The sequence below is a fragment of the Methylosinus sp. shoA genome, assembly GCF_059718125.1.
Genome location: NZ_AP046091.1, coordinates 2,438,446 through 2,496,116 on the forward strand (window position 1 = coordinate 2,438,446; position 57,671 = coordinate 2,496,116).

Below are 57,671 nucleotides of genomic sequence, written 5' to 3' on the forward strand. Positions count from 1 at the left end.
TCAGCATGAGAGAGGGTCATAGCGCCGTTCCAGAAGATATCATCGCGCGGGCTCGCCAGGGACGGCTATTTCCTCCCAAGACGACGAAACACCGCTTATTCCGTCCGGCGCCGGCCGTCTCATTGCCGTTGTCGTCGTTGAGGTCACGGGATCTCGCGTTTCTGGGAGCTTTGCCGATGCTCGCGCGGATCTGACCCCAATCGGCTATCGACGTCGCGCATTCGATGAGCAGGGCGAGTATCTTACATGAGTTCCGACGAGCTGCGATCTCGGGTCATCCGCAAAATAGCGATCATAATCACACAAACGATGATCGTCGGAAACGCGATGGCGGAGCAGGATTCTGGCGATCGCGGGACGGCAGATCGGAGGGAGCAGCTGCGCGATTCGCCTGGAAACGATAAATCTGTCAAAGCGCGAGATCTCGGCAAGGACACGGTGGGAGTGTTTATCAACGGGCCGTCATCGGACTCCGGTTACTCCCCAAATTTCGTCATGAGAGGCTTTCCGAACGGACTGGCGTTGTTCGACGGCGTGGCGCATGGGTTCACCTCTCAGGAGGTGGATCTTTCGACGGTTGACCATGTGGAGTTCTACAAAGGACCGAGCTCGATGTTGTATGGAAAGGCCGTCGGCGGGTATGGAGGTACGGCCAATTATATCATCAAGGCTCCCGCGGAAGAGGACTTCACGGCGGCAAATATATCGGTCGGATCATTTGGGCTGCGGCGTCTGACCTTGGACAGCAATACGCCGCTCGACAATGAGAAAAAGCTGTTGCTTCGGGTGACAGGCTCGATGCAGTCGACGGATAGTTTCGTTGATTTCGTTCGGTCGCGCGGATTCGACATTGCGCCGAAGTTGGCGTTTACCGATGAGAGGGGCGATCGATGGAGCTTGCGTGCAGAGCACAACGCTTCGAGGCTCGTCTATCGTGACGGCGTCCCCGCGGATCCGCTTTTTTTCCACGTTCCGCGCGAGTTTTATGGCGGCGTGCCGGCCAATGAAAATGAGACTCCATTCTACGATGATATTGCAGCGTCTTTCGAACACTCGTTCAACGAACATTGGCGCGGTCGTATGAATTTAGACTACTATCTTCGATCGACGCGCTACGGTTGGTTCCTCGGGTGGGGCTATGATGGCTCGCGGTCCCTCACGTTGGGACAACCGGCGCGGACTCATTATTCCATACGTAGCTTCGCCGCGCAGGTTGGCCTGGATGGCGACTTTTGGACAGGCTCCTGGCGACATTCAGTGTTTGTCGGCGCAGAGCACTGGGACTATTTTTATGCCTACGATCACAAGATCGGCCGGGAGGCGCTAGCTGCGATCGATATTTTTCGCCCGATCTATCCTGTCGCCGTGAACTATGACGGAGCGTACTGGGCCAATGGCGTCGCGCGTGCGTGGAGTCAATCTGTGTTCGGGCAGGACATGATCGATTTCGATGATCATTGGCGATTGATGGTCGGCGGCCGTTATGATCTTCTGAGCCAGCGAGAACGAATGTTCGATCCTTTCGGCGTTCTGGCGGGCGAGCCGGCGATTGGATTGAGCAAGGGAAGAAAAGGGTATTTTTCGCCCAGAGGCGGGATTCTCTATCGTCCCTGGAACAGCACGCATTTATTCGCTGCGTTCGGACAGTCTCTCATTCCGAATACGGGCGTTCGCCTGCGGGGGGTGACGCGCCCGCTCCGCAACGAGATACACAATACGAGTTCGGACTGAAACAGGAGTTTCCAGATCATAAGCTCATATTCGGAATTGGCCTATTCGATGTCACCCGCGACCATGTCGCGATCGTCGATCCGTCTAACCCGTCGGGATTTTACTCGATCGTCACGGGGCAGCAGCACAGTCACGGGGTGGAATTGAATGCCAGCGCCGAATTGATTCCGAATTTACGCATCGAAGGGGTGGCGACCTTCGTCCACGCGATGGTATCGAAGGACTCGAATTCGCGGTCCCAGCTGGGGAGTGATCTTTTGGGCGCGCCGCGACGCGTGTATAGCGTTTCTGCGAACTACGACTTCGATTTTGGTCCGTTTGCCGGCCTCGCGATCGGAGCCAGCTATTATTACGCAAGCCGTGCTCAGGCGACTCTTCCGAACACATATGGATTTACCGTGGCGTCGCAGCAGATGCTCGGAGTGTCGCTGAGCTATCGCGTCAATGATAAGATGAAGCTCGAAGTCAATGCGTCCAATCTGACGGATCGGGCGAACTTTACGTCGAATGGCGCGCTGTTCAGGGGCGAGCCGCGATCGATCTCATTGGGTCTACAATTTAGGTACTGAAGGTTTCCAGATTCGAGGTTCGGCTTCGCTTCTCGAGGGGCGCCCCGATCGGATTGATCGCGTGTGGTGCATTACTTAGGAAGGAGAATGAGTTGGATCTCAGCGTTGTTGATATCTCGATCGAGGGAGCCGTCCGTGAACAAGATTCGCATCGGCATGGATACGTCGAAACATTTCTTTCATCTGCACGGCGTCGACGCCGCCGAGGGGTGGTTCTGCGCAAGAAGCTGGGGCGCAAGCAGATGCCGGCCGCGGCGCTGCGCGCCTTGACCGACCCAGCTCTTGACGCCGGAATGAGCCGTGAGTAAAGTGTTATGTTATAACATATCACTGTGTAGGCCGCCATGATCAAACGAGAACGCTCCGACCGCCGCCTTCCCGTTACCGTCCTGTCGGGCTTCCTCGGCGCCGGCAAGACGACGCTCCTGAACCACGTCCTCAACAACCGCGAGGGATGGCGGGTGGCGGTCATCGTCAATGATATGAGCGAGGTCAATATCGACGCAGACCTCGTGCGCGATGGCGGCGCCGGCCTCTCGCGGACGGACGAGAAGCTCGTCGAAATGACCAATGGCTGCATCTGCTGCACCCTGCGCGACGACTTGCTCGAAGAGGTCCGGCGCCTCTGCGAGGAAAATCGGTTCGACTATCTGCTGATCGAGAGCACCGGGATCGCCGAACCGCTTCCGGTGGCGAGCACCTTCTCCTTTCGCGATGAAAATGGCGCGAGCCTCTCCGATGTCGCCCGGCTCGACACGATGGTCACCGTCGTCGACGCCATCAGTCTTCTCAAAGACTATGGGTCCAACGATTTCCTGCGCGACCGTGGGGAGACGGCCGGAGAAGGAGACGAACGCACGCTCGTCGATCTATTGGTGGAGCAGATCGAGTTCGCCGATGTCGTCGTCGTCAACAAGGCCTCGGAGGTTTCGCCCGACCATCTCGCGCTCGTGCGCAAAGTCGTGAAATCGCTCAACGCCGACGCGCGCATCGTCCAGGCGGATTTCGGACAAGCCCCGCTCGACGCCATTCTCGACACGCGTCTATTCGACGAGGAGAAGGCGCAATGCCATCCTCTCTGGCACAAGGAACTATACAGTTCCGACGAGCATGTTCCAGAAACGGAGGAATACGGCATCCAGAGCTTCGTCTACCGCGCGCGGCGACCGTTCCACCCGGACAAATTCAACGCATTCGTCAATGAGACATGGCCGGGTCTCATCCGAGCGAAAGGACACTTCTGGCTCGCCACACGGCCCAATTGGGTCGGCGAGTTTTCGCTCGCCGGCGCGATCGCGCGCGTCACGGCGATGGGCTATTGGTGGGCCGCCGTCCCTAAGAAGCATTGGCCAGACCATCCGGAATGGAAGAGGCTCTTCGATCGTAATTGGCACAAGATCTGGGGAGATCGGCGGCAGGAGCTCGTCTTTATCGGCGTCGGCATGAACGAGGCCGCGATACGGGCGGCGCTCGACGCCTGCCTCGTCGGATCGGACAGAATGAAGCGCTTCGATCCCGACGATTATCGCTCGCTTCGTGATCCCTTCCCGGTCTGGGAGCGAGCAGATGCGGCCTGACCGACAAATCGTGTACCTTTCGCTCGGGGGGCGTTCCGCATGCCCGACGGCGCTCCGCCTGTCGCGCAGCCGACGCCGCTTGTGGTCGATCAGCCTCATTCCACGAACATTGGAGCCGCTCGTCGCGACTGCTCTCGATGCGGCCCCGATCGCAAGCTTGCCGAACCTGCGCGTCACGAGCGACGCCGAAACATTGGAGCACGCTGTCTGGCAAGGATTGGCGAACGCCGATTTCGAGAAATGGCTCGCCGATTGGCTCGTGAAGGACATCCTCTATCTGGCCCGAATGTTTCGAGAGCTGGCGCGGGCGCAACGGCTTCTCGTGAGACTCGAAACGATCACCGACGACGCTTGTCGCAAATTCCACGTCGATAATGTCCGCTTTCGGCTTGTTACCACTTATCGCGGACCGGGGACGCAATGGATAGAGCCTTCCGCTCTCGCGACTCCGCCGATGTGCGAAGCGCCTCCTTCGGACGCTATCCGGCAGCTCGAGCGAGGTTGGATCGCCGTCCTGCGCGGCGGCAAGACCGCCACGCTCGAATGTCCCGGATTGCCGCATCGGTCGCCACCGATCGCCGGAACGGGAATTGGCCGTCTGCTCCTCGCGATCGACGACACGACCGATCACACTGATCCGCGAATGTCGTCAGAATTTCGTGACGGATTGGAACCGGAAAGTCCGATCCGCCACATCCTTGTGAGGTAGAACTGATATGCGCACTTATTCCTCGCGCCTTCGACGTAGGATCATCGCGAAACGAATTTGTACCGCAGACGAACCATGCCGCGGCTTGCCTTTCGCTCGCCGCCCTCTCGTCGCTCGGCGCTTTCGCGCAGGAATCGCTGCCTGAAATCGAAATAGCCGCCGAAGGAGGATGAAGCTCGAGGTCAATGCCTCCAATCTGATGGATCGGGCGAACTTTACGTCGAATGGAGCGCTGTTCCGGGGCGAGCCGCGATCGGTCTCATTGGGTCTGCAATTCAGGTACTGAAGATCGACACTCCGAATTCGACGCAGCCGTCGAGGGCGTCATGGGGGCCGGAGAGCGCCCCTGGCACCTATCACATATCGAAGGGAAGCAGCGATGGCGAAGAAGGGTCTGCGTCACGAGGGTGCGGAGATGAGTTCGACAGTTGCGGCGATGGCGATCGGCGCCTTTGCGTTTGGAGTGGCGCCGGCGCAGGCGTCGCTCTCGCCGCAAGAGCACAGCGGCGCCGCGATGGTCCACGACAGTCCGGCCGGGCCTGTGGCGCCCGCGCTCAACGCCTTCGCGGTGAGGAACGAGCTGCATCTGTCCTTTGACGCGCGGGTGACGCGCGCGCTGCGCAGGTCGGGGCTGGTCAGGGCCTTCTCGATCCGCGAGGGGCTCGATCATCTGCTCGAGGGCACGGCACTCACCTATCGCTTCGGCGGCCCGGACGAGAAAGCGGTGTCGATCATTCTCGCGCAGAACGACGGCGTGCGCAGCGACGCCGGGCCAGAGGCGCTGCCGACGATCGAGATCGGAGCGCAGGAGGGAGAAAGCGGTCGCGCTTCGGCCGGTCACGGCCGCGGCGATCGCAACGACCCCTCGGCGCGGACGACGCTGAACACGCCTGCGCCGACGGCGAGCCGACTCGGGCTGACGCAGCGTCAGACGCCCGCGACAGTCTATTCGATGAACCAGAACGAGATGCGGGAGCGCGGCCTGCAGCAGGTGCACGAGGTCATCAGGACCTTCCCGGGCGTGACCTTCGGCAGCAATCCGGGTACGCCGATGTCGTATTCCATCAGAGGCTTCACCGACTCGCAAATCACCGTGCTGCGCAACGGCCTCTATCTCGGCCCGTCGGATTTCACCGATCGTCTATACAACACCTTCAACCTTGAAAGCGTCGAGGTGCTCAAGGGCCCTGCATCGGTTCTTTATGGTCAAGGCGCGATCGGCGGCGTCGTCGATGTTCGCACGAAAGAGCCCGAGTTCGGTCCGACCCGAGGAGAAGCCTTCATCGGCTCGTCCCACTCCTTCCTCGACGTCGGCCGGTTCAATACGGTCAATCTCGGAGTCGGCGCGACGACGCAGATCAATGATCAGCTCGCGGCGCGCCTCGACCTCAGCCGCAATTTCGCGCAGGGTTTCGTAGAGAACTCGACGCCGAGCTCGTTCAATGTGACCGCCAGCCTGCTCTGGAAGCCACAGGAGGATTTCGACGTCAAGCTCGGCATCGACTATATGCAGGACGAATTGAGCCGCTACTATGGAACGCCGCTCATTCCCGCGGCCTATGCTCGCTCCCCGATGTCGGGGTTGATCACGTCCCGGGAAGGCCTCGTGATCGATCGGACGATGCGCTACAAGAATTACAACGCCGCCGACGCCCTCGAAAAATCGAGCCAGTTCATGCCGACGATCGTCACGACCTGGCGCCCGACGAGCAATCTCACGATCAAGGATACGGCCTATTATTTCTTCGCGGATCGCGACTGGCTCGACGTGTATTCATCCACCTTTATAGGCCTCGACAATGGCGCGACCGACGCGTTCGGGAATCCGATTCCCGCCGGGTCGATCGCGCGGGACCGGTTTCATGTTTTTCATTATCAGCACAATTACGGCAATGTTCTCACCGCGACCCTCGATCACGATCTCTTCGGCCTGCCCAACCGCGCATTGGTCGGCACCGAAGTCAGCTCGATTCACTTCGCTCGCGACGCCGCATATCCCGACGCCTACTACGCCGATTATGTGGACGCCTGGAATCCCAATGTCGGAACGCTGGGGAATTTTCCGGGCCTGTGGCCGGCTCGGCGAACCTATGCGAGACTGGATCGCTATGCCGGACTCTTCGAGGACAGCCTCCAGCTTCTTCCGAATTTGCGATTGGTCACGGGCGCGCGCTATGAGTTCGAGCGCCTCGACCGGCCGAACTACAATCAGGACGGGACATTCAACGCCGCGACGAGCTTTCGCCGAAACTATCACCCGTTCAACTTGCGAGCCGGCGCCATATACGACCTGACCAAGGAGTTCGGCTTGTTCGGTCAATTTACGACCGCGCAGGATCCGGTCGGATCGGCCTATTTCTACGCCAACGCCAATGAGAATTTCAATCTCAGCAGCTCGCGGCAAGGCGAGGTCGGCGCCAAGGCGTCGCTCGACGACGGACAGATCGAGGCGACCCTGGCGCTCTATGACATCCGTCGGTCGAATATTCTCAGCCAGACGTCCCAAAACAGCGTTTCGAACATCGGCAGTCAAATGTCGCGCGGCGTCGAATTCGCGACGAATTTCTTTTTGATGCCGCAATGGCGGGTGAACCTCAATGCCGCATATACGTTTGCACGCTACGGTTCATTCATCGACCAGTGGACGGGCGTCGACGCCTCCGGGAACAGGCCGCTGAATATTCCGACATGGACCGCGAATTTGTGGACCCTCTATTCGGGCGTGGCGGATTTGCCGCTCGATCTCGGGCTCAATCTCCACTATGTCGGCGAGCGCGCGGGCAACTACGGCAACACACTGTTTCTCAATGGATATGTTCTGACGGATGTCAGCGCGATCTACCACATCGACAGCAATCTCGACGCCGCCTTCCGCATCAACAACCTGTTCGACACGGAGTATGTGCAGAGCATTTCCACTTTGAAGCAGCCGCTTCTGGGCGCGCCGAGGACTTTTGCATTCTCCGTATCGGCGCGGTTCTGAAGAGTCCGGTCGAACGGCCGATGCTCGCGAATGGCGTCGAGAATTTGTCGCGCGCCCGCAGAAGTCGGAGTGTCCGCCGTCGTCGGATCGATGATGAGCCGCCGCCCGTCCGCACCCACGGCGATTGTGACGCTCGCGTCGCCGCGGGTTCGGCCGCCGGGGTTTTGACCCGATCCGTTGCCTGAGCAGGATTTCGGAAAAATGGATGCCGGTCTTCCGATTAAATGCCTGCGGAAACAACGAATTCTAAACAGAGATGCGTTGGCCCTCCAACGAGCCCACGAAAGGATCGAGACCCCATGCTGCAAACCGCTGAGCTGTACGTCACATACGGCGATACTGTTGCCCTTCTATCTTTGACGCTCAATGTCCGCCCCGGGGATATCTATTGCCTGCTGGGGGCGAATGGCGCTGGCAAGACCACGTTGATCAATGCGTTTCTGGGATTTATCACGCCTGCTGGCGGCAGCGTTCTGGTAAATGGGCTGAGAGTTGATCAGCACCCTTTGAAGAGCAAGAAAGACATTGCCTACATTCCCGAGCAGGTGATGCTCTACGGGGTTCTCACCGGGATCGAAAACCTCGAATATTTCGCCGCCTTGGCCACAGGACGCCGCCTTCCCTGCGAACTGTTGCTCTCGCTGCTAGTGCAGGCCGGCCTGGATCCCTCGGCGGCAACGCGACGCGTATCCAGCTATTCGAAAGGAATGCGCCAGAAGGTGGGCATTGCCATTGCCTTGGCCAAGGGCGCCAAAGCACTGCTGCTGGACGAGCCGACCTCCGGGCTCGATCCCAGCGCCGCCAACGAATTTTCCCTCCTGCTTCGCAAGGCGGCCGACCAAGGCGTCGCCGTGTTGACCACCACCCATGATCTCTTTCATGCCAAGCAGACAGCTACCCGTATCGGCATCATGCGGCAAGGACAGCTGCTTGCCGAGTTTGAGAGCCAATCGGTCAGCCACGATCAACTGGAGGCCACCTATCTTGAACATATGAGGACGGTGCAATGATCGGGCTTATCGCTGGGCGTGAACTCAAGGAGTATCTACGCGATCGGCGTCTGCTTTGGGCTGGCGGAATCGTCCTGATCCTTTTGCTGACGGCGCTGCTTGTCGGTGGGCAGCAGCAGCGCACAGCCAATGCGGAGCGTGCAGCCGCACAACAACTGGATTACGACGACTGGATCGGTCAGAAGGAGCGGCACCCGCACGATGCCGCTCACCAAGGGATGCACGTTTTCAAGCCGGAGGCCCCCCTCACGGTCGTCGATACCGGGATAACGCCGTACGTCGGATCAACACAGTGGCTGCAGGCACATCGCCAGAGCGATGTGAAGTTCGTGCCCGCCCAGGATGCGACTGGTTTGCAGCGTTTCGGCAATCTCACGGTCGCTTGGGTTCTGCAGGTGCTGGGCCCCTTGCTGGTCATCGTGCTGGGCTTCAATGCCTTTGCCGGCGAGCGCGAGCAAGGGACGCTGCGCCAGTTGATGAGTCTTGGCGTCTCGCCACATCGACTGCTCTTCGGCAAGGCGCTGGCTTTGTCGTCCGCACTGGCGCTGCTGCTTGTGCCGACGGGCCTCTTCACAGCGGTCATTGCGATTGTCGGTCTCGATCCTGCGTTGCAGGGAGACACCTTGTTGCGGCTAGCGATCTTGTTCTTCGGCTACGCGATATATCTTGGCATCTTCGTCTTCGCCACCCTCGCCGTGTCCGGGCGGGCGCCGACATCGCGCATTGCGCTGATGATGCTTCTCGCGTTCTGGATCGCGGGAATCGTCCTGGCGCCCCGGGCGGTCTCGGATCTGGCGGATCGCTGGTATCCGACGCCCAGTCGGGTGGAATTCAATAATAGCCTCGACGCTGATCTGAGCCAGGGATATGCCGTCGCTTGGCAGGCTGCTTTCGGCGTCAAGAAGCGCTGGGGCGCCGAGTTGCCCCTCAACCGCTGGGGCGAAGCGCTGCAGGTCGACGACCATGCCGGCTACGGCGTTTTCGAGCGGCATTTCAGCGAATTATGGGGCAGTTTTGACGATCAGCGGCGATTGCAGGAGTGGAGTGGCCTGGTTTTTCCGGTTCTGGCGCTGCGTTCGTTCTCGATGGGTATCGCCGGCGCCGATTTTTCCGCGCATCGTGAATTCTCGATCGCGGCGGAGCGGCAGCGTCGCATCATGCAGGACCTGATCAGCGATGATCTCGTGCATCACGCCGATCCGCTGGGCAACCAGCATTTTGCTTACAAGTCCGAAACCAGCCTGTGGGCAAAGGTTCCGCCGTTCAATTACCGCATGCCGACATTGGAAGTGGTGCTGCCGGCCAATATCCGGAGCCTGGTCATCCTGTGCGCGGGATTGCTGATATCTGCGGCGCTGGCCTGGCTCTCCGTGCCGCGTCGGGTTTGAGGGGGATTGCCATGAAATCGAACTACCAGCTTTTTGCCCTCGTGTTTCGCCATGAATGGCGTCTCCTGCTTGCCGACCGAAGTCTCTGGCTGACGTTGGGCATTCTCTTCGCCGTGCTCGGCTACGGACTCTACAACGGGATTGCAGCAACGAATGACCGAATGCATACCCACGCCACGCTGCAGATCCAGGAGAAACGCGTGGAGACGGACAACATTTCCTTGTTGCGCCGGATTCTGGCCGGCGAGGAAACGCCTGATCCTTTTTCCAATCCGGCCGATCCGGCCAGTGTCGGCTATGGCTTGGCCGCCCGCTATGCAATCATGCCGGCCCTTCCGCTGGCGCCGCTTGCGCTGGGGCAATCGGACATGCTTCCAGATCATTACAAGATCAGCTACGACAACAAGGCCACCTTCATGTACGACGGGGAAATCGAGAATCCCTGGAACCTGTTGAGTGGCCGGTTGGATGCCGTATTCGTCATTATCTATCTGCTGCCGCTGCTCGTTATCGCCCTCAGTTACAACTTGCTGTCCGCTGAACGAGAGCAGGGAACGTTGAAACTGGTGCTGTCCAATCCGCTCTCCCCGGCCTCGCTGCTGGCCGGGAAGCTGTTGGCGAGAGCCTTGCCGCTTCTCGCTGGTGCCTCCCTGATCCCGCTCTTTGCGCTCCTGGTGTTCTTTCCACCTGCCAGGCAACTGGATTCGCTTCCCCTATTGGCGGGATGGGTCCTGATTGTGATTGCCTATGGCATGTTCTGGTTTGCCTTGGCCGCCCTGGTCAATGGCCTGGGCTCTTCGTCCGCCAACAATGCCTTGTTGCTGGTGGTATCCTGGGTTGTCTTGACCTTGATTGTTCCTGTTGTCGTCAATCTTCTCGTCGCAATTGCGAGTCCTGCTCCGTCAAGGGTCGAGCTGGCCACGCGTACTCGTTTGGTCACCATCGCAGGAATGAACCGCTACAACGATCTGCTGGTTACGGACTACCGCTATACCACGGAACCTGAGTTGCTTGTCCCCAAGGATGGCAAGCTGGCCGTGCCGGAACGACTGCGTGCCTTCTATCTGATGAGCAAAGATGTGGATACCAAGATCAAGGATCTGCTCGATCGCTTTGAAAGCCAGGTTGCCGGGCAACAGAAACTGGTCAACCGCTGGGGTTTCCTCTCGCCGGCTATCGTGGCCTATGAAGGGATCACCGGACTCAGCGGTACCGGCTCGCGGCGGCATCTCCATTTCAAGACGCAGATCGATACCTTCCATGAGGCTTGGCGGGCGTATTTTGAGCCACGGGTGCTATCCGGGCTGGCCGTTACCGAAACCGATTTCGCTGAAATGCCGCATTTTGCTTGGCAGGAGGAGGCATCAGGGCAAATTCTGTCAGACATGTTGATGCGTCTCCTGCAGCTGCTCCTGCCAGCCATGCTCATTGCTTGGGGGACTGTCCGTTTGTTGCGCCGCTATCGGCTTGTGTAGCGTCCGCTCATTACTAGAGCGTCGTCCGAGCATGGCGATTCGATAAAGCGTGGCGGATTCCCATATCTGAAGCAGAGCGCTGACCGGCATCGAGCGGGCGGCTACGAGGGGAGAGCCGGCCCCGGAAATTCGGACAGTAGCTTGAGTGGATTTTCTGCATGACAGCGGCGATGATTCTCGTTGCGAATCAGTAACATTCGATGATCAAGCGGACACGCAGGACGCATTCTTCGGCGTTCAAGGCGAAGGTGCCTCTGGCCGCCGTAAAGGGGGAGAAAACGCTCGCCGAATTGGCGCAGCAGTTCGACGTCCATCCCAACCAGATTGCGCCGTCGCGGAGCCAGCTGCTCGAAGGAGCCGCGGGAGTGTTCGGCCAGGAGAAGGGCGAGGCGAAGGAGGTCGCCGTCGATTTGAAGGCGCTGCACGCTAAGATCGGCGAGCTGACTTTGGAGAACGATTTTTTAGAGGGCGCGCTCAGCAAGGCCGGGCTGCTGAGCGCAAAGCGATGATCGACCGCGCCCACGATCTTTCGGTCGTCCGACAGGCGAAGGCGTTGGGGCTCGCCCGCAGCACGGTCTACTACGAGCCCCGACCGGTCTCGGCCGAGGACTTGGCGCCCATGCGCATGATCGTCGGGCCGTTCGGAACGGCGCATCGATTGCGGAGGAATCGGGTCCGTTCGCCGAAAAACCCATAGCTTGCAAAGCGATAGCCGCCTGATCGGCGGCCTTGAAAAGGCCATTTATTTTCAATGAAGTAGGAAGCATTAGAACGGTCGATGGCCTCCTGTCGTCGGCATATCCGATTCTGGAAATCAGCTTGTGAAACCGGGCTTTTCAGGTGAATTCGGAGCTTCGCGATCTGAAATGGGCCATTGTCGCCTCCCGGCATCGAAGCCTCCGGCAAGCGGCGGAGACGCTGAGCACTCGTCAATCCACCCTCAGCCGGCGATTGCGCGATCTCGAATGTGAGCTCGGCCTGGACTTGTTCGAGCGCACCACCGGCGGAACGAAGCCGACGCCGGTCGGCCGCGAATTTCTGGAAGCGGCGCAGCGCATCGTCGACGAAGCGGACCGCCTCTTCCTCCGATTCAAAACGCGACGCGACGTCGGGAACAGGCCACTGCGAATAGGGATTTGCTCGTCACTCTCGGCTGGCAATCTGCGGGGGACCCTCGCGAACTTCCGGCGCCAGATCGAGGATACGGACATTCTTTTGGTTGATGGCGCCAAGGAGCGATTGCTCGACGAGCTCGTCGCCAGCGCGATCGACGTCGCCATCCTGACGGCCGGCGGCGGGAGGTGGAATGATCGCATTCTGCCGCTCTGGAGCGAAAGGGTGATCGTCGCTCTTCCGGAGCAGCACACTCTGATCGATCGGCAAGCCGTTAAATGGCAGGAGCTTTGCGACGATCGGATATTGCTGACGCAGCGCGGCGTCGATTCCGAGCTCGAGCAGTTGCTGAGCGTGAAGACCGGCGGCTCGGGTTCTCTGCGTATCAGCTACCAGGACGTCAGCCTCGACAGACTGCTGAGCCTCGTCGGCGCCGGCTATGGCGTCTCGCCACTGCTCGAAGGCGCCGCCGGATTTGGCTGCCCCGGAGTGACCCATCGCGAGCTGCATGACGACTGTGGTCAGATGCGGCTTCAGTTCGCGGCCTATTGGAAAGAGACGAACAGCAGTCCGATGCTCCGAACATTTCTCGATCTGCTGCGCGCTCGCTATCCCGACCTTTCGGTTTCCGCGACATCGGGTTGAGGCTTCGGCCCTGCCCGAGTCTTCGCGAAGGCTCTGTCGGTCGCTATGAAGCGCTGGAGCATCGGAACGATCAGCTTCGCCGGATCGCCGATCTTTTGCCCATTGGCTCTGCCGAGTGCGTCCGCATAGGCGACGAGATCGCGATGCAGAGAGGCGGGAATCTCGACGGTGATTTTGACGGGCTTGTCGTCGGCGAGCGGACCGAGCTTCAGTTTCGTCACGGCGCCATTCCTTCCTTGTATGGAGCCAATAGGAGATCCCGCGTTACGAGCACGCGAACAGGAAAGCCCGGGCGAATGGTGAGAGTGGGCTGGACATTGAGCTGGCGTTGAACGAGCAATTGCCCGGTCTGGCTCGCGCTGTTGGATCCGCCGCGACGGATCGCTTGGATGAGGCTATTCTCGCTGCCCGTCGTTCCCGCTTCGGAGCCGACGCTGAGGAGCGTCGAGGGCGCCGCGCCTTTGATCAGCATGTCCCAATGATTGTCGACCTCGTCCTCGAGACCGGCATAGCCGGCGGCGTCGGCGCCGGGCTGCCGTTCCAGCACGATCGAGGCTCCATTGGGCATGATGAGCCGGGTCCAGGCGAGGAGCACGCGCTTTTGCCCATAGGCGACGGAGCTGTCGTATTGGCCGATCAGCTTCGCGCCCTGAGGAATGAGCAGAAATTTCCCCGTGGGACTGTCGTAGACCGCTTCGGTCACCTGGGCCGTGATCTGTCCCGGCAGATCGGAGCGGAGGCCGGTGATGAGTGCGGCTGGGATGACCGTTCCGGCCTGAACGATGTACGGCGATGCAGGCTTGACGAGCCGATCGGGACTGACGGTTCGCCGATCGGTGGAAGCCGTCAGAAAAGCCGTCTTGCGATCCTGCATGTTCTGAGCGGAGCCGGCGTCGACAGATGGCGTCGCTACGGCGCCTGCGTCGGCCGCGAAGATCGCGGTCGGAGAGATCGGCGTGATCGGCCTCTCGCGCTCATTCGTCTGAGCAAAGAGCCGGCTCACGCGCGCGGCCTCGCCTTCCTGCGCACGGCGCTGCGCCTCGGGATCGGAGGCCGATGCGCCGACAATCGTCGTATTGCTGGCCGCGCCAGCATTCAGAATGGGTCGCCCGAGATCACCCGGGAGAGGCGGCCCGAGCGGCGGCGCCGGACGCGGTATTCCGGTATAGTCCTTGGGCAGGTTCGCGAGGCCGTCGGCGGCAGGACGGTTCTGCGTGTTGTAGAGTTCCTGGGCCGCGCCGCTTCTGTCGCGCGGCTGCAGCGCGTAGCCGAGCGCGCCGGCGATCGCGAGGGCCGCGACGCTCGCCATGCCGATCAGCACCTTGCGCGACAGCCGCGTCACGCGCGGGCGTTCGCCTCGGAGCCGAAGGTCCGGCGTGATCGGCGGCGGCGAGCCGAATTTCTCATCATTCGCGTCCGGCGTCATGACCGCGGCCTTCCGTCGGTGCGGACGATGCGCACGCGCCGCTCGCTGTCCGCGTCACCGAGACGGAGCTCTGCGGCGGCGAAGAGGCGATCGACGATGTAATAGTTACGACTGACGCGATAATTGACGAGCTCCGAGCCGCCGGCCGGACCGATGACGAAGAGCGGCGGCGTCTCGCCTTGCCGAATGCCGCTCGGGAATTCGATATAGACCTTCGACCCATCGTCGAAGGCGCGCAGCGGCCGCCAGGCGGGACTGTCGCCCTGGATCGCGTAGCGAAAATTCAGCGATGAGATATCGACGCCGGCAGCGATCGGCGCAGCGGATTCGGCGGTGGCGTTCTGACGACGCAAGGCGATGAGCTGGTCCTCGGGATATTGCCAGGAGACCGAGGCCATATAGGTCTTGTCGGTCGATCGCAGCTCGAGCAGATAGGTGCGCCGATCGGTGTTGACGACGAGATTGGTGACGAGGTCGGGCCGCGTCGGCTTGACGAGGATGTGGATCTTCTTGGTCGCGCCGGCGCCGCTCTCCGTGTCGCCGATGATCCAGCGCACGGTGTCGCCGGCCGCAACCGGCCCCGAGCCGACGAGCTGCTCGCCCTCCTGCAGGGCGACATCGGTGATCTGTCCGGGCGCGGCATAGACCTGATAGAGCGCCCCACCCGAGAAGGGATAGACTTGCACGGCGTTGATGAAGCCGTCGCGGACCGGCTGCACGCGGGCGGCGGCGTTGGCCTGATTGACGCGCACGGCCGGATCGGCGGGCTCGGGCGGCGCCTTGCCCGCGTGCAGCGGCTTCAATTGGCCGGGTAAAGGAAGCGGCTTGGCGAGCGTGACGATTTTCACCGGCGCCGGCGGATCGGCGGAGAGCCGCGCCGGCGCGGCGTCGTCATAATCGATGTCCGGCGGAATGAATTTCGCGCATCCAGCGAGCGACGGCATGGAGATGAGCAGAATCGCAAAGCCGGCTCTACGGAAAGACACGTTTCCATCTTTCCGGAACCGCATGTTCACGGCAATGTGCGAAGCCGGATCGCCGGCATTCAAGAAATTCGGCCGGGTCATTGTCCGAGCTCCTTGGACCAGTTGATGGCGTTGACGTAGACGCCGAGCGGATTCTTGCGGAGACGATCGGCGTCGGTCGGCGGCTGGATGACGATGGTGAGGATCGCTGTCCATCGCGTGGTGTCGGCGAGCGCGCCTTCCTGATAGCGGCGCTCGATCCAGGCGACGCGGAACGAGTCGGTCGAGGCGCGGATGACGCTGGAGACGTCGACGGCGATCTGCTGCTTGCCGAGCCTGGCGAAGGGATCGTTGGCGCGGGCGTAATCGTTGAGCGCCGCGGCGCCCGCCGTCGTCGTGAAGTCGTAGGCCTGCAGCCAGTTCTGCCGGACGACGACAGGGTCGGCCGGAGCGGCGCGCACATCGTTGATGAAGCGGGCGAGATACCAGGCGATCTGCGGATCGGACGGCGTGTAATCCGCCGTCGCCGGAGCGACGGCGCGCGCCTCGCCGAACTTGTCGACTTCCACGACCCAGGGGACGACGGTTCCATGCGTCGACTGCCAGACGAGACCGGCCGCGAGCCCGCAGGACAAGAGCAGAGAGCCGAAAGCCATCAGGCGCCAGTTCTTCGCCTGGACGCGCGCAGAGCCGATGCGCTCGTCCCAGACCTGCGCGGCTCTCTGATAGGGCGTCTCCGGTTCGGGAGTGCGCCCATAGCGCACCGACACGCGTCGGAACATGGTCTATTCCTCTTGTGAGAGATCGACGGAATGGCCGCCGCCGTGGCTGTCGCCGGACTGGATGACATGCGCGGCGGTCGTCGCGCCGTGGCTCGCGAGCTGATTGCGCTTCATGCGCCGCGCCCAGGCGGGCGGCGCATTCCCTGGTGGATCGCCGGTTGCGCCGTCGCCGACTGCGCCTGTGGTCGACGAGCCGCCCGTTGCCGCGAAGGCGGCGCGAGCGCCGGCGGAATAGTTCTCGGCCAGGGAACTCGTCGCCCGGGCGGCCGCGCGGCGGAAGGGAGCCGCTGCGACGGCCCCCGCGGCACGGCTGACGCCGGCGAGTCCGGCGGCGACAGCCGAAGGCCCAGCCTCGCCGGCCGAGCCGAGCGCATAGGCCGACGCCGCTCCGCCGGCGAGCCTCGCGCCGCCACGCGCGGTGGCGGCGGCTCCCGAGGCGGCGGCCGTCGCTCCCCTTCCGGCGAGGCCGAGCGCCGCGCCTCCGACCATTCCGGCGCCCGCGACGGCGACGCCGGTTCCGACCGCCGCGCCGGCGCCGAGCTGCGGAGCGCCGGAGACGAGACCGGTCGCGATGCCGGGACCGAATATGCCGAGTCCGAGCATGGCGAGCGCGGCGAGCACGACGGAGAGCGTCTGCTCGATCGTCGGCTGCTCGCCGCCGTAGCTCGTCGTGAATTGCGAGAAGAGTCCCGAGCCGATTCCGACAATGACGGCGAGCGTCATCACCTTCACTCCCGACGCGACGATGTTGCCGAGCACCTTCTCGGCGAGAAAGGCGGTCTTGTTGAAGAGCGCGAAAGGAATGAGCACGAAGCCGGCGAGCGTCGTCAGCTTGAACTCGATCAGTGTCACGAAAAGCTGCACGGAGAGAATGAAGAAGGCGATGACGATCAGCAGCCAGGAGATCATCAGCACAGCGATCTGAATGAAATTGGCGAAGAAGGACGCAAAGCCCATCATCTGGCTCGCCGCGTCGAGCAGCGGCTGACCGGCGTCGAGACCGACCTGGGCGAGACGGCCGGGCCTCAGGAATTCGGCGGTCGACACCGAAGAGCCGCCGGCCTCGAGGCCAACGGCGGCGAAGCTATTGAAGATTACGCCCGAGAGCCTGTTGAAATTGGTGATGAGGAAGGCGAAGAAGCCGATGTAGAGCGTCTTCCTGACGAGCCTCTGGACCACGTTCTCGTCGGCGCCCCAGGCCCAGAACAGGCCGGCGAGCGTGATGTCGATCGCGATCAGCGTGGAGGAGAGATAGGCGACGTCGCCCTTCAGCAGGCCGAAGCCGGAATCGATATAGGTCGTGAAAGTGTTCAGGAAGGAATCGATGACGCCGACATTGTTCATGGCGCGACGCCTTTCGATATAGCTGCGGCCGGCGCGGCCGTGGGAGGCGTCGGCCGCGCCGGCCTGCCGAAGAAGCGGCGGCGGTTCTCCGTCCAGACCGCCTCGCAGCGCTGGTCTTCGGCATCCTGGAGTTCGAGCGCGCCGCAGCGGCGCAACTCGGCGGAAAGATCGTCTGGTTCATTGGCAAAGGCGACGCCGGTGTCAGGGACGACTGGCGCAGGCGCATCGAGGTCGATTGCCGAGAGCGTCGCGACCAATGTGGCGATCAGAATGAGGATCGCGCCGGCGCGCCATATGTCCCATCGTCCCATCGGCGCGCCTCAATTGCCGTGGAACATGGTGACATTGCCCGGCTCATAGCCGGAATGCGTCGAAAAGCGGCGATATTGCTCCTGTCCCTGCGACTCGGTCGCCGTGATGCGCGATTGTTCGAGCGCATCGGCGCGGCTCTTCGCCGCGACCACGGCGACGAGATCGGAGAGCTGCTGCGATTGCAGCGCGAGCAGCTGATTGCCGGCCTGCGCCGCCTGCAGCACGCCCGTCGCCGTCTGGCTGGCGGAGGTCAGCGAAGACATGGCGGAGCCGTTGCTCGAGATGTTGCCGACGACGCCGGCCTGGACCTTCAAGGAATCCTCGAAGGCCGCGACCGAATTGCGCCAACGCGTCTGCGCGGTGCCGATCAGGCCCGAGCTGGAGGCGCTGGTCGACGCCGAACCATAGGTCGTCGCGAAGACGGATTCGATCTGCTGGACATCGAAGGCGATGTGCTGCGCCTGGGACAGCAGCGATTGCGTCTTCTGAATCGTCGTCTGGAGCTGGCTCAGCGTCGAGAGCGGCAGGCTCGCGAGATTGCGCGCCTGATTGGTCAGCATCTGCGCCTCATTGGCGAGGCTCTGGATCTGATTGTTGATCTGCTGCAGCTCGCGCGCGGCGGTGAGCACATTCTGCGAGAAATTGCTCGGATCGTAGACGACGATCTGCGCGGGCGTCGGATCGGCGACGAGCGAGAGGGATAGAGCCGCGGCGCAAAACAGGGCAGCGTGGCGAAGAGACCGAGCGGCCATCAGGAGAACTCCAGATTGGTGAGGTCGGGGATGAGATCGGCGGCCCATTCGAGGCCGCGCTCGATCAGCCAGGCACGCAGAAATCCATCCGGCCCATGCTCGGCGAGAATGCGCTCGATCGCGGCGTGATCGGCTTTGGAGGAAGCGGCGCAAAAGGCGAGGCCGATCGGTCCGAGCCCCAAGTCGAACAGGCGATTGCCTTGTCGCGATTGGCAATAATAGTCGCGCTTGGGCGTCGCGCGGGCGATGATCTCGATCTGGCGATTGTTGAGGCTGAAGCGGCGATAGATCGCGGTGATCTGCGGCTCGATCGCCCGTTCGTTCGGGAGGAGGATGCGGGTCGGACAGCTCTCGATGATCGCCGGCGCGATCGGGCTATTGTCGATGTCGGAGAGCGACTGCGTGGCGAAGACGACGGAAGCGTTCTTCTTCCGCAAGGTCTTCAGCCATTCGCGCAGCTGACGCGCGAAAGCGGGATCGTCGAGCACGAGCCAACCCTCGTCGATGACGAGCAAGGTCGGCCTTCCGTCGAGGCGCTGCTCGAGGCGGTGGAAGAGATAGGTGAGGACGGCCGCGGCGGCGCCCGCGCCGATGAGTCCTTCCGTTTCGAAGGCCTGGAAGTTGGAATAGCCGAGGCGCTCCTCTTCGGCGTCGAGCAGCCGCCCGAACGGACCGCCGACGCAATAGGGCTGAAGCGCCTGCTTCAGGGCCGTCGATTGGAGCAGGACGGCGAGGCCAGTGAGCGTGCGTTCACCGGGCGGCGACGAGGCGAGCGAGGTAAGCGCTGACCAGATATGCTCTTTGGCTGTCGGGTCGATGGCGGCGCCTTCCTTGGCGAGGATCGCGGCTGCCCATTCCGCCGCCCAGGCGCGCTCGGCCGCGTCGTTGACGCGGGCGAGCGGCTGCAGCGACACGCTGTCCTCGGAGCCGGCCGACAGGCCGCCGCCGAGATCGTGCCAATCGCCGCCGCAGGCGAGCGCCGCCGCGCGGATCGAGCCGCCGAAATCGAAGGCGAAGATTTGCGCGCGCGCATAGCGACGAAACTGCATCGCCATCAGCGACAGCAGCACCGATTTTCCGGCGCCGGTCGGACCGACGATCAGCGTATGGCCGACGTCGCCGACATGGAGCGAGAAACGGAACGGCGTCGAGCCCTCGGTCTTGCCGAAGAGCAAGGGAGAGCCACGAAGATGCTCGTCTCTGTCAGCTCCCGCCCAGACGGCGGAGAGCGGAATCATATGGGCGAGATTGAGCGTCGAGATCGGCGGCTGGCGGACATTGGCGTAGGCGTGACCGGGAAGAGAGCCGAGCCAGGCTTCGACCGCATTCACGCCTTCCGCTATGCAGGTGAAATCGCGGCCCTGGATCGCCTTCTCGACGAGACGCAGCCTTTCGGTTGCGATCGCCGGGTCGTCGTCCCAGACGGCGACGGTGGCGGTCACATAGGCTTCGCCGACATCATCGGCGCCGAGCTCTTGCAGCGCGACATCGGCGTCGGCGGCCTTGTTCGCCGCATCGGAATCGACGAGGGTCGATGCCTCGTTGGTCATCACCTCCTTGATGATCGTGGCGACAGATTTGCGCTTGGCGAACCACTGCCGCCGGATCTTGGTCAGCAGCCGAACGGCTTCCGTCTTGTCGAGCAAGATGGCGCGCGTCGACCAGCGATAAGGAAAGGCGAGACGATTGAGCTCATCCAGAATGCCGGGGTGGGTCACGCTCGGAAAGCCGACGATGGTCAGAATGCGCAGATGCGCGTTTCCGAGCCGTGGCTCCAGGCCGCCTGTGAGCGGCTCGTCGGCGAGCAGAGCGTCGAGATGCATCGGCGTTTCCGGGACACGGACGCGCTGCCGGCGCGTCGAGATCGTCGAATGCAGAAAGGTCAGCGTCTCGCCGTCGTCGAGCCATTCGGCCTCGGGCATGAAGCTCTCGACCAATTGCAGCACGCGGTTCGTGCGATCGATGAAGCCGCGCAGCAGCTCCCACGGATCGACGCCGTCCTGGGCGCGGCCTTCGTAGAGCCAGCTCTCGGCGCGCGACGCATCTTCCTCCGGCGGCAGCCAGAGGAGCGTCAGGAAATAGCTGCTCTCGAAATGCGCGCCAGCCTCCTCGAAGGCGTTCTGCCGCTCGAGGTCGACGAGCGCCGAGGCCGCATCGGGAAAGCGGTCATGCGGATAATGCTGCGCCGGCGCCCGATCGGCTTCGACGAAGATCGTCCAGCCGGAGCCGAGTCGGCGCAGCGTATTATTGAGGCGCGCGGTCACGCCGACAAGCTCGGCCGGCGTCGCGCTGTCGAGGTCCGGCCCGCGGAAGCGTGCGGTGCGCTGGAAGGAGCCGTCCTTGTTGAGGACGACGCCTTCGGCGACGAGAGCTGCCCAGGGCAGGAAATCGGCGAGACTCGTCGGGCGGCCGCGATATTCCGCGAGATTGAGCATGAGACCCTCACACGCCGAAATAAGCGGGATAGCGCAGATGGCGGCGCACGACCTCGACGAATTGCGGATCGCGCTTCGCCGCCCAGACCGCGGCGCTGTGGCTGATCGCCCAGAACAGAGCGCCGGGAAGCCAGAGGCGGAGTCCGAGCGCGATCGCCGCGGCGAGCGTGCCATTGGCGATAGCGACCGCGCGCGGCGCGCCGCCGAGCAGGATCGGATCGGTCAGCGCCCGATGGACGGGGACGAAGAAGCCGGGAACGTCCTCGGCGCTGTTGAAGCCGCTCATCAGATCAGCGCTCCGCCGGAGAAGGAGAAGAAGGAGAGGAAGAAGGAGCTGGCGGCGAAAGCGATCGACAGGCCGAAGACGATCTGGATCAGACGGCGGAAACCGCCCGACGTGTCGCCGAAGGCGAGCGTGAGGCCGGTCACCGTGATGATGATGACCGAGATGATCTTGGCGACCGGGCCCTGGATGGACTCCAAAATCTGATTGAGCGGCGTCTCCCAAGGCATCGAGGAGCCAGAGGCGTGGGCCTCGGAAGCGGACATTGCCGTGAAGGCTACAACGACAGCAAGCTCGGCGACGCGTCGGCAAAATTGCTTGTTCTGAACAATGGGCGTCATGATTGGTCTCCTGTGACGTAGGGCACGTCTCGCGCTTCGATTGGCAGAACGCGGTAGTCGCTGGTCGACGGATCGAGGCCGACGACAGTCGCGAGCTCGGCGAGACGTCGTTCGCAGCCGCGGCCCCTCAGGACCGCGATGAGATCGATCGTTTCGGCGATCAGCGCCCGCGGCACGGTGATCACGGCTTCCTGAATGAGCTGCTCGAGACGGCGCAGAGCCCCGAGCGCCGTGCCGGCGTGAATGGTGGCGATGCCGCCCGGATGTCCGGTGCCCCAGGCCTTCAACAGGTCGAGGGCTTCGGCGCCGCGCACCTCGCCGATCGGAATACGGTCGGGTCGCAGTCGAAGCGACGAGCGCACGAGATCGGAGAGCGAGACGACGCCATCCTTGGTGCGCAGAGCGACGAGGTTCGGCGCGCGGCACTGCAGCTCGCGCGTATCTTCGATCAGCACGACGCGGTCGGACGTGTGCGCGATCTCGGCGAGCAGCGCATTGGCGAGCGTCGTCTTGCCGGTCGACGTTCCGCCGACGACGAGTATGTTCTTGCGATCTGTGACGGCCTTTCGCAGAATGTCGGCCTGACCTGACGTCATGACGCAGGCGCGGACATAGTCGTCGAGCGTGAACACCGCGACGGCAGGCTTTCGGATTGCGAAGGCGGGCGCCGTCACGACGGGAGGGAGAAGTCCTTCGAATCTTTCGCCCGTCTCAGGTAGTTCCGCCGAGACCCGTGGTGAACCTGGATGCACCTCGGCGCCGACATGATGCGCGACGAGCCGCACGATGCGCTCGCCATCGGCCGCCGACATTTTGCAACCGCTATCCTCGAGGCCGCTCGACAATCTGTCGATCCAGAGCCGACCATCCGGATTGAGCATGACCTCGACGACAGACGGGTCTTCGAGAAAGCTCGCGACGGCCGGTCCGAGCGCAGTGCGCAGCATGCGTGCGCCGCGTGCATGAGCCTGCGAATGGAAAAGAGAAGCCGTCAAACCCGCCCCCGCTTCGGTCGATCGCGCGAGGGCGATTGGCCGCGGGGATGATTAGAAAAGGCAAGGAACGGGCGTGATCAACAAGGTTCCGGTCTGCGTAGCAGCCCGTCGTAGCCCAGCGAAAAAATACTTGCTTCCTATTCGCGCGAGTCGCTCGCGCTCTCGTCGGCTCGCTCTCCCCGAAGCATGTCTCTCGGAATCTCGTCGAGCAGCGTCCGTCCCTGATTGAGTCGTCGCCCCAGCGCCTCGATGAAGCCCTCGTAGCGTTCGCGTCCTTTCACCTGGGCGGCCGCTTGCGCCTCCGGCGGCAAGGGAGGCGTTACGGTCAGCCAGAAGCGAACGAACAGCGCAAGCGCTTCGGTCGTGAGCCCGCTGTTGCGTTCGAGGCGTTGAACCTGATGTGTCAGCCGGTCCAGCCGCCGGGTGAAGGCGGCCTCCATCCGATCCGCGCCGTCGGGCGACAGGAAGGACGCGACCGCGGCCTCTACAATAGCAGAGCGCGTCAGACGTTTCTGCGCAACGAGCTCGTTGATCCTCGCGATCATCTCCACGGGAAGCGAGACATTGAGGCGGTCGCGCATCATCGCTCCTACAGATCGAGGCCGTCGCCCGGGTCCATGGCGCCCTGGCGGGCGAGCCCGCTCATGCGTTGCCGGATGATCTCTTGCTGCCGTGCGGCCTGCTCGGGCGTATCGTCGACGATGGCGAACTCATTCGCATCCCGACGCGATGGCGTTGTCTCCTTCACGATCGCGACATGATCGGGCAGCTCCGGCTCGCGTCGCAACCCGCCATTGGCCTCGTCCTCGGCGGTCGATCGCATGACCAGGTCTGCGGACGGCGTCCGAATCGGCAGAGCCGACCAGTCGTCCGGTCGAGGCGCTTGGGGCAATTCTTTTGGCGGCGGCAGAATCCGCTCGGCGAAGCGGCGATCCTCATAATAGCGAGCCTTCTTCGCGCGGATCGGATGCAGGCCCGACATCATGACGATCTCGTCGGAAGGCGGAAGCTGCATGATCTCGCCGGGGGTGAGCAGTGGACGCGCCGTCTCGGAGCGCGACACCATCAGGTGGCCGAGCCACGGCGAAAGCCGATGCCCGGCGTAGTTCTTCATCGCCTTCATCTCGGTCGCGGCGCCGAGCGCGTCGCTCACACGCTTCGCTGTGCGCTCGTCATTGGTCGCGAAGGACACGCGCACATGGCAATTGTCGAGGATGGAGTTGTTCGCCCCATAGGCCTTCTCGATCTGGTTCAGCGATTGCGCGATCAGGAAGCTCTTCAAGCCATAGCCCGCCATGAAGGCCAAGGCGCTCTCGAAGAAATCGAGCCGTCCGAGCGCCGGGAATTCGTCGAGCATCAGAAGCATGCGGTGGCGGTGGCCGGTCGGGCGCAATTCCTCGGTGAGCCGTCGACCGATCTGATTGAGCACGAGTCGGATGAGCGGCTTGGTGCGGCTGATGTCGGAGGGCGGCACCACGAGGTAGAGCGTGGCCGGACGCGCGTCGGTCACGAGATCGGCGATCCGCCAGTCGCATTGGCGGGTCACTCTCGCCACGACCGGATCGCGATAGAGTCCCAGGAACGACATGGCCGTGCTGAGAACGCCCGAACGCTCATTGTCGGATTTGTTGAGCAGCTCGCGCGCCGCCGAGGCGACGACGGGATGCGGACCGGCGTCGCCGAGATGGCGGGTCGTCATCATCGCTCGCAGGATCGTCTCGATCGGCCGGTTCGGATCGGACAGGAAGGCGGCGACGCCGGCGAGCGTCTTGTCGGCTTCGGCGTAGAGGACATGGAGGATGGCGCCGACCAGCAGGGAGTGGCTGGTCTTCTCCCAATGGTTCCGGCGCTCGAGCGATCCTTCCGGGTCGACCAGAACGTCGGCGACATTCTGCACGTCGCGAACTTCCCTCTCGCCCCTGCGCACTTCGAGCAGCGGATTATAGGCGGCCGAGTCGCCGTCGGTCGGATCGAACAGCAGGGCGCGGCCATGCCGCGCGCGAAAGCCGGCGGTGAGCTGCCAGTTCTCGCCCTTGATGTCGTGGACGATGGCGGAACCTGGCCAAGTGAGCAGCGTCGGCACGACCAGCCCCACGCCTTTGCCGGATCGCGTCGGGGCGAAGCAGAGAACATGCTCCGGTCCGTCGTGCCGCAGATAGGCGCTTTCGTGCCGTCCGAGCACGACGCCGTCGGGGTCGAGCAGGCCGGCGGCCTTCATCTCGTCGGGCCGCGCCCAGCGGGCGGACCCATAGGTCTCGGCGTCGTCGGCCTCGCGGGCGCGCCAGATCGACATGGCGATCGCCGCCGCGATGGACAGTGGTCCAGCCGAGGCTGCGATATAGCCGCCTTCCACGAATATCGACGGCGCATAGGCGTCGAAGGCGTACCACCACCACCACCAGAAGAAGGCGGGCGGCGGATAGAAGGGAAAGTGGGCGAGCTCGAACCATGGATGTCCGAGCTGCGGCTGGAAGCCGAGACGCCAGGCGGTCCATTCGGTCGCCGCCCATATCGTCGTCAGCACGATGAGCGATATGACGAGGATCTGGCCCCAGAGAATCCTGGTAGCGGACAAGGACGCCTCCATTCGAATAGAGCGAGACGTCGAGACAAAGACGCGGTCCGAGCGCATTCAAGGGTGTTCGCGCTGAGATCGTAGCGTGGCGAACAGAAACGAAAAAATAATGGCGTAGCGGATCGGCGATCGACGTGCGTTCACATCGCCAGTCCGGTGTTTCGGCTGTTGAGAAACGCGTCAGCGATTGCTATACAGCGTGAGATCTGAGTTCCCTTGTGGGGCAAGCTATCATGTAGCTCTTGCAAGTATTCCAACACGTTTGTGTTTCTGAGGAGAGAATCATGCGCATGTTCTCCAGTGCTGTCGCTACGGTAGGCTTTTGGTTAGGATGTATTGTGTGCTCAACTGCTGTCCATGCGCAGTGCGTTTTACCGTATCAGATTGCGAATGGCCAAGTGGCTGACGCCACTCAAGTGATGGCGAACTACAATGCTCTTGTTGCATGCGCGAGTCCGGCCGGATCAGCTTACGCTCTCCAATATAATAGCGGTAACGGAAATTTCAGCGGCGTTGGCCCATTAGGCGATGGACAATTGGTAATCGGCTCTTCCGGCACCGCACCGCAGGCGTCAACACTGACAGCTGGGCCCGGGATTGCAATTACCAACGGTCAAGGCAGTGTTACTATTACTGCTACTGGCGGAGGGGCAGCGACTTGGACCGTGGTGACGTCCAATACGACAGCGGTTTCAGGCGGCATGTATTTAGCTGATACGTCCGGTGGGTCATTCACTATAACCTTGCCGAATTCAGGGGTGGTTCAGATCGCCGACGCCAAGGGCACTTTCGGAGCAAACAACTTATTAGTCACCGCCGCTAGCGGACAGACTTTGCGTGGAATAACCTATGCCAGCGCTTCAACAATTTCCCTCAACGCTCCGGGTAATAATGCAACTATTTTATGTGAAAGTAGCGAAGCTTATGTTCAACAGGTAACTAGTGGGATCTGGGGTAAGTTCGCCGCGGTCAACGCCGCATCTCTTGAGTTCAATAATATTCCGCCGAGTATGGACTTTGATTTTACTTTAAGTCAATTTAATTCCAGCACCAACGCCACGGCGCGAATGCAAATCGGAACCGGCACGCCGACAACATGGATCACGTCCGGATACGGATGGAACCAGTGGGGCACCACCGGCCAGAATGTCTCTGCGATAAATCTGGAAGTTGCTCCCGCTCAGTATTCAGGATCGTTCAGAGATTTTGTGTTTATGTTTCGTAGCAATGATGGGCTGTCGACAATCAATACTATGAGTGTCGGGACGTTTGGGTGGGGAAATTGGACTATCGGCAATTATCAGAGCGCCGGAACGTTGGCGACTGGAATAAAATTCTTTATGTCGAGTGGAACATTTAGTTCAATAGTTACTGCGTCATGGAGAAAGCTGAACGTGTAAGCATCCCTTGGGCCACTTGATCTGGATCTGGGTCTGGAGAAACAAGAGTAAGTATCACCCGGAAAACCCGGGGGCATCGAGGCGTGAGACGGTTAAAGCTGCTGCGAGGCCGCTGACGCGGCCTCGACTGCTTTTGATTCCCCCATAGGCACCGTCAATTCCGCGCATTTCAGCTATAGTTGCCCTGCCTCTTTCGACTGGCTCGTCGCAGAGCCGCTCGGCTTGCGGCCCGCCGCGCCGAGTTCGAGCAGGCGACGCAGGCCCGGCTGATTGTCCTTCACCTGCGTCAGCAAATGATTGCCGGACGCGATCACGCGTTCGAACAGTTTTTTTGACAATGCTCGGCGTCGAGCGTGAACAGGCAGTTCTTCAATCCCAGCGCTTCGATCAGCTCCGGCGCGGTGGGAAGCCGGTTCTCCGCATCCCAGCTATAGTCGCGCTGCCCGTCCGAGAGCAGATTGCCGTTCGCGTCGTAGCTCAACGACTGCCCGGACAGATTCGTCAGCTGGTTGAGATTGTTGTAGCTCGCCGTCTGGCTCATCACGGAAGGATAGACAGGCGCAGCGTCGCTCGTCTCCGTGATCGAGGAAATGAAATTCTCCGGCGTCGTCGTGAGCCGAAAGTTCGAGAATTGGCTCGCCGACAGCCCGACATTGCTGATGCTCACGAGACGCCGGTCTCCGGAATTGGGGAGATAACTCCAGCTCGTCGAGAGCGTCGAGTTGAGCAGCAGGCGCTGCGTGATCTGGCCGGTCTGGCCGAGATAGCTCAGCGAGAACGAGCCGAGATCGCTCGCATGGCGGGTCAGCCGCCCGATGGCGTCATACTGAAACGTCTCGGCTCCGGAGCCGGTCCGCGAGCTCCGCCGCCCGAGCGCGTCATAGGCGTAGTCGATCTGATAGGCGCAGGTCGATGCGCCGGTCCTTCATCGGAATACCTCCGTGGGCGAATTGCTCGCATCCCGAGCATGACTATGGCGCGGCAATCTGGATGAGAAGAGCGCGACAATCTGGATGAGGTTTTTCGGTCGCGGTGGCGAGATGATTGTCGCGGAGCGACGATAAGGCAAGCGGATTTTTGGTGACGTTCGTCTTGATTGACGCGGAGCGACAATCAGGATGATGTTTTGATTGTCGCGCGCGCCGAGGGCCGGCCTGGACCAGCGGCTTTTTTGAGCGCGGCTTTACGTCGATAGCTGTCGACGTTCATCTCGAAGATCGTCGCATGATGGACGAGCCTATCGACGGCGGCGAGCGTCATGGCTTGGTCTGGGAAGATTTTCCCCATTCGCCGAAGGGCTGATTTGCGGTGATGAGCAGCGAGCGTCGCTCGTATCGGGCGCTGATCAGCTCGAAGAGGACGCTCGCTTCGGCCTGATCCTTGGCGACGTAGGCGAGATCGTCGAGGACCAGCAAATGATATTTGTCGAGCTTGTCGATCGCGGCTTCGAGAGTGAGGTCGCGTCGCGCGACTTGCAGTCGCTGGACGAGATCCGTCGTTCTCGCGAAGAGAACGCGCCAGCCGTTTTCGATGAGCGCCAGGCCGAGCGCCGCCGCCAAGTGTGACTTTCCGACCCCAGGTGGACCAAAAACCAGCAAATTGGCTCCTTTTTCGAGCCAGGCGTCGCCGGCCGCGAGCGCTTGGACTTGCGCTTTCGAGATCATCGGCACGGCGTCGAAGTCGAAAGCGGCGAGCGTTTTTCCGGGCGGCAGACGCGCCTCGGCGAGATGACGGGCGAAGCGGCGCTGACCTCTGTCGGCGAGTTCTTGCTCGGCGAGCGCCGCAAGAAAGCGTGCGGCTGGCCAGCCTTCCTTGTCGGCGGTGGCGGCGAGCGCGCTCCAGACGAGCTTGATGCCGGAAAGGCGCAGCTCGGAGAGAAGAAGATCGACGCGAGCGGCGTCGACTTTGTCGTTCGCCTTCATGCCGCGGCTCCTTCGAAAGAAGCGAGCGCGTCATAGACGGCCAGCTCGGGGAGCGCGACAATCACATTGGGCGCCGCGGCGATCTTCGGCGCGAAGCGTTCGATCAGCGTGGAAAGGTTTGGCAGACGACCGGCGTCGAGTTCCTCCTCGATCGCGACGGCGAGCTCGGCCTCGCAGGCGCGCTCATGCGCCAGGGCGAGCAGGCCGACCATGGTTTTGCAGGCTGCTTTCTCTCCGGTCTCGGCGAGCAGCGCATCGAAAGCGCGCGCATAGGCGCGACGAGGAAAGAGCTGCTCGCGATAGACGAGATTGAGCAGCGCCATGGGCTTTCGGCGCAGAGAGTGAATGACGTGCCGATAATCGACGACATGCCCATGCTTGCCGCCTGGCCCGGGCCTGCCGCGCGGCAGATCGAACAGATGCGTCGACCCCTGAAAAACTTCGAGCCGATCGTCATAGAGGCGCACGAGAAGCTTATGGCCGATCAGCCGAGACGGCACGGTGTAGAAGACTTTGCGCAAAGTGAAGGCGCTGGACGAGGTGACCGAGACCCGCTCCTCCTCGAAGTCCGACGTCTTGCGCGGCGGCAGATCTTTCAGTTCCGCGCGTTCGAAATCGACGCGCGCGGCGTTGCGGGCGTTGCGCCGACCGACGAGCTCGTCGACGAACTTTCGCCAGGCGCCGAGATCGTCGAAGTCGCGCGAGCCGCGCAGCAGCAGTTCGTCCTCGAGCGCGGCTTTGATATGGCCGTGGGCGCTTTCGATCGAGCCGTTCTCATGGGAGACACCTTTGTTGTTGCGGGTTGGCGTCATGCCGTAATGGGCGCAGAGCGCTTCATAGCGGCGCGTCATATCCTCCTTGGCGTCGGCGTCGAGATTGCGGAAGGCGGCGGAGAGACTGTCGCTGCGATGCTGCTGCGGCGCGCCGCCGAGCGTCCACAGGGCGTTCTGCAAGCCTTCGGCGAGGGCGACGAAGCTCTCGCCGCCGAGCACGACATGGGCGGATTCGAAGCCCGAGAATGGCAAGCGGAAGTGATAGATCCGGTGCTCGAGCGGAACGCCGCCGATGGAGACCTCGAGATCGCGCATGTCGTAAAAATCCGAGAGGCCCATGCGGCCCGGAGGATGCTCTTGCCGGAAAATCACCTCCTGCTCGGGACCATGGATAGCGCGCCAGTTCCGAATGCGCCGCTCCAGCGTGCGGCGCACGCCAGCGCCGAGTCCCGGATGCCGGCGGCGCAACTCCTCGAACACGCCGATCGGGCGCAGGCCGGGCGCCGCTTTCAGCCATGGGAATGACCTCGCTGTCCCAAACGCTCTCCAGCGGATCTGGCCGCCGGCGGGCGCGTGGCGCCTTCTTTTGCGAGGGAAGCCGGGGATCATGTTCCAGCCGATAAGCGGTAGCCGGGCTGAAACCGGCTTTTGCCGCGGCGACGGCGGCACGGTCGGTTTTTCGAAATTGCATGAAAAGCCTCATCTGGCGGTCGGTGACATGGCGGCCGGGCAACGAATCGGTCCTCCCGAGGGGAAAACCGACCCTTCACCCAGCCCCGCGACCGGCAGACAGGCCGTTTTTTTCGGCGCGCGCGGGGGTGTCGGCGTGACGAAGCTCGGGCTCCGCCCTCCCTTCGTCACGCCGACACCCCCGCGATTCTCATCCTGATTGACGCTGGACTCTCACCTTGTTTGGCGCGCGGCACATGACAGATTTGCGAGCCGCACCAGACGTAGCCGGTCGTGACAGCGCTCCCTCCGCCGGAGGGCGTAATCACGATCGCCGTCCGTCTCCCATGCCCGTCATTGGCGAACGCTGTGGCCTTCTCAGGCTGCCCCGGAGGCGATGCCGACGAGCCCGTTCTCCGTGTCGCAGCTATAGTTGCGTTGTACCGTTCGCGTCGTAGCTCAATGACCTACTCAGAAATTGGCCTATGAATAAATGAACCATTCTGAATTAAAGATGTATACGAGCCCAGAATACCGCTCATCAACCCAAGCGTATGGTCGATAGATACTTGCTTTCCTGCTGCACAGCACCTCAACCAACCAACCATTCTCACTTAGCAACCCCATACGCGGGTCGACAGCGTCGGACCTAGAAAATATCTTACCGATGCTGTCAATTTCATTAGAATCACAGAACATCAGGAAAAAGTTGTTATGATCCAACAGTAAATGAGTAATTACAGTATAATCTAGATAGTTGACTTCAATAAAGCCACTGAATAGTATTCCGTGCGGTCGGCTGCGCATAACCTCTTTAGAACGTGCGCCATCTGGCAGAATAATGCCCTTGTCTGACATCCGGCTCCATAGTTTCTTGTATCTAGAAACCCTGCTGTCTTCCAACCATCCACTATGCGCAAAAAGCACGTGGCGCCCGTTTGGATAAGTCGTCGCCACTCGCTGCGCTATAACGCTAAGCGCCTCCTCGACGACAGTTGCTTTGTCTGACCAGTTGTTATCAATATATCCAACCGCACTCAAACAGCAAGGAAGGTTGTCAGCTGTAAAGAAGTCGTTATCTTTCCGAATGTCGCAGACGCTTACAAATCGCTTAGTAGCCATAGTGACCACCTTGTCCGCGTATGTTGAAGTGGGGGCCCCGGTTCTGTGTCGGATTGTCCGGGTAATTGTGTCCTGCTGCATCGTTAGCGATTGTCGTCTTTCCGAATTGATACTGCCGCCCAGGTTGCGGATTTCCATTTCGATCTCTATTTGGGCCCTGGTTGTCAGGTTGCTGACACATCGGGATGCCGGCGTCTCTTTTTGCCCCACGGAAAGCAGCATTCGCACTCGGGTAGTCTCTGTCTGGCCCAGACAACCAATCGCCAATGACTGCACCGGTCGTTGCGCCCAGCCAGTACCCGGGGACACCTCCCCCGGCGGGGTCGATGAGTTCGCCGATGGCCGCTCCGATGTACCCACCCCAGCTCATCCCGCGAAGGGCTCCAGCCACGGTCAGGCCAAACGGATCGAAGTATCCAGTCGGGTTTCCTTCGACATACGCATAGAGGCTCAAACCTCCTGCCTCCCCGATCGGATCGCGGCTGAGCCAACGCCCGGCCACGGGATCATATGCGCGAAAGGCGGCGAAATAGAGCCCACTCGCGGGGTGGTTTTGCAGCCCGGCATAGGCAAAGTCCGTGACCGGCGTCGTGCTCTGCAGGGCGTTACCATATGGGTCGTAGCTAAACGCGGGCGCGTTCGTGACCGAGGCGAAGCCCCGCCGCACCGAGCCGATTTGATCCAAACCGTAATAGTACATCAAGACAGGCGATCCGGGAACGAATTCGCCCTCCGCGTAATACCCTCGTGTCGGCGAGTTGCTCGCATCCCGGGCCTGACAGATTTGCGAGCCGCACCAGACATAGCCGGTCGTCACTGCACTCCCGCCGCCCGCCGGCGTGTTGGCGATCGTCGTCCGTCTCCCGAGCCCGTCATAGGCAAAGGCAGTGGCCTTTCCCGGCTGCCCCGGATAGGCGATGGCGACGAGCCGGTTCTCCGCATCCCAGCTGTAGGTGCGCTGCCCGTCCGAGAGCAGATTGCCGTTCGCGTCGTAGCTCAACGACTGCCCGGACAGATTCGTCAGCTGGTTGAGATTGTTGTAGCTCGCCGTCTGGCTCATCACGGAAGGATAGACAGGCGCCACGTCGCTCGTCTCGGTGATCGAGGAAATGAAATTCTCCGGCGTCGTCGTAAACTGAAAGTTCGAGAATTGGCTCCCCGATAGCCCGACATTGCCGATGCTCGCAAGACGCCGGTCTCCAGAGTTGGGGAGGTAGCTCCAGTTCGTGGAGAGCGTCGAATTGAGGAGCAGGCGCTGAGTGATCTGGCCGGTCTGGCCGAGATAGCTCAGCGCAAAGGAGCCGAGATCGCTCGCATGGCCGGTCAGCCGCCCGATGGCGTCATAATGAAACGTCTCGGCTCCGGAGCCGGAGACGGTTCGCGAGCTCCGCCGTCCAAGCGCGTCATAGGCGTAGTCGATCTGATAGGCGCAGGTCGATGCGCCGGTCGGAACGACGCATTCCTGCTGCAGCCGCAAGGCGCCGAAGGAAAAGCCGCCGACGTAGCTATATTGCGTCGCGCCATTGCCGTCCGTCATGGATGCGATCCGCGGAAAATAGGCGTCATAGGCGAAGGCGACGTTCGGCGTCGGGTTCGCGGCGTTGGAATAGGAGACGCCCGTGAGGCGATCGTCCTTCGCATAGGCATATTGCTTGATCTGCCCGAGCGCGTCGGTCACCGATTTGAGCCGGCTGGTCGTCGTCTCATAGCCATAGGAAACCGTGCTGCTGTCGGCATATTGCTTGGTCGCGAGCCGACCGCGAACATCATAGGTCCAGCTCGTGACATTGCCTTTGGGGTCGGTCAAGCTGGTCAGCGCGTTGACGCCATTATAACCGAGCTGTGTCTCATTTCCGAGCGGATCGACGATTTTCGTGAGCCGTCGATTGGCGTCATGCGTGTAGGTCCATAGCCGGCCTTCGCGATCCTGGAAGGTGGCGAGATCGAGCTTGTCATAGACGTAGATATCCGTCGTGCCGTCCGGATAGGTGATCTTCGTCACGCGATCGGCCGCATCATAATCGTAGGTCGCGATCCATCCTTCCGAATCGGTGTAGGTCCTCACCCTCGCATAGGTGTCGTAGGTGAAGCTCGCCGCAGTGGCGCCATTGGCGTTGGTGATCGTCGTCAGATTGCCGACGGAATCATATTGGTAGCTCGTCGTTTCCTTCAGCGGATCGGTGACCGAAGCCAATTGTCCGGCGGCGGTGTAGGCGTAGACGGTCGTCTGACCGGCGGCGTCCGTGTAGGCGAGAGGCCGATGCTTGTCGTTGTAGGTAAACTGCGCGATCGGCGTCAGGCCGCCATTCACCGTCATCTGAGTGACGGCGAGAAGATCGATCTGATTGAGGGCATATGAAAATCGCGTCGCGCGCCCGACAGGGTCGATCGTTTGCGTGAGATTGAAGAAGGCCGACGTGTCGTAAGCGTTTTGGGTGAGCTGCGTCGAGCCGTCGTCGAGAACGCGGCCGATCGCGATCGGCTTGTTGAAGGACCCGGCAAAATTGCCGCTCGATTGCCCTGGATAGGAGAACCACACTCGATTTTCGAGCGGCTCCTTGACGCTTTCGATGCTGGTCGATTTCAGGCTCGAATTCGGAACATGGGCGAAATGACGGACTCGGGCTTTCGTGTAGTCGCATCCGCCGGTCGGCGTGCAGCCGGCCGAGATGTAAGCGTTCTTGTCCCAATGAAAGCTGTTCCGATATTCGAGATATTGGTTGACCGGCGCGACCGGCATCCCTTGTGGAACTGCTGAGGCAGGTTCGCTGCCAGGAATCGGCGCCGGCTCGAGCCATTCTTCTCGTTCATTATAGCCGAGCGGATCCGTCACTTGCAGGAAGCGCGGTGGGCCGCTCGTGCCCGGAGCGGTGTAGGAAAAATTCGTAACTCCGTACGGCGTCGTCATCGAATTGACGAGCGAATTGGAATCATAGGTGAAACTCGATGTGAGCCCGATGGTGTCGGTTATCGAGACGAGGCGTCCTGCAGAGTCGTAATTCAGCTTGGCGCTGCGACCGAACGGGTCGGTAATTCGCGTGAGGAGCAGAGGCCAGGAGAATAGTTCGTAACTGAAATTCGTTTGACGTCCTGTCGTATCCGTCAGCGAGACGAGCCGGCGCTGATTATCGTATCCGAGCGCCAGGACATTTCCTTGTGGGTCGATCAATTGGCTCAAGAATATCCGGCGCGGGTAGCCGGCGGCGCCATCGGACTGCGCATAAATTTCAGAGCTGCCATCCGCGAGCATCCTCCTATATTGAATAGGGCTCTGCGACACCAACGTAAGTATGGAGCCGTCGACATATTGCGCCGTAAACTGGCCGGTGCCGCTATTGTAACCTGTATAGTAAAATGCGCCGCCGCCTGTGAGATAGCGAGAGACGTTCGCGCCCGGGTTTGTCGGGTCGTCGGTCACATAGCTGAGCCAATTCAGCGTCCATTTTGGACCAATATTGTAGAAGTTGAAGGCTTGAGGCTGGCTATCTTCCCGTTGATTGTAGGAAAGAGACGTCGTCGCCGACGGACCTATAGAAGGAGAATAGCCGACCGGAGTGTCCGAAAGCGTCAGGCCGACAGCCGATTCCTTGATATTGTAGCGGCACATGCCTCTTGAGCAGCCACCATCGTCAGCAGTTGGATCGCCCGCATCTCCCGGGCTGTTGCCGTCTGACGGGCCTTTGCCCCAGATGTAGCTCGCCTCGCGATTGTCTACCGAACGCCAGCCATCTCCGATTGTCGTGTCCGCTGGCACGAGATAATAGCCGCTCGCTTCCGAGTCGAGCGCCGTTTGCGTTACCCAGATCGCACGGCCGGGAAATATCGGATCGACGACATGAAAACGACCCGCATTTTCGCCGATTATCGCAGCGAAATGTCCGACCTTCCAATGCACGATCGCTGACTTCGGCGTCTGTTGACCAGGCTTGCGAAAGACCAGCTTGAAGGGGAAATCGGCCTTGCCCGCCAACTGGCCGATTTCTTCCAGGCTGGTCCCTCCAGGTCGAGCATGGTGCCATTGAAGGAAGTTCACCTGTTCGGCCGTGGCGCCCAAAGAGGTCATAAGCGCTTTGAGCGCCATCGGACCGCAGCTGAAAAGGTGTCGCGGATCCTTTTCGGATAGAACTAACAAATCGCGTGCGGTCTGCAAAGACTCTGTCGCCGAGCCTGTGATGGGACGTCCGTCGATGTCTTTGAACAGCGCAGCCACATTCTCCATTTTGCCGAGTGATGCATAAAGATGGCTGAGTTCACCAACAGCTCCGTCGATCAGAGCCCTGGCGCGTGGATCGCTTGCATTTTTACCGAGGCTCCACGCTTGCTTCCACGCGTCGATCGCCCGGGAATAGTATCCAAAATGGAGATACAAATATCCCAGGTTGGTGAGTATCGCAGGCGCCCACCCAGATCTTGGGTATGCTTCCAAAAACCCGGTCAGCTTTCCAACATCGTCGGGTTTGTCACGGTTTTCATAAGCGAGGATCGCCTCGGAAAGCACGCCGTCCTCGACCGAAGACGTCTGTGTCGTAGCAACCAACGCTTCGGGCAAATGCGCGGAACCTATAACGCTTCGCGCGGCGTCTCGATCTGAGACGGTTGCTGCTAACGTAGCTCCGGTCGAAAAGAGGGCCGGCAGCACAGCGGCTATGATGATGCTCATTATTGTAGCAAGCGTGCCACGCCCGTCCTGCGCCTTCATCTACGCCTCCGTGAAAGCTTGGTTCGACCTTGCGTCGACAATCTGTGAGTCAATTAGGATATGCGTATATTCGGCAAACTCACCGACGAGCCTCCCGAAGCCGCATCTCGCGCGTTTTTCATTGAGGCGCCCAATCGAAACACCCCCAACTTCCTGTGCCCCAAGCAGGCGTTTGAGGCGCGCCAGAAGGGATATTGGATTGCGCCGAACGATTTCCATTTTGGTCATAGGCGTAGACAATGCAAAGGCCATTGTCGTACAGAGCCGTTGTGAGGCGACCGGCTCTATCATAAGTATACGACGCGGACGCCGCAGCTTCATTTGCTAATGTTACAGTTAGAAGCAAAAAAACTACTGTAAAATGAATCCGCCGATCGATGGGTATTCGCTTTAAGCACATGGCGCTTTCCTCAATATACACAACGCTGTGTAGCGCGCGCTTCACACTGTTGCCAACGTGACGAGATTGCTGGCCAGCGTGAAGGTTCTCAGTTTGGCTATTCGCGCTTTGGCATAGCGCCGTGCTGCGGGCCTTTGCTGAGTTCGCACGAACGATAGGAGATGACCAACTGAAGCAGCGAAAATCCGGTGGTCAAATTGCATGCCTCAATCTCCGACGAAAAGGCTCGCGTACGTATACGACGTTAGGGATATTACTGTGACGAGGGTCGAACGTCTACTGGACGCGGCCGCTTTTTAGATCTCCGCGAAATTTGGTCGGCGGCTTGGGTTTCGAATCGCAAACAAATCATTCGGGAGAGCCGCTGGGATGTCCGAGATGCGGCTGGAAGCCGAGGCGCCAGGCCCGTCCATTCGGTCGTCGCTCATATCGTCGTCAGTACGATAAGCGATACGATGAGAATCTGGCCCCGGAGAACCCTTGCGGCGGACATGGCGCCGCCGTTCAAATCGAGCGAGGCGTCGAGACGAAGACGTGGTCCAGGCGCATTCAAGCGTGTTCGCGCTGCGCAAAATAATGGCGTCGTGAACCGGCGACGAGGCTCGCCGATCATCATAAGCCCAATCCTCGTTTCCGGCCGATGCTCCAATCGATGCCGCCGTCGTCTCGTGCCATCCCCGAGACGAACTGGCCGAGCTTTTTCTCTAGCGTGGGCGACCAGGGCACAAGCTGGAAGCCGAAACCATCGTCGATCATGGCGAAGCGCCCGGAGGCGAGCGCGAGGCGCTGACGATAGACACCAGAGACCCGATCGCCAGCTGCGGCCGGCGTGCGCGGTAGGCTGGTCTCGGCCGAGAGCTTCGCGGCGGCGTCGTTCAGCTCGCGGCCGCGCAGCGTCACGAGTAGGTCGCGCTGGAAAATGATCTGCCCGCCTCGGCGCTGCGCCAGTCCTTCGGCAATGAGATGCACGGCGCGCGCCTTCATGGCCTCGCGGACCTCGCTGCCGAATCCGCCCATCGCCAACGGCGTCGGCGTGCGCTCGACGAGGCGGTGATCGAGCCAGGTGGCGCCCGAAGCGCCGATCTGGCGGTCCAGATCGAAATCCGAGCGCGTCGCCAGGACGAGCGTCGGCTGCGGATCGTCGGCGCCGCCGAAGCTGCGCACCTCGACGCCGCCGCCGATCGGCGGGGCATATTCGAACGCCTCGACGCCGCGGAAGCGGACATGATGGGCGCGGCCGTCGGTCCCGTCGATCACGGCATAGGCTTCTCTGCTCAGCTCGTCGTGCAGGCCCTTGTCGACGAGCCGCCCGATTATCGCCGTTTCTGAAGGCACCGCGTCGATGGCGTAGTCGCCGACGCCGCGGTCCTGGCCGCGCTCGGTGAAGGCGCGGTGCATAGTCTTGATGATGTCGCCGCGCATTCCGAGATCGCGCAGCGTGCGTTCCGCCTCCAGGCCGATCATCCATCGGCCGGGACCGGCGGAGGCGGCGAGCCCCATTCGTTCGAGCTTCTGGATGCGGCCGACCATCAGGCGGCGCAGTTCGGGGTCGTCGAGACCAGGACTCGCCGGGCGCAGGTCGACCAGACCCGCCTCGTCGGCGGCGAAACGGATGGCGGCGTCGAGCCGTGTCCAGCGATCGGCGTCGACCTCGCGCTCGAGCGCCGAGCGGATCGCATGTTCGGGGCGCGGGCCGAGCTCGATGGCGACGAGATCTTCCGCGCGCGAGCGCAGGCCGCGGCTGATATAATCGCGGGCAATGACGAGATCGCCGCCGGTCTCCTCCACGCCGCGCACCAGCAGATGGACGTGCGGATTGTCGGTGTTCCAATGACCGACAGCGATCCAATCGAGCTTCGTTCCGAGATCGGCCTCCATCCGCCCGGCGAGGTCGCGGGTGAAGGCTTTGAGATCGGTCATCTCGGCGGCGTCCTCGGGCGAGACGATGAACCGGAAATGATGTCGGTCTCCGTCGCATCGCTCGGCGAAGGCGCGATCGTCGGCGCGGTCGTTCGTTCCGTCGAACATCACGCCCTTTTCGCCATCCCGGCTGACGCCCTCGCGCTTCAAATAGGAAAAATGCGCGGACAGCGGCGCCGATCGAAAGCTGCGCCCCGTGTGGCGGACGACGCGCGCCTTGACGACGACTCGGCGGCCAGGATCGAAGAGGCGGGCGCGGCCGAAGGCGGCGCGCCCACGCCCGAAGCAGGAGCAGCGAGCGGCAGCGGATCGCGTGCCGCTATGCGGCGTCGCAGGGCCGGCCTTGCGCGCGGCTTTCAGCACCTCAGCCACGAAGCTCTTCGGTTTCGCCCCCCGGGTCGCGCGGACGCGGCCCGGCCGGACGCGGAAGTCATTCTCCTCCCGGCTCATCGGAGCGCCTCACTGAGGCGAACGGCGGCTGCGAGAACGTAGTGTGCAAGCTGAGACCTTGTAACTCCGCGAGGATGTGCCGAAACCTGCCAACGACCGACCGGCCTGCCAGACGAAAGACGAGTCGCGACAGCGACTTGTCTGCCGGCGTGGCAGGCGCTTTTATCTCGCCGTAGTCCGGTCGTGATCTGCACTGAATTGCCTTCCACCGTTCTCTCTTTGCGACATTGCGCTCTGAAACGCTGGAATGCGAAGTGGTCACAAACCGCGCTCGCAATGCGTCTGCGCGCTTTCAACGCCGGGCGAAAGATGGCGATGAGACCCGTCGATGCACGAAGGTCGGCAGTCCGACTGCAACAGCGGTGCTGGCTCATTGCACATGCTCCGTCGACGAGAGCGCGACGAACAGGCCGTCGGAGCGAGGCGCGATGGCGGACATATCGCGCGTGACGGCGACAGCTGTCGTGTCGGTTGCGGTCCGACTTGGCGCCGGATGAATGGCGGCGCGTCTGCTGTCGTCCCGTCCGACGAACAGCGGCGCCTTTATCCACAGCGACAGACCAGAGACGGAGCGAATGGCGGGTCGAGCACTATCATTTCCCTCGATGAGAGGGGCGAGCGCCGCGACATAGGCGACGGTCTCAGATGGCAATGACCGGTGCCCGTCGCGATAATCCTCGTAGCGGCGCGGTCCCGCATTATAGGCCGCGAGGAAGCCCGGCGAGCCGTAGCGCTCGTGCAATTCGCGAAGATAGGCCGCGGCGGCGAAGATGTTGTCGCGCGGGTTGAAAGGGTCGCCGGCAAGAGCGTAACGGGCGCGCAGCTCCGTCCAGGTGTCGGGCATGATCTGCATGAGTCCCACCGCACCCTTGGGCGAGACGGCATCTCGCTCGCCGTGGCTTTCGAACTTCATGACGGCCCGGATCCATGCCGCGGGAATGCCGAAGCGCCGCGCCGCCTCTGCGACATGGAGCGCATAGGGCTCGCCACCCGTCGGGCGCTCGATCGGCGCTGCCTCTGCAGGCAGCACTCCGCCCAGTGTGCAGGTCGGGGCGAGGCCGATAAGAAGGACGAGCGTGAATCGCGCGCGCGTGCAGGCACGGTTTGGGCGGTCCGATTTGCGCATGAGCGGGAGTGCGGGACGCATGTTGTCAGTCCCGCTCGTTGCGCTGTTGAAATCGGGTCCAGTGCAGAATCCAGCTCGACTTGTCTTCGTTCGACTGGAACAGATCGGCTGCGCCAGGGCAGGATCGTCGAGGAGCAGCGAGACGTAGTCGCCGGCCTTCTCGCCGATGAGCTTCCATGCCGCTCCGATCTCTGGTCCTTCGTCGTTGCCGAGCAGGATGCGGTAGTCCGGCGCGTTCTCCGCGCCGCCATGGTCGGAGGGAACGAGAACGATCTGGGCGCCGAGCGACAGCGTGTGGATGGAGCCAAAATAGCCTGACTTGGTGCGGGTGAATCGACCGATCTGCGTCATCGGAACTCTCCATGATTGGTAAAGTCCTGTGGGTGTCAGTCGACCGCGGCGCGCCAGATGAAGCGCCCGTCGCCTTCTTCGTCGGTCCAGATCGGAACCGCGCGAGCGACGATCGACGTGACGGGGAATGGACCGAAGTAACGGCCGTCGAGGCTGTCCTGGACGGTCGGATTCATGAGAAAGACCTCGTCGGGCCGAAGCGTCCGGCAGCCGCTCCAACTCGGCAGCGGACGGCCGAGACGATCACGATCTCGCGCTGCGCCAACGTCAACGCCATCGACAGTGACGACGGGGCCGGCGCGGCATATGGTCTGTCCCGGGAGCGCCAAGACATGCTTCAAGAGCAGCGCGCCCTTCGGCAGGAATCCGCCGTCGGCGAGGAAGCGTGCGATGGGTTCCGGTGGTCGGACCGCGACCAGTTCCAGGACACGGAGGTGACCGGCGGGTTGAAGCGCATAGAGTCCCGTCGGCGTGCTCGCCGTTGCGTTCCAGACAAGCCGTGGCGTGACGGGAACGAGGGTCTGACCGCCGATCAGCAGCACAGAGGAGAGCGTCGCCGTGACATAGCCGAGGCGGATCATGGCGCGGTGGTCCGACGCTTCAACCAAGCGTCATGCTGCTCGCGCGTGTAGGCGCGCGGCTCGTCGCCGACGGCGAGACGGCTGTGAAGATGTCGCCAATAGTCGGGCGACGCGTCGGCCGGATCGACGCCGATCGCCTCTATGGCGTCGATCGCCTGAAGCGCTCGTTCGACCCTCGGCCAGGCGTCGACGCGGAGCAGGATCTCGCCACCGGGCCGCACGAAAGGAAGCGTCTGATAGCGCTCTCCGGCTCCGACGGCGCGCACGACGTCGATCCGCGAAATCACCGTGCCGTAGTCATTTGACGCCCATCGGACGAAGCAGAAGATGCTGCCCGGCGCAAAGCTGGCGATGCGGCGGCGGCGATCGAGAATCTTGTCTGCGGCGCGATGGCCGAAGCGAATCCGGAACTCGACCTTCTTCTCGATCCACGTCAGCTCGACATGGGTGAGAGGCGCGGCGTCGCGAAGCGACGGCGCTTCGACGCGAGCGGATTGTGGCTCGTTGTCGTTCATGATGTCTCTCCGGGATCGTCGGGGAATTCGCGCGCGAGCAGGTCTCGCAGCATGTCGGCGACGGTGACGCCGCGCCGAAAAGCGGCGACCTTGATGCGGCCGCGGAGCGCCGGCGTGATGTCGATCGTCAGGCGCGCGGTGAATTTGCCGGCGTCGTTCGCGCGCCGGGCGGGAGCGTCGGCCGATTTGATCCAGCTCTCGGCGTCGCCGGGACGCGCAGCGAACCGCGCTTCGGAGTGCGCTCATTCATGCGGCGCCTCCGTCGGCGAACGACGAGCGATCGCCCTCCACATCGGCGAAGATCGTCATGGCGCGATCCTCCCGATCTCGGCAGCGAGCGCGACGATCTCGCGCGCGGCCGGCGTGTCGTCGGCGAGCTCGCAGACGAGCCGCCCGGTCTGCGCGGCGTCGGCGAAGGCAATGCGCTGACCGATGGTGGCGGAAAGCGCCGGCGGATCGTGATCGGCGAGCGTCTCGACCGTCTCGCGCGCGATGACGGTGCGCGCGGCGCAGCGATTCAGAACGAAACGGGCGGCGAGTTGCGGACGATAGATGCGCGCCTCGCCGAGCAACGCCAGCATCTCGGCGGACGCCCAGCCGTCGAAGGGCGACGGTTGCACCGGGATCAGCGCCAGATCGGCGGCGAGCAGCGCCGAGCGCATCAATCCGGCGACGCGCGGTGGACCGTCGATGACGAGGTGGTCGACGTCGCGCGCCAGCTCGGGCGCCTCACGGTGGAGCGTGTCGCGCGGCAGGCCGACGACAGTGAACAGCCGCGCGAGGTTCTCACGCGCCCTCTGCTGCGACCAGTCCAATGCCGAGCCCTGAGGATCGGCGTCGATCAGCGTGACGCGCTTTCCCTGCCGAGCCCATTCGCCGGCGAGATGTAGGGCGAGCGTCGTTTTGCCGACGCCGCCTTTTTGGTTCAGCAGCGCGACGATCATGACGCGCCTCCTTCCCTCTCGCCGAAGGGAGCAGGCGCTTGGAAAGTCGCATCGTCCGTAAAGCCGGATTTACGGAAAGTCGTATCAGGCGTATTCTTCTCAGAAGGGCGATTCGGTTTGCGCGAACGCTCGGACGTGCTGTCGGTGTTCGAGGTTTCGTGAATTCGCTGCCGTCCGGATTCGCGTCTTTCCAACGAGTTGTCGGAAACCGCTTGGTCCCTGGTTTGTGAACTCGCTTTGGAATGGTCCGGGTTTGTGGACTGAGCGGCGTCACAAATCGCAAGAGGTGGAGCGAGAGGCGATCGACGTGAAAGCCCGGATGTCGAAGGCTTTTGCAGAAGCTTCGGGTCGAGGTTCGTGGGCTCGGTACAGGAATTGGGCCTTTGGTTCGCGAAAACAGGCCCCGGTTCACGAAACCTCGCGCTCCGACATGTGTTTTCCACACCGGCCGGCCGCCAAGAAAAGTTAGAGTCTATGTTAGACTCTAAGTTAAGAGCCGGGATTTTTTCTTCGGGCCAGAGGGTTAGCTGCCCTCCGCGCGCCCGAAGTCCCGATAGGGCTGCGCCCGAAATCCCGATACCTTGCGCGCCCGAAATCCCGAGCGTTTCCACAGCTTTATCCACAGGGGCTATGGATAAGTTAGCGGGCAGGATGCGGAGCAGCTCGCGCCGGCCTTCGCGCTCGATCCGCAGGTGATAACCGGGCAGCGATTGCCGGCACACGATGAGCCGGATGTCGATCGCGAAATCCCTGAGCCTGGCGAGGCTGCCGGATTTCTGATGCAAATGCGGGATGTCGAAGGCCCAGCCCTGCTTTTGCTGACCGGCGTGCTTGCGGGCGACGCGATAGAGCCAGCGTTCGACGCCGCCCGTCAGCCGGAAATAGGCAGGATCGATGGCGAGCACGAGCGAGCGGTCGACGACGCCGCGGTAGAACCATTCCGGGAGAACGAATTCCATGCCTTCGACGCGGCCGTCGCGCGTCACGCATTCCTCCCATTCGTTGATCCAGGAGAACTGACTGCGGCGCCAATGCTCACCGTTGCGAATGGTGGTGCAGATGGCGGTCGACTGCAGGCGGGCGAGCGCGCCCTTCAAGAGCTTGTAGTCGCGCGCGCCGGTAGCCCGTCCGATCGCCTTGAGGAGCTGATAGGGCGTGAAGCGGAGGAAGCGGGAAGTCGTGAGACCCTGGTTCTCGGCCTCGACGATCTGGCTCGCCGCCCAGATCAGCACGTCGGCGTCCCATATGGTCGCCATGCCGTGCTCGGGCATGGCGAGGACTTCCACGCGCGCGCCGGCCGCTTCGTAGAGGATCGGCGTCGTGCGCTTCGCCTTGGCGAGCGAGAAGAAGGGCCGCTCCATGAGATCGCGCTGCCGGGGAAGCACTTCAGCATTGTATCGGTGGTGTTCCTCGAACGGTAGAGTCATATTCACCACCGCGTGGGCGTGGAATGCCTCGGGAGGGACGGAGCCCGTTTGGAAGCGGCCCGACGGCTGGTTCTTGGTCCTTGCGGGGTGCTGGGGCCCGAACAGGCCCGGGCCCAGGCGCGCCAGAAGCTGGCGGCCGTCACCGAGGTGGCCGACTCGGATCGTCACGCCGTCCGCGACGGCGCAATCGTTGTGGATGTGTGCGATTGGTATCTGAGGCACGCCGGTGAGCCCGACAGCGGTCGCCGATTTCGTTCCGCTGGGCGCCGGAATCGGAGTTGGAGCAAGGTCGCGGGGTCGTGCCATGCACGGGCTGAGGTGGAACGCGACGACCTCCTCGGACATAGGACTGTCGACGATGAAGGATCGCCAGAGGGAGTCAGTGGCGCTGACGGCCCGTTCCAAGGTGGTGGACACCATGTGGACACCACTTTGGAAAAGCGAAAGGCCGCCTTGCGGCGGCCTTTTCATAACGCTCTGGAATATATTGTCTATTTTGGAGCGGGCGAAGGGATTCGAACCCTCGACCCCAACCTTGGCAAGGTGCCCCAGAGCCTTCGCTGCGCAGCGACGCGCTTCGCCCGTCTACGAAATATGACTATAAAACAATATATTATATGAACGCTAGGCCGCTGTGTTTACGCCCGAGTGGCCTCCGACTTGCTCCGAACTGCTTGGAATCAGCTCCGATCAGGGGTATAATCTGGTCATTCTAAGCAGATTTGCAGCAGGTGATTGATATGGCTTCCGAAAAGCTCACAAAACGGATCGTCGACGCCCTCAAGGCTCCCAAACCTTCGAAGGTTGGGGTCAAGGTTCGAGAGCATTTCGTGTGGGATCGGGAGCTGCGCGGCTTCGGCGTCCAGGTCATGCCGTCGGGCCTCAAGAGCTTCGTCATCCATTACCGCACGCCCGACGGCAGGCCGCGCCGCGCGGTCATCGGCCGGTTCGGTTTGATGACCGTCGAGGAAGCCCGCGATCTCGCGCACGAGAAATTGGTCGCGGTGTCCAAAGGACTTGACCCTTTTGCCGCAGAAGCGGAGGCCGAAGGACGCGTCACTGTCGCAGAGGTCTGTGACTGGTATCTCGCCGAGGCCGAAGCCGGCCGCATCCTCGGCCGGCGCCGGCGGCCGATCAAAGCTTCCACCTTGGCGATGGACCGCAGCCGGATCGACTCCCACATCAAGCCCTTGCTCGGACGGCGGCAGGTCGGCTCCCTGAAACTCGGAGATATCGAAGCCGCCCAGGCCGATATCGCCGCCGGGAAGACCGCGAAGGCGCGCAAGGGCAGCCGCGGCGGCGCGACCACCGGGGGCGAAGGGGTCGCCGCCCGAACGCTGTCGACGCTGCACGCGATCTTCGAACATGCGGTGCGCGTCGGCAAAATCCCGAGCAACCCCGCCAAGGGCGTTCGCCGGCTCGCCAGCGCGCCCCGTGAACGGCGGCTCAGCCGCGTCGAGATCGAGCGTCTCGGACAGACGCTGCGCGCCGCCGCCGAGGACGGCGAGCATCCGACCGCACTGGCCGCCATCCGCTTCCTTCTGATGACAGGCTTCCGCCGCATGGAAGGACTCGGAGTCGAACGCGGCTGGCTCGACGAGGAAGAGGGCGCGATCCGATTTCCGGACACGAAGAGCGGCGCGCAGACCCGTGTGATCGGACAGGCCGCCATCGACCTGCTCCTCGCTCGGCCCGAAGCAAAGTCGCCGTTCTTCTTTCCCGCCGACTGGGGCGAGGGGCATTTCATCGGGGTCGTCCGGGTGCTCGACCGCATCTGCGAGCGCGCTCGCCTCGTCGACGTCACGCCGCACACGCTGCGCCATACATTCGCGAGTCTCGCCGGCGATCTCGGCTTTTCCGAATTGACTATAGCCGCGCTGTTGGGACATGCCTCGCGGGGCGTGACCCAGCGCTATATCCATATCGACGAAGCCCTGCGGATGGCGGCGGATCGCGTCGCCGACGAGATGGCCGACATCCTCGATGGCCGGGCGACGATCGCGCGCTCGCGTCGACGCGGGGCGCGCCAATCGCAGGAATCCCCGGAAGCCGTCGACACGCCGTCGCAGGCGGCGCCTTAATTGCACCGTCGGCGTGCGGCCTCGAACGGCCGATCGACTTCATGCGACGACCGCTGAATCTGCAGTGTTGTACTTGATGACGGCAAGGCTTGTCGGCTCGAGCACATAACGCTGACTGGCGAGAGTCTCGCGCCTCGATGCGCTTCGTCATGTCGAGCCAGATTGGCGTTGCTGCGCGTAGAACAGCACCCGGCCTACCGGAAGAATTTGGTCAAAACAGTCGAAATCCCGGACATTGCGCGTCAGAACCGTCCATCCGCGTTCGAGCGCCTGGAGATAGAGGCTCGCGTCGTTCAACAATAGCGTCCGTTCGCTTCGCTCGAAACGCAGGAGACGCGCGACCAGACCCGCCAGCATCCCTGCTTCTCCCATCGCGGTCTCCGACGGCGATGAGATGCGATGGCCGGGAATATCCTCGATCGTCCGTCGGATCTCGCGCAGCACATCTTTCGTGCCGAGATGAGCGGGATCCAGACGGCCGAACAGGTGCGTCATCTCTGCCAAGCAAACCGTGGAGTGGTTGATGATACGCGTCTCGAGCAGCTCATCGACGCTCGCCGGCGTGCGCCCTTGCAGCACGTCGATGTAGACGCAGGTATCGAGCAGCAGCTCGGAGCCCGCGGAAACCGGCGCTTCGACAACCGGCAGGGCCTCGAGCGGGCGCAACGGGATCGCGCCCGCCTTGCGCTGCGGCTTGACCCGCCGAAGCGCACGCGCGAGATCAAAGCTCAAGGTCGATATCTCGGGCAATCCGGCCCTTACGACGGACGAGCTTTGTGCCGAAGTCGTCCTCGAGCGCCACTTTCGCCAGCGCGTATTCGAGCAGTTCGGTATCGGAGGCTATACCGGACTTCTCCTTCGCGGCCGCCACGAGGTCGCGACGAACCCGCCCGCCGATCCGGCCATTCTCGCCGCCCAGTAGGCCGAGCTCTCGCGCCGTATCCATGACCGCGCGTCGCCTGATGCTCGGCTGAACCGGGATATCGGAAGTTTCATGGATCGGCTTCGGCATTGCGACTCTCCTCGTTAGACGAAATAGAGATTTTGGCCAACAGTTGCAACATCCATGAACATCGAGCAATTCTGAAACGACGTCTGCCCCTTCACCGGCTATCGATTGGACGCGCCCCGTATCCTGCGCGATCCGGCAACCTCACGCGCCGGCGCGACCTGGGTCGTCGCGACCAATTTCGAAGGTTTCACTCACGCCGACGGCTTCGGCGGTTAGGGCGCTCGGTGGCGGCGTTGTCCTCACGATAATGTCCCGCCGCACTGATCGAATGGCTTGGCTGCACCTGCGGGCGCTTGCTGATCGGTGTGCTGGCGGCGGAGCAGGTCAGGCTCTCGCTGGCCGAACGCGAAAAACGACCCCTTCTGCTCCCTTTTCGATCTCGTCAAGCACGTCGACTCTGGTCCGGAAGAACCCAGGTCGAACTAAGTAGGGCAACCATTTTCCGGGAGCGACGACGATGAAGACCATTGGGGTATTCTGCCGCCGGGCCAGCTTTCGCCAGCTCGCCGTGTCGATGCTCGATGGTGTCGGCTCCCCCGACGGATGGGTGTGCCATTCCCCCAGAAAGGTTTTCCGTTCGTCTGACTCTCTCCAAGCCCTTGTCGCGGCCCTTTGATGCTTTGGGTCCTGTCGGATGAATCGGAAGGGCTGCGATGAATCGTTTGGCCCAGCTTCGGTGAAATCCAATATTTCGATGTGGGGACCACGCAAAGACCCAATCAGGATTCCTCCCCTTTCGTTTCTTCCCGCGCATTCGGAAGCTTGCGCCTCGCATAAGGCGACGATGGCGTAATGAATTAGAACGAGGGTTTCGCTCAATTCACGCCGCCACAAACTTGGCAGCCCGGCCGTCTCGTCGGGTTCTGATCCTTCACGGCTATCGTCGCCTCTTGCACGATGCGGATGGTGCGCAAACGCGGTGAGGGCCTGCCTGCCGCCCAATCCAAAGCCATCTGGACGCCGAGCCCGGCCCCGATGGTAGGCGCGCTGACTCCGTAGGCAAAATATGAGCCTTCATTGCAGTTGGCGGGGGTGACGATCGCGGGATGATCCGGGTGCAGGACCTTGTAACGATGGGCGCCGTCTTGAAGTTTCTGGCACTGATAGCAGGCATATTCTGGTGAATCCACGAGGAGGCCTTGAGCAGCGACGCCGTTGCCTACAAGGCAAAGATGCAACCAAACGGGACAACCCTTTTCCGGTCCGCCCGCCTCAAAAAGATGGCGGTTGAGATTCGCGGCAACCGCTTCGTCGCCCGTCGCGTCGATCACCAGCTCGAACCTCTTCAACGCGTCCAACTGCGCAAGCACGTCCGCGCTCACCGCACCAATGTCATTGTCCGGGTAAAGCGAACGGATGAAGTCTCTGCAAGCCTCGGCCTTCGGAAGGCCGACATAGCTCATGGGAAGCAAGTGCCGTCCGATGTTTCCGGGGGACAACACGTCCGGATCGAAGAGGACAAGGCGTCCACCGTTCAGGCCAGCGCCAGATTGAGCGATTCCCTTTGCAAGGGCTCCGCCAAGTGTGCCCATGCCGACGATGGCGATCCGCTTTCCCGCCAATTTTGGCGGGTCCCCGAGGTTCCGTGAGAACAGGAATTCGTTGTCGGCGCGAACGCCCGAGAGACGCTGAATCTCGATTTCTGCCCCCCTCTTCCTGAGCAATGAATTCAGAAAGCTCGGCCGCTGGATTGCTTTCTTGAGCAACGGCGGCAAGGTCACGATTGCGCCAACCGTTCCGTTCGGACCGGCGATGAAAACGGAAAGCCGATCTTTGTCCTGGGCGGACAGAGCGTCGATAATCTCGCATTCCAGAGCTGGGTCGATCGATTTCGCCCATGCGCACAGTTCGGCGAGATTATTGGGTTGGCGGTGCGGATGATGAAAGGTGAGCGAAGCGGCGGTTTTCAACACCTGGGTCGGCAAGGCTTCCCGCTTCGCCTTTTCTAAATCAGCGCCCCGCAGGCCAAAAGAGCGGAGATCGCCTGCGTCCGGCGCGAGCACCAGAATCGTGATATCGCGGCCACGGGGGACTTTAAAGACGAAGGCTCGGTCTGACCGCTTCCACACCGCCGTCGTGTAGATGCAGCTTTTGCCGAGCCAATGTTGCGGGAATTCCTGAGCGATTTCCTCGGTCAAATCGAGGCGGGCGAGTCGATCGAGGCTCCTGCGCATGGCGGCAAGGCAGTTGGCAACAGACTGCCGAGGGTCAAACGGATCGAGAAGCAGATCGGTTTCACGGGCGTAACAAACCCTATCTCCCTCTTCGATGTGAGCGATCGCGTGAGGCAGGTCTTGCGTCCGGTTGGTGAGCCATAAACGAGGGAGGGTCGTCAGACTCTCCCCCTGAAAAACGACCGCAACGGAAATCGCTTTCCCGGCCACGACTATCGAGCCCGCGAACCGTAGCCCGGTCGTATGAGAGCGGTCTCGGTCAAATCCTGCGGCGATCATCGCCACATGGATGAGCCTGGAAGCTTCTTCCATTTAGCCGGACGTGGTCCTTGAAACGCTCGGCGCAGGAACCTTTGCAGCGGGGTATTGCTTCACGGCGAGCTCGGCGCTGGCTTCAGCGACAACAAGGTCCACGTCATCCGGAATTCTGGAACCCAGCACGCTGGCAAGCTGATCGAGCGTGTCTGCGCAGCTTTCGGCGTTCTCGATCGCGGCGGACACTCGCTTGATGAGGTTATTCGCCGCGGCGATGTAGGCGTCACGGCAGTCCTGGTCCCAGTTATCGTTCAAGACAAGTTCCGGAAGAACCGGATTCTTGATGCCTTCCGGTCGGCCAAAAAGCTCTGGCAGCTTCCGGGCGACAATCAGCAAGGCGGTGTCGTCGCGCTTGTCGCTGATCGTGCCGTTTACGGCGTCGAACGCCTCTACGGCGCATGCCATGAGCGTTATGGATGAGAGCTTACAGCCCTTGATCCAGGTGAAATCCCGCCACGCCTTCAGATAGCGACAGACCCGCCGGAGCTGCTCACCGTGCGTTCCGACAGCGTCCTGGAACCATTTTTCCAGTTCGCGCGGGTCAGAAGGCTTCCAGCCCTCTGTGCGGTGGGCGAGCATGATCTGTGCCGGGTCCAAGTCACGATAGACTTGTTCATTGATGCGCAACTGTGCCTCTTGGCTCTTCGCGAGCGCGGAATCCATCGCCGCCGCTGCCTGAGCAGACATATGCGCAAACTGCTCATCTGGCACGGCATACAAGGCAAAATCGAGATGATTTGAATCGTCGATGACGATCCGCACACAAGACGGTTTGGAGGTGTCCAACTCCCATCCATTGTCCGCGCACAAGGGCATAAGAATCGCCTCGACGAGCTTGAAATAGCCGTCGCTGGTCACGACTGGGCTGGCCGGTCTCGTCATGCCTTGGAGCCGGATGTACGACGTGGGGAGGAACACGCCGTCGTCGAAGTCAACCTGCTGCGGAGGCTGATGGGCCGGCTCGTTCATGGTGCCGTACTTATAGCTGCCTTGCCCCCTGAATTTTGGCTTCAGGGCGGGGAGCTGTCCGGAGCGCCGAACGAATGACATATCGAAAACGACGCTCGCCTTGACGAAGTCGCCCCACTCGCCAAATCCCTCAGCGATAGCGGTACGCGCCAAGTCTCGTGTTTCTCGAAGGGTCTCGATGCGCTTGTCGTCGATACGGGAAGCGGTGCCGAAATCAGGGGCGTCGGGAGCCCCACAGAAGACCTTATGCGCGTTGTGCTTTGCGCCCATGGAAAATTCTCTCGTTTTGCCGAAGCCAAACCAGATGTGGTAGCCTTAACCACGATATACAATAGAAAGGCCCGCGAAAGATGTATCAGGCCCTCGAATTGCGCAAAATCCTACCAATTTTCTTGTTCATATCTGCAATGGCCGGCATCGCCATAGAACATGTGCTTCACGCCGACGGCCCCCTCGGGATGGCGAAAGCCGCGAACCAATCCGCGACGCTGTCCGCGCTCATCATCGTTATGATGGGACAAAGCCCTGCTTTCAAATGGATTTGGAAATTTAAATTCGTTCAAAAGCACTTTTTCCCCTACATCCACGGTAAGTGGACCGGAACCATATCTTCAAACTGGGGAGTGTTGGCGAAACTCAGAGAAGCGGCCTCCGACAAGGGGATATCATTTAATATTAACGATTTGAATTACCAATCGGTTGGGGGCTTCGTGAAGGATGTCGATGTCGAAATCAACGCGACACTGCTGCATGTATCCATGAAGCTGATACCACGCGATGTGTACTCCGATTCTTTCACTGTTACTTTCAAGCCAGTTAAAGACGGCGAAAACGGATATCCAAGGCTATACTATATGTACCGTTCCGTCGTTCGAGTCCCGCATTCTACCGATGCAAGCGTTCATTTTGGTGCTGCCTGGATGGATGTCATCAGCGACGACGACGGCCTTTCTATAAAAGGCGTGTACTGGACGGACAGGGAATGGACGAAGGGAATCAACACGGCTGGCGAGCTTTACATTAGGAAGGTCTCCTAAATCTCTCAGCTGACGACGACGGCGGCGATTTTCGGCGCGAGAAAAGGGCGGGTTCTCTCATCTTCGTTACGCCGCCACCGGCTTGAAAGTGATGTGCCCGCGCCCGCCGTCCTTGGCCTTCCTCGTCCGAGGGCGGGAGACGATCTCCACGTCCCGGTCGAAAGCGGTCAGGAACGCCATCAGGCGGTCAACCGAATATTCCCGAAAATTGCCCTTGAACAGGCGGGAAACCTCCGGCTGGCTGATCCCCATGAGCGTGCCGGCCTTGGCCTGCGTGAGCTTCCGTTCGGTGGTGAGACGGTAGAGTTCGGCGACGATTTGCGCTTTCAGGAAATGGGCCTCGGCGTCAGGTAAGCCGAGGTCGGCAAACACATTGCCGGCGCTTTCGTAAACCTCGACGTGTTCCTCGCTCATGACTTTTTCTCCTGTTTCAATCGTGCTGCGTGATCCGCCTCCGCGTCCTTGAGACGCCGCTTGATCAGTTCGATGTCGCTTTGCGGGGTCTTGATGCCCTGCTTCGACTTCTTCTTGAAGGAGTGCAGGACCGTAGACGGCCGACGCGAAACGCACCGTGTAAACGGCCCGGTAGGCGTCTCCGTCGAAGTCATCGACCAGTTCGACCGTGCCACTTCCCAAGCCCTTTAGCAGCTTCGCTGATGGTGGGTGCTGCCCCGTCTGCGCCAAGAACAATTCGAATCCGAAATTGTCCTGCACTCTCGGCGGGAACTCCATGTAGTCCTTGCGGCTGGAGCCAATCCAACGCAGGGGCCGGGCAGGGCGTGGCAGTTTTTCCATCCGCCGGTAATCATGAGTACTAACTCATAACCCGTCAAGACGTTTCCTGAAATGGGGCAGTGCCGACCTGTGGGCATTGCCTATGGGGGATAGCCCAGCTGCCGACGACTCGCCGGGTCAAGGTCGCGCGCAGCGCGCCTCGACCGGGCCTGCGTTCGCCTTTGTCAATCATACGAAGGACGGCACTGGGCGTTCGACGCGTTCATGCTCGGCAATGCGACGGCATGGCTGCTCGTCCGCAGATGGGCGAGACTGACGGCATGGTGGCTGGACGCGTTGGCGATCGATGTCGCCGCCTACAATTTCATAGCGTCTAAGCCGGGATACCACGGTGACGCCCCGCCTATCGCGATCCAGGCAGGAATGGCGATCCTCGCCGGCGGCTGGGTCGCGGTCCGGAAACTATGGCTATTTCGGAAACGACGCCCTCGGGAGATTGAGGGAGATCGCCCGCCCGCCTCTACCTCCCTCCTCGCCGAATAGCACGCTCGTCGACATCCCCGATTTCACCCGACCCGTCCGCAGTATCCACCAGAGAAATACTGCTGCCGCGTCACGTCCAACTCCATGGGCGACAACGAAAAATTCGCGTATAACTGCCAAGCTATAGTTTACACTAAGTATCCGCCGCTTGAAATTCGTTCTGGAATCGGGTCCGCTACCTAATGTCGGAGCGCCACGATTCCTCCCGACGCGCCGACATCCTGCTCCTCGATGCCCAAGGACGACAGATGAAGGTCATTCTCATGTCGGAAGAATCCGAAGAGATCCTGAAGCAGCCCCCCGAGACCGCCAAGGACGGCGGCTTCCAGGGCCTCCTCGTCAAGTTGCAGCGCCAATTGAATCGCCTCACCGGCGAGCTGGAACTGACGCCCGACGACCTGCGGCGCATTCCGAAATACGCCTTCGACTACCGCAACGGCGGCTGGGAAACCCGGCTGCGCCGTGCCTTCGGCAGGGTCCTCGGGCCGAAGCTAGGACGCGCGTAGGCGCTCCATGGCCGTGCCGGCGTATTGGGGATCAATCTCAATCCCGACGCCGGCGCAGCCGAGACGCCGAGCCGCGACTAACGTCGACCCCGCGCCCAGGAAGGGATCGAGGACCGTCGCCACCGCCTTCCCATGCAGGCGGATGCACCGCTCGGGAAGCTCGACGGGGAACCCGGCCGGATGGTCGAATTTCTGCGCCTTCGAGCGCACCGTCCTGTAGGGGATGAACCAGACGTTGCCGGCGCAGCGTCTGTCGCGATCGTGTCCCCACCGCGCGATGTTGCTCTTGTCCTTGAAGGGGACGCCGATCGCGAGGCGGTCGAGCCTCACGCTCCCGGTCTTCGTGAAATGGAAGATCGACTCGTGGTTGTTGTTGAGGAAGCGCTGGCCGGCGATCGGCTTGAAGTGGCCGACGGAATCGGCGCCGATACTGATCGACTTCACCCAGGTGAAATTGTTCTGGAGCGTGAGCGTTTCACGGAAGACGTTCGCGACGTCCATCGCCAGCCACGGGTCGGCGTTCGTGCTCCCGACGTTGAGGAAGAGGGATCCGTCCTCCCGCATCACGCGCCCGATAGCGCTCGCGATCCGTCGGAGCCACTCCAGGTATTCCTCGCGCGGCCTCCTGTCGTCGTAGGAGCGATAGGCGACACCTATGTTGTAGGGAGGCGACGTGACGACGACGTCGACGCTTCCGGCCTCCATCCTGGCCAATTCGTCCTCGCAGTCGCCCAGCACGATCTCCTGGCCGCCGATCTTCCATGACTGCGATCGGGCCTCCACTTGGCGAATCGCGCGATTGCTATCGAGAAACCGCAACATCGACATCCAGCCGTTCAATTCGGAGTCAAGCATTTTACCGAATTCGCGGCAGGGTACAAGCCTTATGGTTAATCAATTATTTACGCCGGCTCCGTGAAATTCGTCGCTCGCGTCGTCCTAGCCGTCGAACCACGACTCCCAAAGCGTCGTCCCGTAGTCTGCGCCGTCGAATGGGTTCTCGTGTCGCGGCACGCCGCGCGCGAAATCCTCGATTCCGCGCAGGTAGGGATCGGGATCGTTGTCGTTGGCGGGGATGTCCACTGATCGCGCCATGCGCCCCTACGTAGCACGACGGCGCTTCGCGAAAAATGCTCGACGATAGGCCAAGGGATCGTCCGGTCCTCGACATCCTCGTGGACCCGGTCGGTGCCGCTTCCAAACACGGCATCTCATCCCGGCGTCGCGATTCCCATCGTCGCTATTCAGTCCGGGGAGGGCGAGCATCCCCGGCGGGGTGCCGGTGATCTAACGAAGCGTTCCGCTGCTGGAAAGGTGTGGCGACCGAGCCCTCCACGGACCGCTGATGGGCGGCCGAAGCCGAGAGGCGTGGGGACGCGGCCCAGAGCCCCTGCGACATTCACCGTCGTGCGATGGGCTGACGACGGCACAGCTTATTCAACCATTCGTCCCATCCGGCTGATCGGGAGTCACCGGCCGGACGATTGGAACCTACCGGAAGCTTTGGGCCGACGGGCCGACCAAGCCATCGAGGGGAACGCCTTCCCCTACGGCCGAGTCTATCGTCTCGGCCGACCCCTTCTGCGGGGCCTGCCGCCCCGCAACGCCCCGCCGAGAGTGAAAGTGCAGGCCGCTTCGCCGTGACGTTGAGGGCTGGGAGAGAGGCTCCCGGCGCCCGTCGCGGAGACCTGCCATGCCCAAGCACCGCCACGAGGACGGCGCCGGCCGCGCCAACCTATACGACGAGATCACCGCCAAGATCATCAGCGAGCTGGAGGCCGGGCGGCTGCCCTGGGTCCAGCCCTGGGGAACGGCGAAAGCCAGAGCGCCACTCGCGCTGCCGAGAAACGCCGCCACCGGACGCGTCTATTCCGGGATCAACATCCTCATTCTCTGGGGCGCCGTTGTCCAGCACGGCTTCCCCGGCCAGACCTGGCTCACTTTCCGGCAGGCCCGTGCGCTCGGCGGCAATGTCCGCCGCGGCGAGCGCGGCGTCACCGTCGTCTATGCGGATCGCTTCGTCCCCGATGATGAGAAGCGCCGCGCCCGCGAGACCGGCGAGGACGCCCAGGCGATCCCGTTCCTGAAACGCTTCACGGTGTTCAATGCCGCGCAGTGCGAAGCGCTGCCCGCAAGCCTCGCCGTCGAGGTTCCGGCGCCCGAGCCCGGACTGATCGAGCCGCGCGTCGAGGCGCTGATCCAGGCCACCGGCGTCGAGTTTCGCATCGGCGGGGACCGCGCTTTCTACGACCCGGCCGAAGACTATGTCCGCGTTCCGCCGCCTCAGGCCTATTACGAACCAATCGACTGGCATCGAACGGCGCTGCACGAGATCGGGCACGCCAGCGGCCACCCCAGCCGGTTGAACCGCGACCTGACCGGCTCCTTCGGCTCGAAGAAATACGCCTTCGAGGAGCTGGTCGCCGAGATCAACGCGGCGTTCTGCTGCGCTGCGCTCGGCGTCGTGCCGACCGTGCGCCACGCGGATTACATCGGCTCCTGGCTGAATGTCCTGCGCGAAGACAATCGCGCCATCGTCCGCGCCGCGTCGCTGGCCAGCAAGGCGGCCGACTACATCCTCGGCTTCCTCCCTCACGCCGACAGCAGCGCCGGCTCCGACATTGCCGACGCGGCAAAGGAGTTGGCGTGATGACGCACCTCCTCCCGACCCTCGTCGCCAGGAGCGCGCCCGAGCCGGACACGATCCGGCTTCGCGTGCTGAGCCTCGGCGCCGGCGTGCAGTCGACGACGCTCGCGCTCATGGCCGCGCATGGCGAGATCGGCCCGATGCCCGACTGCGCCATCTTCGCCGACACGGGATGGGAGCCGAAGGCTGTCTATCGACACCTCGCCTGGCTCCGCTCGCCGAACGTCCTGCCGTTTCCTGTCCATATCGTCTCCGCCGGCAATATCCGCGACAATCTGATCGCCGGCGCGCACGGCGCGCGCTGGGCCTCCATCCCGGCCTTCACGCGCAATGTCACGCCGGCCGGCGCGGCCATGCCGGTGTTCGACGAGGACGCAGATGGCCGATTGGTCGTTGTCGGCGAACGCATCGCGCTGGCATCCGCGGTGAGGTCCTCCTGCATCGCTCGGCCGTGCCGCTCGACGAGGCCGATCTCTCCACGGCCAGCTCGATCTCTGGCCGAATGAGTGTGAGGGGACGTGCGGCGTGTAAATGCCCTGAGACCCGGAAACGTGGGAAAGCGGGTCTCCGGCTTTGCGGCTTTCCGGATTGGTTTCGCGGCGCCGTCCTCAAAGTCAGAGGGCGGCGCCGATTTTCGTGACGGGTCAAGGGCCGGAAAGAGGTTTTTCGGCCGCCCGTCACGGAGTTTATCCAAATGGCTACGGCTGCTCAGAAGATCACATTGTCGTCCTCGCGCGACATCCCTTTCAACAAGCTCGTCCTCTCCCAGGCGAATGTTCGTCGAGTAAAGGCGGGCATCTCGATCGAGGAGCTCGCCGAGGACATCGCTCGGCGCACACTGCTCCAGGGCCTGAGCGTCCGGCCCGTGCTCGACGCCGACGGCGCCGAGACCGGCATGTTCGAAATTCCCGCGGGCGGCCGCCGCTATCGGGCGCTCGAGCTTCTGGTCAAGCAGAAGCGGCTCGCCAAGACGGCGCCGATCCCCTGCATCGTCCGCGACCCTGCGAGCGACATCCTCGCGGAAGACGACTCGCTCGCCGAAAACGTCCAGCGCGCGCCGTTGCACCCGCTCGATCAGTTCCGGGCCTTTCACGCGATGCGGGCCAAGGGCAAGTCCGAGGAGGACATCGCCGCGGCCTTCTTCATCGGCGTCAATGTCGTGAAGCAGCGCCTGCGGCTGATCACCGTCTCGGAGAAGCTCCTCGACATCTATGCCGAAGACGGAATGTCGCTGGAGCAGTTGATGGCCTTCACCGTCTCGTCGGACCATGCTCGGCAGGAGCAGGTCTGGGCGGCGTTGGAAAAGTCGTGGTCGAAAGAACCTTATCAGATCCGGCGCATGCTGACGGAAAAGGCGGTGCGAGCTGCCGATCGCCGAGCCGTCTTCGTCGGCCTCGACGCCTATGAAGCGGCGGGCGGAATCGTCATGCGCGACCTGTTCCAGCACGACGACGGCGGTTGGCTGGAAAATGTCGCAATGCTCGACAGCCTCGTCATCGAGAAGTTGAAGGCGGCGGCCGAATCCGTCGCCGCGGAAGGCTGGAAATGGGTCGAGGTCGCGGTCGATTTTCCGTTCGGCCATACGAATGGGCTGAGAGAACTCGCCGGCGCGCCCACCGAGCTGACCGACGAGGAACAGGCGACGATCGATTCGCTCGAGGACGAACATGAGAGCCTGGAAACCGAATATGAAAAAGTCGACGAGTTGCCGGAGGACGTAGACCAGCGCCTCGGAGAGATCGAAACAGCGCTCGCCGAACTGCAAAATCGTCCGCGGAGATTCGACCCGGCCGACATCGCGCGCGGCGGAGCATTCGTCGGCATCGACGCCGAAGGCTTTCTATCTATCGATCGCGGCTATGTTCGGCCCGAGGACGAACCGCCCGCGCATGACGAGAGCAAAGAGGAGGCGACGAACGCTGGCGCCGGCTCACCGGCGATTG

The 57,671-nt window shown here is 62.0% G+C and carries 50 protein-coding genes and 6 pseudogenes (2 of these 56 only partly in view); 20 read left to right on the top strand and 36 right to left on the bottom strand.

What is annotated here, in order from left to right; all coding sequences use genetic code 11:
* From AC6IW9_RS11020 to AC6IW9_RS11070, 11 genes and pseudogenes are all read left to right on the top strand, one after another.
* Window positions 1–194, top strand: the 3' portion of a protein-coding gene (locus AC6IW9_RS11020) for a ParB N-terminal domain-containing protein (RefSeq protein ID WP_497763810.1). 244 nt of this gene lie to the left of the window's left edge; only the last 194 of its 438 coding nucleotides appear in the window; the start codon falls outside the window, past its left edge; the stop codon is at window positions 192–194.
* 52 nt (window positions 195–246) lie between these two features.
* Window positions 247–1,731, top strand: coding sequence for a TonB-dependent receptor (locus tag AC6IW9_RS11025; protein ID WP_497763811.1), 1,485 nt, complete (start codon window positions 247–249; stop codon window positions 1,729–1,731).
* Window positions 1,728–2,300: a TonB-dependent receptor domain-containing protein gene (locus AC6IW9_RS11030; RefSeq protein WP_497772499.1), complete on the top strand. Its 573-nt coding sequence runs from the start codon at window positions 1,728–1,730 to the stop codon at window positions 2,298–2,300. Before AC6IW9_RS11025 ends, AC6IW9_RS11030 begins: the two co-directional genes overlap by 4 nt.
* A gap of 135 nt (window positions 2,301–2,435) precedes the next feature.
* On the top strand, window positions 2,436–2,570 hold the full coding sequence (locus tag AC6IW9_RS11035) for a hypothetical protein (RefSeq protein ID WP_497772593.1): 135 nt from the start codon (window positions 2,436–2,438) through the stop codon (window positions 2,568–2,570).
* Between the two features lie 74 nt (window positions 2,571–2,644).
* The gene (zigA, locus tag AC6IW9_RS11040; RefSeq protein WP_497763812.1) at window positions 2,645–3,877 is read left to right on the top strand and encodes a zinc metallochaperone GTPase ZigA; all 1,233 of its coding nucleotides are present in this window, start codon (window positions 2,645–2,647) and stop codon (window positions 3,875–3,877) included.
* Between the two features lie 79 nt (window positions 3,878–3,956).
* The gene (locus tag AC6IW9_RS11045; protein ID WP_497763813.1) at window positions 3,957–4,586 is read left to right on the top strand and encodes a DUF1826 domain-containing protein; all 630 of its coding nucleotides are present in this window, start codon (window positions 3,957–3,959) and stop codon (window positions 4,584–4,586) included.
* A gap of 415 nt (window positions 4,587–5,001) precedes the next feature.
* Window positions 5,002–7,569: a TonB-dependent receptor domain-containing protein gene (locus AC6IW9_RS11050; RefSeq protein WP_497763814.1), complete on the top strand. Its 2,568-nt coding sequence runs from the start codon at window positions 5,002–5,004 to the stop codon at window positions 7,567–7,569.
* Between the two features lie 299 nt (window positions 7,570–7,868).
* A complete protein-coding gene (locus AC6IW9_RS11055) occupies window positions 7,869–8,579 on the top strand; it encodes an ABC transporter ATP-binding protein (protein WP_497763815.1) in 711 nt (236 codons plus the stop codon).
* Entirely contained in the window at window positions 8,576–9,967 is a 1,392-nt protein-coding gene (locus tag AC6IW9_RS11060; RefSeq protein ID WP_497763816.1) for an ABC transporter permease subunit, read from the top strand. Before AC6IW9_RS11055 ends, AC6IW9_RS11060 begins: the two co-directional genes overlap by 4 nt.
* An 11-nt stretch (window positions 9,968–9,978) precedes the next feature.
* Complete coding sequence (locus AC6IW9_RS11065; RefSeq protein ID WP_497763817.1) at window positions 9,979–11,442, top strand: DUF3526 domain-containing protein; 1,464 nt, start codon at window positions 9,979–9,981, stop codon at window positions 11,440–11,442.
* Between the two features lie 200 nt (window positions 11,443–11,642).
* Window positions 11,643–12,073, top strand: a pseudogene (locus AC6IW9_RS11070) (transposase); the annotation flags it as partial.
* On the opposite strand, the gene AC6IW9_RS11075 reads toward AC6IW9_RS11070, so the two are convergent.
* Window positions 12,022–12,333, bottom strand: a complete 312-nt coding sequence (locus tag AC6IW9_RS11075) for a hypothetical protein (RefSeq protein ID WP_497772594.1) — start codon at window positions 12,331–12,333, stop codon at window positions 12,022–12,024. The pseudogene AC6IW9_RS11070 and the gene AC6IW9_RS11075 overlap by 52 nt on opposite strands.
* Here AC6IW9_RS11075 and AC6IW9_RS11080 point away from each other — a divergent pair.
* Window positions 12,283–13,200 carry a LysR family transcriptional regulator gene (locus AC6IW9_RS11080; protein ID WP_497763818.1) on the top strand — a complete coding sequence of 306 codons (918 nt, stop codon included), beginning with the start codon at window positions 12,283–12,285 and terminating at the stop codon, window positions 13,198–13,200. The genes AC6IW9_RS11075 and AC6IW9_RS11080 overlap by 51 nt on opposite strands.
* On the opposite strand, the gene AC6IW9_RS11085 is transcribed toward AC6IW9_RS11080, so the two are convergent.
* From AC6IW9_RS11085 to AC6IW9_RS11145, 13 genes are all read right to left on the bottom strand, one after another.
* Window positions 13,164–13,421 carry a DUF2274 domain-containing protein gene (locus AC6IW9_RS11085; protein WP_497763819.1) on the bottom strand — a complete coding sequence of 86 codons (258 nt, stop codon included), beginning with the start codon at window positions 13,419–13,421 and terminating at the stop codon, window positions 13,164–13,166. The genes AC6IW9_RS11080 and AC6IW9_RS11085 overlap by 37 nt on opposite strands.
* Complete coding sequence (locus AC6IW9_RS11090; protein ID WP_497763820.1) at window positions 13,418–14,626, bottom strand: TraB/TrbI/VirB10 family type IV secretion system protein; 1,209 nt, start codon at window positions 14,624–14,626, stop codon at window positions 13,418–13,420. Before AC6IW9_RS11090 ends, AC6IW9_RS11085 begins: the two co-directional genes overlap by 4 nt.
* A complete protein-coding gene (trbG, locus tag AC6IW9_RS11095; protein ID WP_497763821.1) occupies window positions 14,623–15,693 on the bottom strand; it encodes a P-type conjugative transfer protein TrbG in 1,071 nt (356 codons plus the stop codon). The genes AC6IW9_RS11090 and trbG overlap by 4 nt, the downstream gene beginning before the upstream one ends.
* A complete protein-coding gene (gene trbF / locus AC6IW9_RS11100; RefSeq protein WP_497763822.1) occupies window positions 15,690–16,373 on the bottom strand; it encodes a conjugal transfer protein TrbF in 684 nt (227 codons plus the stop codon). The genes trbG and trbF overlap by 4 nt, the downstream gene beginning before the upstream one ends.
* Before the next feature lie 3 nt (window positions 16,374–16,376).
* Window positions 16,377–17,717 (bottom strand): P-type conjugative transfer protein TrbL, encoded by a 1,341-nt coding sequence (trbL, locus tag AC6IW9_RS11105; RefSeq protein ID WP_497763823.1) that lies wholly within the window; start codon window positions 17,715–17,717, stop codon window positions 16,377–16,379.
* Window positions 17,714–18,028: a putative entry exclusion protein TrbK-alt gene (gene trbK-alt, locus AC6IW9_RS11110; RefSeq protein WP_497763824.1), complete on the bottom strand. Its 315-nt coding sequence runs from the start codon at window positions 18,026–18,028 to the stop codon at window positions 17,714–17,716. Before trbK-alt ends, trbL begins: the two co-directional genes overlap by 4 nt.
* A 9-nt stretch (window positions 18,029–18,037) precedes the next feature.
* Entirely contained in the window at window positions 18,038–18,781 is a 744-nt protein-coding gene (gene trbJ / locus AC6IW9_RS11115) for a P-type conjugative transfer protein TrbJ (RefSeq protein ID WP_497763825.1), read from the bottom strand.
* Complete coding sequence (gene trbE, locus AC6IW9_RS11120) at window positions 18,781–21,216, bottom strand: conjugal transfer protein TrbE (protein ID WP_497763827.1); 2,436 nt, start codon at window positions 21,214–21,216, stop codon at window positions 18,781–18,783. Before trbE ends, trbJ begins: the two co-directional genes overlap by 1 nt.
* Window positions 21,217–21,223: 7 nt before the next feature.
* The gene (locus tag AC6IW9_RS11125) at window positions 21,224–21,502 is read right to left on the bottom strand and encodes a VirB3 family type IV secretion system protein (protein ID WP_497763829.1); all 279 of its coding nucleotides are present in this window, start codon (window positions 21,500–21,502) and stop codon (window positions 21,224–21,226) included.
* Entirely contained in the window at window positions 21,502–21,840 is a 339-nt protein-coding gene (locus tag AC6IW9_RS11130) for a TrbC/VirB2 family type IV secretion system protein (protein ID WP_497763830.1), read from the bottom strand. Before AC6IW9_RS11130 ends, AC6IW9_RS11125 begins: the two co-directional genes overlap by 1 nt.
* The gene (trbB, locus tag AC6IW9_RS11135) at window positions 21,837–22,787 is read right to left on the bottom strand and encodes a P-type conjugative transfer ATPase TrbB (protein WP_497763831.1); all 951 of its coding nucleotides are present in this window, start codon (window positions 22,785–22,787) and stop codon (window positions 21,837–21,839) included. Before trbB ends, AC6IW9_RS11130 begins: the two co-directional genes overlap by 4 nt.
* A gap of 185 nt (window positions 22,788–22,972) precedes the next feature.
* On the bottom strand, window positions 22,973–23,416 hold the full coding sequence (locus tag AC6IW9_RS11140) for a ribbon-helix-helix protein, CopG family (protein WP_497763832.1): 444 nt from the start codon (window positions 23,414–23,416) through the stop codon (window positions 22,973–22,975).
* Between the two features lie 8 nt (window positions 23,417–23,424).
* The gene (locus AC6IW9_RS11145) at window positions 23,425–25,410 is read right to left on the bottom strand and encodes a conjugal transfer protein TraG (protein WP_497763833.1); all 1,986 of its coding nucleotides are present in this window, start codon (window positions 25,408–25,410) and stop codon (window positions 23,425–23,427) included.
* A 284-nt stretch (window positions 25,411–25,694) separates the two neighbouring features.
* Between AC6IW9_RS11145 and AC6IW9_RS11150 the strand changes: the two genes are divergently transcribed.
* Complete coding sequence (locus AC6IW9_RS11150) at window positions 25,695–26,810, top strand: hypothetical protein (RefSeq protein WP_497763834.1); 1,116 nt, start codon at window positions 25,695–25,697, stop codon at window positions 26,808–26,810.
* A gap of 173 nt (window positions 26,811–26,983) precedes the next feature.
* Here AC6IW9_RS11150 and AC6IW9_RS11155 read toward each other — a convergent pair whose 3' ends face one another.
* The 4 genes and pseudogenes from AC6IW9_RS11155 to istA form a co-directional block, all read right to left on the bottom strand.
* Window positions 26,984–27,124 carry a hypothetical protein gene (locus tag AC6IW9_RS11155; protein WP_497763835.1) on the bottom strand — a complete coding sequence of 47 codons (141 nt, stop codon included), beginning with the start codon at window positions 27,122–27,124 and terminating at the stop codon, window positions 26,984–26,986.
* Window positions 27,121–27,477, bottom strand: a complete 357-nt coding sequence (locus tag AC6IW9_RS11160) for an RHS repeat domain-containing protein (protein WP_497763836.1) — start codon at window positions 27,475–27,477, stop codon at window positions 27,121–27,123. Before AC6IW9_RS11160 ends, AC6IW9_RS11155 begins: the two co-directional genes overlap by 4 nt.
* 304 nt (window positions 27,478–27,781) lie before the next feature.
* Window positions 27,782–28,732 (bottom strand): annotated as a pseudogene (gene istB, locus AC6IW9_RS11165) (IS21-like element helper ATPase IstB).
* A pseudogene (istA, locus tag AC6IW9_RS11170) lies at window positions 28,729–30,208 on the bottom strand (IS21 family transposase). The pseudogenes istB and istA overlap by 4 nt, the downstream one beginning before the upstream one ends.
* Between istA and AC6IW9_RS11175 the strand changes: the two are divergent.
* Window positions 30,113–30,394 (top strand): hypothetical protein, encoded by a 282-nt coding sequence (locus tag AC6IW9_RS11175; RefSeq protein WP_497772595.1) that lies wholly within the window; start codon window positions 30,113–30,115, stop codon window positions 30,392–30,394. The pseudogene istA and the gene AC6IW9_RS11175 overlap by 96 nt on opposite strands.
* A 263-nt stretch (window positions 30,395–30,657) precedes the next feature.
* Here the strand turns inward: AC6IW9_RS11175 and AC6IW9_RS11180 are convergent, their stop codons facing one another.
* The 10 genes and pseudogenes from AC6IW9_RS11180 to AC6IW9_RS11225 form a co-directional block, all read right to left on the bottom strand.
* A complete protein-coding gene (locus AC6IW9_RS11180) occupies window positions 30,658–31,296 on the bottom strand; it encodes a hypothetical protein (RefSeq protein ID WP_497763837.1) in 639 nt (212 codons plus the stop codon).
* Window positions 31,286–35,995: an RHS repeat-associated core domain-containing protein gene (locus tag AC6IW9_RS11185; protein WP_497763838.1), complete on the bottom strand. Its 4,710-nt coding sequence runs from the start codon at window positions 35,993–35,995 to the stop codon at window positions 31,286–31,288. The genes AC6IW9_RS11180 and AC6IW9_RS11185 overlap by 11 nt, the downstream gene beginning before the upstream one ends.
* Before the next feature lie 1,012 nt (window positions 35,996–37,007).
* Window positions 37,008–38,765, bottom strand: coding sequence for a relaxase/mobilization nuclease domain-containing protein (locus AC6IW9_RS11190; RefSeq protein WP_497763839.1), 1,758 nt, complete (start codon window positions 38,763–38,765; stop codon window positions 37,008–37,010).
* A 370-nt stretch (window positions 38,766–39,135) separates the two neighbouring features.
* Window positions 39,136–39,912: a lytic transglycosylase domain-containing protein gene (locus AC6IW9_RS11195; RefSeq protein WP_497763840.1), complete on the bottom strand. Its 777-nt coding sequence runs from the start codon at window positions 39,910–39,912 to the stop codon at window positions 39,136–39,138.
* Window positions 39,913–39,916: 4 nt separating this feature from the next.
* Window positions 39,917–40,242: pseudogene (locus tag AC6IW9_RS11200) on the bottom strand (DUF736 domain-containing protein).
* A gap of 35 nt (window positions 40,243–40,277) precedes the next feature.
* Window positions 40,278–40,823, bottom strand: a complete 546-nt coding sequence (locus AC6IW9_RS11205) for a S26 family signal peptidase (protein WP_497763841.1) — start codon at window positions 40,821–40,823, stop codon at window positions 40,278–40,280.
* Entirely contained in the window at window positions 40,820–41,338 is a 519-nt protein-coding gene (locus tag AC6IW9_RS11210) for a DUF2840 domain-containing protein (RefSeq protein ID WP_497763842.1), read from the bottom strand. Before AC6IW9_RS11210 ends, AC6IW9_RS11205 begins: the two co-directional genes overlap by 4 nt.
* Complete coding sequence (locus tag AC6IW9_RS11215) at window positions 41,335–41,529, bottom strand: ribbon-helix-helix protein (protein WP_497772500.1); 195 nt, start codon at window positions 41,527–41,529, stop codon at window positions 41,335–41,337. Before AC6IW9_RS11215 ends, AC6IW9_RS11210 begins: the two co-directional genes overlap by 4 nt.
* Before the next feature lie 114 nt (window positions 41,530–41,643).
* Entirely contained in the window at window positions 41,644–42,282 is a 639-nt protein-coding gene (gene parA / locus AC6IW9_RS11220) for a ParA family partition ATPase (RefSeq protein WP_497763843.1), read from the bottom strand.
* A 419-nt stretch (window positions 42,283–42,701) separates the two neighbouring features.
* Window positions 42,702–43,709, bottom strand: a pseudogene (locus tag AC6IW9_RS11225) (replication initiator protein A); the annotation flags it as partial.
* A 740-nt stretch (window positions 43,710–44,449) separates the two neighbouring features.
* Between AC6IW9_RS11225 and AC6IW9_RS11230 the strand changes: the two are divergent.
* On the top strand, window positions 44,450–45,790 hold the full coding sequence (locus tag AC6IW9_RS11230; protein ID WP_497763844.1) for a site-specific integrase: 1,341 nt from the start codon (window positions 44,450–44,452) through the stop codon (window positions 45,788–45,790).
* A gap of 147 nt (window positions 45,791–45,937) precedes the next feature.
* Here the strand turns inward: AC6IW9_RS11230 and AC6IW9_RS11235 are convergent, their stop codons facing one another.
* The 5 genes from AC6IW9_RS11235 to AC6IW9_RS11255 all read right to left on the bottom strand — a co-directional run bounded on the left by AC6IW9_RS11235 (window position 45,938) and on the right by AC6IW9_RS11255 (window position 50,530).
* Window positions 45,938–46,522: a type II toxin-antitoxin system VapC family toxin gene (locus AC6IW9_RS11235; protein ID WP_497763845.1), complete on the bottom strand. Its 585-nt coding sequence runs from the start codon at window positions 46,520–46,522 to the stop codon at window positions 45,938–45,940.
* On the bottom strand, window positions 46,512–46,802 hold the full coding sequence (locus AC6IW9_RS11240; RefSeq protein ID WP_497763846.1) for a hypothetical protein: 291 nt from the start codon (window positions 46,800–46,802) through the stop codon (window positions 46,512–46,514). The genes AC6IW9_RS11235 and AC6IW9_RS11240 overlap by 11 nt, the downstream gene beginning before the upstream one ends.
* Before the next feature lie 324 nt (window positions 46,803–47,126).
* Entirely contained in the window at window positions 47,127–47,636 is a 510-nt protein-coding gene (locus AC6IW9_RS11245; RefSeq protein WP_497763847.1) for a Mov34/MPN/PAD-1 family protein, read from the bottom strand.
* Complete coding sequence (locus tag AC6IW9_RS11250) at window positions 47,618–49,288, bottom strand: ThiF family adenylyltransferase (RefSeq protein ID WP_497763848.1); 1,671 nt, start codon at window positions 49,286–49,288, stop codon at window positions 47,618–47,620. Before AC6IW9_RS11250 ends, AC6IW9_RS11245 begins: the two co-directional genes overlap by 19 nt.
* Entirely contained in the window at window positions 49,289–50,530 is a 1,242-nt protein-coding gene (locus AC6IW9_RS11255; protein ID WP_497763849.1) for a CBASS cGAMP synthase, read from the bottom strand.
* 80 nt (window positions 50,531–50,610) lie between these two features.
* Here AC6IW9_RS11255 and AC6IW9_RS11260 point away from each other — a divergent pair, with 80 nt between their 5' ends.
* A complete protein-coding gene (locus tag AC6IW9_RS11260; protein ID WP_497763850.1) occupies window positions 50,611–51,297 on the top strand; it encodes a hypothetical protein in 687 nt (228 codons plus the stop codon).
* Window positions 51,298–51,363: 66 nt separating this feature from the next.
* On the opposite strand, the gene AC6IW9_RS11265 is transcribed toward AC6IW9_RS11260, so the two are convergent.
* Complete coding sequence (locus AC6IW9_RS11265; RefSeq protein ID WP_497763851.1) at window positions 51,364–52,092, bottom strand: XRE family transcriptional regulator; 729 nt, start codon at window positions 52,090–52,092, stop codon at window positions 51,364–51,366.
* Window positions 52,093–52,823: 731 nt separating this feature from the next.
* Here AC6IW9_RS11265 and AC6IW9_RS11270 point away from each other — a divergent pair.
* On the top strand, window positions 52,824–53,081 hold the full coding sequence (locus tag AC6IW9_RS11270) for an aspartyl-tRNA synthetase (protein ID WP_497763852.1): 258 nt from the start codon (window positions 52,824–52,826) through the stop codon (window positions 53,079–53,081).
* Here AC6IW9_RS11270 and AC6IW9_RS11275 read toward each other — a convergent pair.
* Both AC6IW9_RS11275 and AC6IW9_RS11280 read right to left on the bottom strand, forming a co-directional pair.
* Complete coding sequence (locus tag AC6IW9_RS11275) at window positions 53,067–53,921, bottom strand: DNA-methyltransferase (RefSeq protein ID WP_497763853.1); 855 nt, start codon at window positions 53,919–53,921, stop codon at window positions 53,067–53,069. The genes AC6IW9_RS11270 and AC6IW9_RS11275 overlap by 15 nt on opposite strands.
* Before the next feature lie 99 nt (window positions 53,922–54,020).
* Entirely contained in the window at window positions 54,021–54,176 is a 156-nt protein-coding gene (locus AC6IW9_RS11280; RefSeq protein ID WP_497763854.1) for a hypothetical protein, read from the bottom strand.
* Window positions 54,177–54,774: 598 nt separating this feature from the next.
* Here AC6IW9_RS11280 and AC6IW9_RS11285 point away from each other — a divergent pair.
* The 3 genes and pseudogenes from AC6IW9_RS11285 to AC6IW9_RS11295 form a co-directional block, all read left to right on the top strand.
* A complete protein-coding gene (locus AC6IW9_RS11285; RefSeq protein WP_497763855.1) occupies window positions 54,775–55,731 on the top strand; it encodes an ArdC family protein in 957 nt (318 codons plus the stop codon).
* Window positions 55,731–56,130: pseudogene (locus tag AC6IW9_RS11290) on the top strand (hypothetical protein); the annotation flags it as partial. The gene AC6IW9_RS11285 and the pseudogene AC6IW9_RS11290, both read left to right, overlap by 1 nt.
* 292 nt (window positions 56,131–56,422) lie before the next feature.
* Window positions 56,423–57,671, top strand: the 5' portion of a protein-coding gene (locus AC6IW9_RS11295) for a ParB/RepB/Spo0J family partition protein (protein WP_497763856.1). 863 nt of this gene lie beyond the right edge of the window; only the first 1,249 of its 2,112 coding nucleotides appear in the window; its start codon is at window positions 56,423–56,425; the stop codon falls past the right edge of the window.

Coding starts and splice junctions, on each gene's coding strand:
- AC6IW9_RS11055 (WP_497763815.1), top strand. CDS start 7,869: ATGCTGCAAACCGCTGAGCTGTACGTCACATACGGCGATACTGTTGCC.
- trbK-alt (WP_497763824.1), bottom strand. CDS start 18,028: ATGGGACGATGGGACATATGGCGCGCCGGCGCGATCCTCATTCTGATC.
- AC6IW9_RS11150 (WP_497763834.1), top strand. CDS start 25,695: ATGCGCATGTTCTCCAGTGCTGTCGCTACGGTAGGCTTTTGGTTAGGA.
- AC6IW9_RS11260 (WP_497763850.1), top strand. CDS start 50,611: ATGTATCAGGCCCTCGAATTGCGCAAAATCCTACCAATTTTCTTGTTC.
- trbL (WP_497763823.1), bottom strand. CDS start 17,717: ATGAACAATGTCGGCGTCATCGATTCCTTCCTGAACACTTTCACGACC.
- AC6IW9_RS11255 (WP_497763849.1), bottom strand. CDS start 50,530: ATGGGCGCAAAGCACAACGCGCATAAGGTCTTCTGTGGGGCTCCCGAC.
- trbF (WP_497763822.1), bottom strand. CDS start 16,373: ATGTTCCGACGCGTGTCGGTGCGCTATGGGCGCACTCCCGAACCGGAG.
- AC6IW9_RS11050 (WP_497763814.1), top strand. CDS start 5,002: ATGAGTTCGACAGTTGCGGCGATGGCGATCGGCGCCTTTGCGTTTGGA.
- trbJ (WP_497763825.1), bottom strand. CDS start 18,781: ATGGCCGCTCGGTCTCTTCGCCACGCTGCCCTGTTTTGCGCCGCGGCT.
- AC6IW9_RS11280 (WP_497763854.1), bottom strand. CDS start 54,176: ATGGCGCGATCAGTGGACATCCCCGCCAACGACAACGATCCCGATCCC.
- trbE (WP_497763827.1), bottom strand. CDS start 21,216: ATGCTCAATCTCGCGGAATATCGCGGCCGCCCGACGAGTCTCGCCGAT.
- parA (WP_497763843.1), bottom strand. CDS start 42,282: ATGATCGTCGCGCTGCTGAACCAAAAAGGCGGCGTCGGCAAAACGACG.
- AC6IW9_RS11175 (WP_497772595.1), top strand. CDS start 30,113: ATGTTCCAGCCGATAAGCGGTAGCCGGGCTGAAACCGGCTTTTGCCGC.
- AC6IW9_RS11240 (WP_497763846.1), bottom strand. CDS start 46,802: ATGCCGAAGCCGATCCATGAAACTTCCGATATCCCGGTTCAGCCGAGC.
- AC6IW9_RS11060 (WP_497763816.1), top strand. CDS start 8,576: ATGATCGGGCTTATCGCTGGGCGTGAACTCAAGGAGTATCTACGCGAT.
- AC6IW9_RS11190 (WP_497763839.1), bottom strand. CDS start 38,765: ATGAGCCGGGAGGAGAATGACTTCCGCGTCCGGCCGGGCCGCGTCCGC.
- AC6IW9_RS11185 (WP_497763838.1), bottom strand. CDS start 35,995: ATGAAGGCGCAGGACGGGCGTGGCACGCTTGCTACAATAATGAGCATC.
- AC6IW9_RS11025 (WP_497763811.1), top strand. CDS start 247: ATGAGTTCCGACGAGCTGCGATCTCGGGTCATCCGCAAAATAGCGATC.
- AC6IW9_RS11065 (WP_497763817.1), top strand. CDS start 9,979: ATGAAATCGAACTACCAGCTTTTTGCCCTCGTGTTTCGCCATGAATGG.
- AC6IW9_RS11205 (WP_497763841.1), bottom strand. CDS start 40,823: ATGATCCGCCTCGGCTATGTCACGGCGACGCTCTCCTCTGTGCTGCTG.
- zigA (WP_497763812.1), top strand. CDS start 2,645: ATGATCAAACGAGAACGCTCCGACCGCCGCCTTCCCGTTACCGTCCTG.
- AC6IW9_RS11195 (WP_497763840.1), bottom strand. CDS start 39,912: ATGCGTCCCGCACTCCCGCTCATGCGCAAATCGGACCGCCCAAACCGT.
- AC6IW9_RS11130 (WP_497763830.1), bottom strand. CDS start 21,840: ATGACGCCCATTGTTCAGAACAAGCAATTTTGCCGACGCGTCGCCGAG.
- AC6IW9_RS11250 (WP_497763848.1), bottom strand. CDS start 49,288: ATGGAAGAAGCTTCCAGGCTCATCCATGTGGCGATGATCGCCGCAGGA.
- trbB (WP_497763831.1), bottom strand. CDS start 22,787: ATGCTGCGCACTGCGCTCGGACCGGCCGTCGCGAGCTTTCTCGAAGAC.
- AC6IW9_RS11285 (WP_497763855.1), top strand. CDS start 54,775: ATGCCCAAGCACCGCCACGAGGACGGCGCCGGCCGCGCCAACCTATAC.
- AC6IW9_RS11090 (WP_497763820.1), bottom strand. CDS start 14,626: ATGACGCCGGACGCGAATGATGAGAAATTCGGCTCGCCGCCGCCGATC.
- AC6IW9_RS11075 (WP_497772594.1), bottom strand. CDS start 12,333: ATGCCGGGAGGCGACAATGGCCCATTTCAGATCGCGAAGCTCCGAATT.
- AC6IW9_RS11230 (WP_497763844.1), top strand. CDS start 44,450: ATGGCTTCCGAAAAGCTCACAAAACGGATCGTCGACGCCCTCAAGGCT.
- AC6IW9_RS11210 (WP_497763842.1), bottom strand. CDS start 41,338: ATGAACGACAACGAGCCACAATCCGCTCGCGTCGAAGCGCCGTCGCTT.
- AC6IW9_RS11140 (WP_497763832.1), bottom strand. CDS start 23,416: ATGCGCGACCGCCTCAATGTCTCGCTTCCCGTGGAGATGATCGCGAGG.
- AC6IW9_RS11180 (WP_497763837.1), bottom strand. CDS start 31,296: ATGGCTACTAAGCGATTTGTAAGCGTCTGCGACATTCGGAAAGATAAC.
- AC6IW9_RS11125 (WP_497763829.1), bottom strand. CDS start 21,502: ATGAGCGGCTTCAACAGCGCCGAGGACGTTCCCGGCTTCTTCGTCCCC.
- trbG (WP_497763821.1), bottom strand. CDS start 15,693: ATGACCCGGCCGAATTTCTTGAATGCCGGCGATCCGGCTTCGCACATT.
- AC6IW9_RS11265 (WP_497763851.1), bottom strand. CDS start 52,092: ATGGAAAAACTGCCACGCCCTGCCCGGCCCCTGCGTTGGATTGGCTCC.
- AC6IW9_RS11270 (WP_497763852.1), top strand. CDS start 52,824: ATGAAGGTCATTCTCATGTCGGAAGAATCCGAAGAGATCCTGAAGCAG.